The sequence below is a fragment of the Bartonella japonica genome, assembly GCF_040545385.1.
GTDB lineage: Bacteria > Pseudomonadota > Alphaproteobacteria > Rhizobiales > Rhizobiaceae > Bartonella > Bartonella japonica.
This window is the reverse complement of sequence record NZ_JBEPLT010000001.1, coordinates 1-57671: the sequence shown is the minus strand read 5'-3', so window position 1 is coordinate 57671 and position 57671 is coordinate 1. Positions and strand designations below refer to the sequence as shown.

Sequence of the window (57671 nt, the reverse complement as noted above, 5' to 3'; positions counted from 1 at the left end):
TTGGTTGTTGTGTTTACTCCACTGATTAAGAGTCGCGAACCAAGCCCCTTTTGTAAGAGATCCAGTCCCGTCTCTATTCGATTTTCTCCACCTGTGAGAACGATAATAGCATCTGCTTTTGGTAAAGGATTTGGCGGTTGAAGTTGCTCAATTTTTTCAGAAAAAACAATGAAACTAATCCAAAAGAGAAAAACAAATATTAAAAGAGTGAGTGCTGTCGGTGGAAAATAGCGAAATAAGCAGTGAAGATGCCATTTATATATGGCATTCTTTTTCAGTGAATGCTCTAAGTTATTTTGTCTCAATGATTTGGAATTGTGTAAATTGTAAGTCATGAAATTAAAATAAGCCGTTTTCGCATTGATCGATTTTTTTAAGTTGTGCAAGAATGGTTATGCGGTTTGTAAATGTGGTAATAAGAGAAACGAAAAGAATTAGACTCATGATTTTTCCATAGGGGATAGAACTTATGGAAAAATGTCCAAACAAGGCTATGATTTGTTTGGCTTCTACTCCGCCTAGGTTATAGTTTGTCCAAAGGGTAAAAGCAGCGAACAAAAGTGCACTTGTGACACCACCGTATAATGCACCGCGCAGCGCCGTTTTAAAAAAATGCCAGTCAAATTGTCGTGCAATGAAAAAAGGGTCAGTCCCGAGAAAGTATAAGACATTGATAATATGTGCATTTTCTGCGAGTGCATTGCGTGTGGCAAAGATCACTGTAAGTATCAGTGATCCTAGAACCAATGTTAAAATTGAAAAACCAATGAAAACAGTAGTATGTGCCATTGTTGAAAAACGACTTATCCAAACATGGTGATCATCAAACTGTCCCCCCGGAATCTGTGTTTTGATTGCTTGGTTGATTGCTTGAAAGTCGATTTCTTTATTTTCTTTCAGTGTTACAATGATAAGGCGAGGAAGAGGCAATTCACTTAAGCTTAATCCCTTTCCAAGCCATGGTTCGAGCAATTTTTCAGTAGCTTCTTGGTCAACAATTTTGGCATCTTGTATACCATGAAATGTTTTAACGAGTTTAACTGCATCACGAAGAGATTTTTCGATATCAACATTTTCAATGGGGTATATTTGAATGGTTGCTTCGTAACTCACTTGATTGCTCCAACTGTTTGCAGCACGCTGTATTAGATCAACACCAATCAATGTGAGGCTTGAGAGAAATGTCATAATCGCAATCACTGCAACTAGCGCTTGCCCAGAAATGTTACCACTAGGAATAATAGCCGTTGTTTTCTTGTTATCGTTGGTAAAAATTGAGAAAAACTTATTCATGAATTGTCATCCGTGCGTTATGGAGAAGCATACGCCTTGCTGCAACTTGTTCCATCAATGCGATATCATGGGTGGCAATAATGACAGCGGTACCAAAACGGTTTAATTCAATAAATAAACGAAGCAGGCGTTTTGCCAAAGGAGGGTCAACATTGCCTGTTGGTTCATCAGCAAGAAGGATTTCAGGTTGATCAATGAGTGCGCGGGCAATCGCTACCCTTTGTTTCTCTCCACCGGAAAGAACTGGTGGCAGAACATGAATATGATCTCCAAGACCAACCCAACAGAGAAGATCTTCGACTTCACTGCGATAAGTTGCTTCTTCTTGTCCTTTGATTCGTAAAGGTAAAGAGACATTTTCATAAATAGTCATGTGGTCAAGGAGGCGAAAGTCTTGAAAAACGACGCTGATACGTCGTCTTAAAGCGGGAAGCTCTTGTCGTTTGAGCAACGCTGTGTCAATTCCAAAGAGATCAATATGACCGCGAGTTGGTTTGAGTGCTAAAAACATAAGACGCATCAATGAGGTTTTGCCCGCTCCAGAGGCGCCAGTAAGAAATTGAAATGATCCGGGAGGAATATGAAAGCTAATATCACGAAGGACTTCAGGGCCCATTCCATAGCGCAGACCGACGTTTTCAAAATGAATCACTTTTCGTTACCACTTCTGCTTTATTGTGAAGACCTGTATTTTCATTACTTCAAGTTTTCGTTTTATTCATACTTTACGGTTCTCGATAACTGTTTCCAGTTTGTTATTGAAAGACATTGTCTGTAAAAATATGATTAACTTACATTTCCTTATTTTGCCTTTATTTATAATTTTATCAGGAATTCCAAGATGATTCTAGCATAAACATAAAAGCTATTCTTGCTGTTTTTTATTTAGCGATGGTCTTTATTGTGTGGGGGGTGGCACAAGAACTTTTGCTTTTATTCTTTTAAGATTTCGTTTTATTCATACTTCACAATTCTTAAGTTTTTTCTTTTACTATTTGTTTTTTGAGTAGGGGGATTTGTTTGCCAAGAAATTGAAAGGTTTTTTTATTTTTACAACTCATTGATTTATAATGATAATTTAATTTTTTGACTTTGAGCGAAAGTCCTGAATATAATAAAATCACTTATTTTCTTATTATGAATTCATACAGATTATTCGTTTGCACCGGTAAGAGCGACCAATGTGCGAATAAATCATGGAAAAAAAGCATAAATATGCCTCTTGTGGACTGCTTAAATGTAAAAGCAATCGGAATATAAGAAGCTGGCAAAGAGAATGATACTCCCAATTTGTACCTTAACCGATGATTTTAATGGAAACACTGAAATAGCAAAAAGGCTAAAGTTATCAATAATTTTTTACATTAATCTGTGGCTTTTCTGTTTTGGCGATGAGCGATAAGGTCATCAAAACTTATGGTTTAGCAAGGGTTGAAATGTATCCTAGATTATTACAATAGTTTTCGGAAATTTTTCGCAAAATATGTCTTATGATTTTTTCCGATCGCATTTTTGGTAGCTAAGGAGAAAAATAGACTTTATCTAATATAGCAATAGAGCCAAATTCTTTTCTCATGTGCTGAATAAATTCTTTTTGCAACTCGTCACTTGAGATTTTATCTTCTATTAAAATAACAAAATTATAAATTTCTTGCCCTTTAATGGGATACCTTCCCTTTAATGGGATAGTGGTAACCAACACCAGCTGATTCTGAAACGGCAGGATGAGCAATAAATGCTGATTCAATCAAGTTCAATACCAGCACGAGCAATTTCAGATGTTTCTATTTTTAGATGGTTCCATTAATGCACGAATAACAGTTGGTGCGGTATAAAGCGTATTAATTTTGTGTTTATCAGCAATTTTCCAAGGTCTATTCTGATTAGGAAAAGTAGGTGTTTTTTTGAACAGTAAAGTTGTGGCACCATTTGCAAAGAGGTGTATAAATTAAATAAAGAGGTCTATAAATCAAGAAAGAATGCTCAGTAATCCAAGCGATATCGGCAGTATACTAATAAATTTCACTAGGATGATCCTCAAAAATATATTAATACGTCATCGATGCATAAACAAGATAATGCGCTGTTGTGTATAAAACATCCTTGAGTTTTGCTTTACAAATAGTTTTTTTGGTGGCACCTTTAGTGAAGTACGTGTTTAAACAGTTAGTGAAGTATGCGTTTAAATAGGGCGTTTTCCAAATAAAGCGGAGCCAATGCGGAGGACGTTAGAACCAAATTGAAGGGCTGTTTCAAAGTCATTAGACATGCCCATGGAAAGCTTGGGAAGAGCAGCTTTTTTTGCCAATTTTTCTAACAGTGCAAAATAGGGACCGGGGTTTTCTTGTACGGGGGGAATTGCCATAAGACCTATAATATTAAGTCCATAGTGATTTTTGCATTGGGAGACGAAAGAGGTCACTTCTTGTGGCGTGATACCACTTTTTTGCGGCTCTAATCCAATATTAACCTGAACATAGCAGGGAAGATATCTTTTTTGTTTTTGCATTTCTATGCTTAAGCTTTTGGCTATCTTTTCGCGGTCAACCGTTTGAATAACATCAAAAAGTTTCACTGCTTCTGCTGTTTTATTGGATTGTAGGGGACCGATGAGGTGAAGTTCAATATTTTTAAACTGTTGACGCAAATCAGTCCATTTTTGAGCAGCTTCTTGTACACGGTTTTCAGCGAAAACAGTCTGACCTTCTTTTAAAAGGGGCAGTATATTCTCTACAGAAACAGTTTTTGAAACAGCGATAAGTTGAACCTCTTCAGTGGGGCGGTTATAGTCTTTACATATTTTGGCAATATCTTTTTGTAAATCATGCCATGCTGCAACGGAAGAGATATCGGGGGTAGAGAGTGTGTTCATATTTTTGTGCTTTCTGTTTTTGTTCAGGAATTGAATCGTTATTTGTAAAAACTTTGTAAAATATTTATTGAAAATGTTGACGCTGAGGTTAATCCATGGTCAAGCATAAATATGGTCAAGTATAAAACAAGTTTTTTGGTTCAATTTTATTAAAGAGTATAATGGGAATGGCAATTGAACGTTATAATTTAGGCGAACGCTATAATCCACGTGCCCGCGAACAAAAATGGCAAGAAATTTGGGATGAAAAGAAAATTTTTCAGACCGTGCAAGAAGATCAGCGTGAAAAATATTATGTGTTAGAAATGTTTCCTTATCCTTCTGGACGCATTCATATGGGGCATGTGCGCAATTATGCCATGGGAGATGTTGTTGCACGTTATAAGCGCGCAAAGGGTTTTAATGTACTTCATCCTATGGGATGGGACGCCTTTGGTATGCCGGCTGAAAATGCTGCTATGCAAAATAAAGTGCATCCCAAAACTTGGACCTATCAGAATATTGCAGTGATGCGCAGGCAGTTAAAGCAATTGGGACTTTCATTGGATTGGTCACGTGAATTTGCAACTTGCGATGTCGCGTATTATCATCGTCAACAGATGTTGTTCCTTGATCTCTATAAAAAGGGATTGGTTACTCGTAAAGTGGCTAAGGTGAATTGGGATCCCGTTGACCACACTGTTTTGGCAAATGAGCAGGTTGTTGAAGGGCGGGGATGGCGTTCTGGCGCGTTGGTTGAACAGCGTGAATTGACACAGTGGTTTTTCAAAATTAGTGATTTTAGTGAGGATCTCTTGGCAGGGCTCGAAGAGCTTGATCAATGGCCAGAAAAAGTCCGCACTATGCAAAAAAATTGGATTGGTAAGTCACAAGGTTTGCTGATTCGTTGGGCTTTAAAGATGGCAGAAGGGGCTGATGCTGTTTGTGAAGCCTTTGATGAGGTTTCTTGTTATTCAACGCGTCCTGATACACTCTTTGGTGCTGCCTTTTTAGCATTGTCTTTTGATCATCCTATTGCACAATCTCTCGCACAAAAAGATAAAGCGCTCAGCACGTTTATCGAAAATTGTCGGTGTGGTGGCACAACAACCGCAGCACTTGAAACTGCTGAAAAACAAGGTTTCCTCACACCTCTTGTGGCTGTTCATCCCTTTGATTCGACGGTGCATATTCCTGTTTATATTGCCAATTTTGTGCTTATGGATTATGGAACGGGGGCTGTTTTTGGGTGTCCTGCACATGATCAGAGGGATTTGGATTTTGCACGTAAATACGATCTTCCTGTGCAACCAGTGGTATTGCCAAAAGGGGTTGAGAGAAAAGATTTTGTGATTTCTGAAACCGCTTATACCGGTGATGGTGTGATGATCAATTCCAGATTTTTGGATGGTTTGACACCACAAGAAGCTTTTGAAGCCGCAGCCAAAAGGCTTGAAGGGCAAATACTTGGTGGGCAGCCTCAGGGGCAAAAAACAGTGCAATTTCGATTGCGTGATTGGGGAATTTCGCGACAACGTTATTGGGGTTGTCCAATTCCGATGATTCATTGTACGTCTTGTGGGGTAGTTCCAGTACCACGCGCTGATTTACCCGTTGTGTTGCCTGATGATGTGACTTTTGAGAAGCCGGGTAATCCTCTGTTGCGTCATGAAACATGGCGAGACGTTCCTTGTCCTGTTTGTGGTCAGCCTGCCAAACGCGAAACCGATACAATGGATACATTTGTTGATTCTTCTTGGTATTATGCACGTTTTACCGCGCCTTTTGCAGAAGAACCCGTTGACAAACAAGCGCTTGCTGAATGGTTGCCTGTGCAACAATATATTGGTGGAATTGAGCACGCGATTTTACATCTGCTCTATGCGCGCTTTTTTATGCGTGCCATGAAAATACTAGGCTATGGAACTGTGGATGAGCCATTTAAAGGGCTTTTTACGCAAGGTATGGTTGTTCATGAAACCTATCGAGATGATAAGGGTTGGGTTTCACCAGAAGAAGTTACGATTGTTGAAAAGGATGGAAAACGTCAGGCTTTTAAATTAACCGATCAAAGCAAAGTGACGATCGGTTTGATTGAAAAAATGTCAAAATCAAAAAAGAATGTCGTTGATCCTGACGATATTATTGCATCCTATGGAGCCGATACCGTACGCTGGTTTATGTTATCTGATTCCCCTCCTGAACGAGATGTCATCTGGACAGAATCTGGTGTTGAAGGGGCGCATCGTTTTGTGCAGCGCATTTGGCGGTGCGTGGCTTTGAGTGCTCCGGTCTTACGCGAGGTATTACCCTGTACTGGGAAGCAGGGGGCGGCTTTGGAACTCTCAAAAACAGCGCATAGAACGCTCCACGTCGTGGAAGATGATTTAGAAAAATTCGCTTTTAATCGGACAATTGCACGCCTTTATGAATTCTTGAATATCATGGCGCCTTTGTTAAATAAGGTAGAAAGTGCTGATGATGAAATGAAGGCAGCTTTACGTCAAGCGATGGATTTTTTCTTTGCTATGATTGCACCTATCATGCCTCATTTGGCAGAAGAATGCCATGCCGCTTTAGGAGGAAAGTCCTTGATTTGTGAGCTTTCTTGGCCTGTTTATGATTCTGCATTAATCGTTGAAGAATGCTATACTTTGCCAGTGCAGATTAATGGTAAAAAGCGCGGTGAGGTGACTGTTTCTGCAATCGCCGATGAAGCAATGATTGAAAAAGCTGTTCTGGCTCTTGATTTTGTACAAGCACAGTTGGGTGAAAAAACCGTTAAAAAAATGATTATTGTGCCACAAAGGATTGTCAATGTCGTTCTTTAAAAGTTCTATCCTCATGGTTTTCGCTGGTTTGCTCACAGTTTTGTGTGGATGCAAAGTTGAGCCGCTTTATCGTCAGGTGTCGCAGATTTCGACAACAACAATAGATTCTATGGATTCTGTTTCTTATGGTCGGTTTTCAGAAAAAAAATCTTTGGGACTTTCCGAAAAACTTGCCTCCATTATCATCACAGAACCTTCAGATCATTTTGGACAAATGGTACGCAACCGTCTGCTGTTTCTTCTCTATGGAAATGGCAGCAAACCTGCCACTCCAGTTTATCAATTGACATTGCAGACATCTGTATTCACACGCACATCTGTACAAGTAGAGTTTGATCGCTCTCAAAAGAAAGAGGGAAGACCTTCCGTTGGAACTGTGGTAGGTCAAGCTTCTTATATCCTGAAAGATATGAAAAATGTTCCCGTTGCCAAAGGCATGGGAAATATGAGCGCATCTTTTGAACGGCTTCATCAGGAATATGCGACCATGCAAGCAGAAGAAGACGCTCAAAAACGTGTTGCTGAGGAATTGGCTGAACAGATTTTGATGTTTCTTTCAAAAGATCTTTCAAAATATTAAGCAATATTTTGGCCAGTCTTTTTCCAGTCATCGTGGAAGATTTGTAGACCTTTATCAGTTAGAGGGTGTTTGACCAATGCTTTTAAGATTGCTGGTGGGAGTGTTGCAACATCTGCACCACTGAGAGCGGCCTCTTTGACATGATTAACAGTACGGATTGAAGCTGCTAAAATTTGCGTTTCAAAGTTGTAATTATCATAAATTGTGCGAATTTCATGAAGCAATTCGCTGCCCTCACTTCCACAATCATCGATTCTGCCAACAAATGGTGAAATAAATGTGGCACCTGCTTTAGCTGCCAATAAGGCTTGGTTAGCAGAAAAACAAAGCGTAAGATTCGTTTTTAATCCCTGTGCTGTAAGAGCTTTACAGGCTTTTAAGCCATCAAACGTTAAGGGAAGTTTGATGCAAATATTGTCGGCAATTTTTGCTAAAACAGCTGCTTCTTTCATTATGCTTTCAAATTCCGTTGCGATAACTTCGGCTGAAACAGGTCCGGTGACGAGGGTGCAAATTTCTTTGATAACTTCAAGAATATTGCGTCCTGATTTGAGGATAAGAGAAGGGTTGGTGGTAACACCATCAACAAGGCTTAAATTTTGTAATTCTCGGATCTCTTCAATATTTGCACTGTCCACAAAAAATTTCATGTCTTATCTCCTAGATTTTCTCTCGTTTATTCAAAGCTTCTAATGTTTGCCCCTGTTTTTAGTTATGCGCTATTGTTTCTTGTAAAAGCAAGAGGAACAATGCATGTCATATGCGAGAGATTGAGGAGGAAGTTGGAAAAGCAAAAATCAGAATGTTAGAAAGAGAATAAAAGATCATAAAATAAGGATTTGTTTATGATATGAGCGCTTATGGTATTCTCACTGAAATGTTTATTATAAAATTCCTTCTTTTATAAAGGATGACGCTGGCTATAAAGGGTGATGTTGGCTCTTTTGTTATTTCCAATCATAGGGGTGGTTGAAAATGGTTATTGTGGGTTGGGTGTTTTCGATAGCGAGAGAGTGGTAAGTCACGCAGGAAATTTTTGTACAAGGATTTCAAAAGATAAAAAAGTGTTGTTAAACAAGTTTGTATGAAGTTGGTAAAAAAGGTAGGATTAAATAGGGCAGAGAGTGTGACAGAGAAAAAAATTGTTTCAGTATTGGTTCCTCTTCCTGTTTCTCATGCTTATAGTTATGAGGTTCCTCCTTCTATGGAGGTTGAAATTGGCTCTTTTGTTCGTGTTCCTGTGATGGGGCGTGAAGTTTGTGGTGTTGTGGTAAATCTTGGAGAGAATAGAGCAAAAAATGAACAAAGTTCTGCACTTATGGCAGGTAAAAAATTACGCTCTCTTCTTCATGTTTTTGATTGTCCACCATTAAAGGTGGAAATGATAACTTTTTTACGTTTCGTTAGTCGGTATACGATGACTCCTTTTGGTCTTATCTCGCGGTTGGTTTTGTGTGTGCCGGCTGCTTTAGATCCAGAAGCACAGATGCTAGGCTTACAATATTGTGGGGGCGATGTGAAGCGTCTCACACCAGCGCGGTTACGGGTTTTGGAGTTGGCACGTGCTGGTGAGATTTGGACAGGTTCTGGTCTTGCGCATGCGGCAGGTGTTTCTGTTGGGGTTGTTGAAGGATTAAAATCTCTTGGGGTTTTTAAAGAAGTGATGGTGCCCGCACCTGCTGTTGTGGCAGTGCCTGATCCTGATTTTTGTCCTCCTGTGTTGCAGGGAGCACAATGCGAGGCGGCGCAACTTTTACGGAAAGGTGTTTTGTCTTCTCAGTTTCAAGTTTTTCTACTGGATGGTGTGACTGGGTCAGGAAAGACAGAAGTTTATTTTGAAGCGGTTGCTCAAGCACTCACAGGTGGCAAGCAGGTTTTAATTTTGTTACCGGAAATTGCTTTAACGCAACAATTTTTAGATCGCTTTCATGCACGTTTTGGAGCGGCGGCCGCGGAGTGGCATTCAGATTTATCACCGCGTCGTCGAGAGCGTGTGTGGAGGCAGGTTGCAGAAGGACGGGTGCGGGTTGTGGCTGGCGCACGTTCAGCACTTTTTCTTCCCTTTCATGATCTGGGGTTAATCGTTGTTGATGAAGAGCATGATGGCGCTTATAAACAAGAAGAGCGCATTTTTTATCATGCACGGGATATGGCTGTTGCACGGGGCTCTTTCGAGCATTTTCCTGTTATTTTATCTTCTGCAACACCGTCAATCGAAAGTCAGGCAAATGTTTTGTGGGGACGTTATCAACGAGTCCATTTACCATCGCGTTTTAAATCGGCAGCACTTCCACAGTTGCAGGAGGTTGATATGCGTAAAGGAGGTGTCCAAAGGGGGCGTTTTATTTCCTCTGCTCTTGAAGCTGCTTTGACAAAAAACCTTGAGAAAGGTGAACAGGCTCTTCTTTTTCTCAATCGACGTGGTTATGCACCTTTAACTTTATGCCGTGTTTGTGGACATCGATTTCATTGTAGTGATTGTTCAAGTTGGTTGGTGGAGCATCGTTTACAAGGACTGCTTAAGTGTCATCATTGTGGTTATCATCAAGCTCTTCCAGAAGCATGTCCTGAATGCGGGACTTTAGATCATCTTGTGGCTTGTGGACCAGGGGTGGAAAGAATTGCTGAAGAAACACAAGGGCTTTTTCCACAAGCACGGTTGTTGATTCTCTCTACTGATCTTAAAGGTGGGGTTGGTCAATTACGGCGCGAATTAAAAGCAATTGAAGATGGTGAGGTTGACATTATTATTGGCACGCAGTTGGTTGCTAAAGGACATCATTTTCCTGGATTGTCTTTGGTTGGGGTTATCGACGCGGATCTTGGTCTTGCCAATGGCGATTTACGAGCAAGTGAACGCACTTTTCAACTCTTATCTCAGGTGACTGGGAGAGCAGGGCGTATGGGGCTGTCAAGTTTAGGACTATTGCAAACCTATCAACCAGATCATCCCGTTATACAGGCTTTGCTTTCAAGAAAACATGAGGATTTTTATACGCATGAGATTGCTATGCGTCAACATTATCATCTTCCACCTTATGGACGGCTTGCTTCTTTGATTGTATCTTCAGAAAAACGCCAAATAGCAGAACAGTATGCACGTACATTACGCCAAGTTGCACCATGTGAGAAAAATATTTCAGTTATAGGTCCTGCAGAAGCTCCATTGGCTCTGGTGCGTGGACGTTATCGTTTTCGGCTTTTGCTTCAGGGACAGCGTTCTTTTGATATACAGGGATTTATTCGTGTGATGCTTACACATGCACCTAGAATGCCCAGTTCAGTTCGGGTTCAAATTGATATCGATCCGCAAAGTTTTCTTTAAAAATAGGGCAGTGCTTTGTTTTCTCTAAGAATAGTGCAATGCTTTGATGTACAAGGATTTATTCGTGTGATGCTTACACATGCACTTAGAATACCCAGTTCAGTTTGGGTTCAAATTGATATCGATCCGCAAATTTCTAAAAGGCATCACAGGAAGGTTTATTTGCCTAAAAGATGGTTTCTTAAGGAGAGATCATTTTAAGCAAGAAGGTAAGCTTTCTTCTTTTATGAGAAATATCCACTATGGTTGTTTGTTTATAATTATGAAATAAAACATTTTTGGATAGCGGGAGCTCTTCGTGGAACAAGAGTATTTTAGGAAAGATATCTCATTTTAACATTGTACGATATCATTGTGCTTTTGGTTTCAACCTATGTATGGAGCCGAAATAAAGACATTTGAAAAATTTGTGGGGAAATCTCGAAAAGAGACATAGAAAAAATTGTAGAGCTGGTCTGCTTGTTAAAAAAATCTTCTTAAAAAATATTTTGAATATTTTATTTAAAAATTTTTAAAAAGCATTGATTTGGAGTGTTGCGAGTCGTTTATGTCTATGCTAGAAACCCTAAAGTTTTTTTGTTCTGGGTTTTAAGAGAGAGATTCTTAAGATCTGGAGTGTTTGATTCATTTCATCTGATAAACATCAGAGAGTCGCTCAAGGGAAAGAGGCGGTATTTCGTGTCGGATTCATTTTCTCTTATACCGCTGCCGTTGGTAGATCAGCGCTATGCACAAGCGCTTTTTGATTTCGTTCAGGAAGCAGGTGTTGTTGAAAAAGTTGAAAGGGCAGTAGCATCTTTTTTGCTTGTCTTGGATCAAAATGAAGATTTAAAGCGCTTTGTGCAGAGTCCATTCTTTTCAGTAAAAGAGCAAGTTAGTGTGATGCATTCCGTTTGCGATAGCATCAAATTTTCTGATAAGAGCGCTGGTAAGATTGTGGGTAATTTTTTGCACGTTATTGTGCTAAATCGTCGGCTTTGTGCCTTGTCTGGTATTTTACATGCTTTTCAGCGTTGTGTCGCTCTCTCTAGGAAAGAAGTTTCGGCGCAGATTATTTCTGCTCGTCCACTGAGTTCTCAACAAGAACAAGAGTTGCGCGTGGCTTTGGAAGGTGTCGTTGAGGGAAAAGTTTTGCTACACATTCTTGTTGATCCAACTCTTCTAGGTGGGTTAATTATTCGTGTGGGGTCGTCTCAGATTGATACGTCTCTTGTAACAAAACTATCTTCGCTTAAGCTTGCATTGAAAAAAGAGGTCAGCTGATGGATATTAGACCATCCGAAATTTCAAAAATTCTAAAAGAGCAAATCAGAAACTTTGACCAAAAGGCTGAGGTTTCAGAAATTGGCTGGGTTTTATCTGTGGGTGATGGTATCGCCCGTGTGTATGGTTTGGATAATGTCCAAGCAGGGGAAATGGTTTCCTTTTCAAATGGTGTACGTGGTATGGCTTTGAATCTGGAAATCGATAATGTTGGGGTTGTGATTTTTGGATCAGATCGTGATATTCGTGAAGGTGATAGTGTTAAGCGGTTAGGCACTATTGTGGATGTTCCTGTGGGGCCAGCTTTGCTTGGGCGTGTTGTCGATGCACTTGGAAATCCTATAGATGGTAAAGGACCTATCAAGGCAACAGAACGGCGTCGTGTTGATGTGAAGGCGCCAGGAATTATTCCCCGCCAATCTGTGCATGAGCCAATGTCAACTGGATTAAAAGCTATTGATGCACTCATTCCCATTGGGCGTGGGCAGCGCGAGTTGGTGATTGGTGATCGTCAAACAGGAAAAACAGCAATTTTGCTCGATACATTTTTAAATCAGAAGCCATTCCACGATAAAGAAGGTGGGAAAGAGCAGGATAAAGTGTATTGTATTTATGTCGCTATTGGGCAAAAACGTTCAACAGTGGCGCAATTTGTTAAAATTTTGGAAGAACGTGGAGCTCTTGAATATTCCATTATCGTTGCTGCTACCGCTTCTGATCCTGCTCCACTACAATTTATTGCACCTCTTGCTGGTTGTGCAATGGGAGAATATTTTCGTGACAATGGTCAACATGCTTTGATCGGTTATGATGATCTTTCAAAACAAGCAGTAGCTTATCGGCAGATGTCTCTTTTGTTGCGTCGTCCTCCTGGTCGTGAAGCTTATCCGGGTGATGTTTTCTATCTTCATTCACGCCTTTTAGAGCGCGCTGCAAAGTTGAACGCCAAAAATGGCTCTGGGTCTTTGACAGCTTTACCTGTCATTGAGACGCAAGCCAATGACGTTTCTGCCTATATTCCTACAAATGTCATTTCCATTACAGATGGACAAATTTTTCTGGAAACCAATTTGTTCTACCAGGGTATTCGTCCTGCTGTAAATGTGGGGCTTTCTGTGTCACGTGTTGGTTCTTCTGCGCAGATTAAGGCGATGAAGCAGGTTGCTGGGTCAATTAAAGGTGAGTTAGCACAATATCGTGAAATGGCTTCTTTTGCACAATTTGGTTCCGACTTGGATGCTTCAACTCAACGTCTTTTAAATCGTGGTGCACGTTTGACCGAGCTTTTGAAGCAGCCGCAATTTTCTCCCTTGAAAACAGAAGAGCAGGTTGCTGTCATTTTTGCTGGGGTGAATGGTTATCTTGATTCTTTGGCTGTTTCTGATGTTGCTCGGTTTGAACAGGGGCTTTTAACTCTTCTGCGTGGTGATCATCCGGATATTTTGCAGGCGATAGCTGATCAAAAACAGTTAACCGATGAGGTGAAGGATAAGTTGCTTACTGTTCTTAATACTTACGCAAAAAATTTTTCGTGATGAATTGATGGAATGCTTAAATGGCGTCGTTGAAGGATTTTAGAGACCGTATCGCTTCGGTGAAGGCAACACAGAAGATCACTAAAGCCATGCAAATGGTGGCTGCGGCAAAGTTACACCGTGCGCAAGAGGCGGCTCAGTCTGCGCGTCCTTATGCGCAGAGAATGGCTGATATTTTAACAAGTGTTGCTGTAGATGTTGATTCTGTTGATGCTCCACCCCTTATGCGCGGGACAGGTCAGGATGATGTACATCTCTTGGTGGTTTGTACTGCTGAGCGGGGATTGTGTGGTGCTTTTAATGTGCAGATTGCGCGTCGTGCCCGTGAACATATTAAGACACTCCTTGCTGCTGGTAAAATCGTTAAAATTTTAACTGTAGGTAAAAAGGGAGCGGATATTTTATCGCGTGATTATAAAGCTTTTATGATTGATCATATCGATTTGCATTCTGTGAAGCGTGTTGGTTTTGCAGAAGCGGCGATGATTGGTCAACGGATTATTGATTTATTCAATGAGGGGGCTTTTGATGTATGTACCCTGTTTTATTCTCAATTTGTTTCGGTGATTTGTCAGCAGCCAACAGCTTTTAACTTGATACCCATGCTTCCTTCCAAAGAAGCGGTTGAGGTGGTAGGGGCTGTCGAAAAAACAGATCAAAGAAAAGATTTACAATCAGTTGTTTATGATTATGAGCCTGATGCAGCGTCTCTTTTGGAAACACTTGTGCTACGTAATCTTTCCGTGCAAATTTTTCGTGCTTTGCTTGAAAATGTTGCTGGTGAAATGGGTGCTAAGATGACTGCTATGGATAATGCATCGCGCAATGCCGGTGAAATGATTAATAAGTTGACGGTGGCTTATAATCGTCAGCGTCAAGCACAAATCACAACGGAATTGATCGAAATTATTGCGGGCGCTGAAGCGCTTTAAATTGAAAAGGTAAGAATTGATGGTAAAAGCAGCGACGTCAAGTAAGGAAGCAGGAAAAGTCGAAAAAAATAAAACGACTGCTCGTTCAGGTGCGAAAAAAAACACCTCAAAATCGCAAACTAGTATAAAGGATTCTTCAGGTCCTGTACATTCTTCCCCTAAAAAAGATACGCGCGAAAAAGGAGCAGTTGGGCAGATCAAACAGGTTATTGGTGCTATCGTTGATGTGCAGTTTGAAGGTGCGTTGCCCAATATTCTTAATGCCTTAGAAACAGATAATTTAGGGAATCGACTGGTTTTGGAAGTTGCTCAACATTTGGGTGAAAATACAGTCCGTACAATTGCTATGGATACCACTGATGGTCTTGTTCGTGGTCAAAAGGTTTTTGATACAGGGGCACAGATCAGTGTTCCTGTTGGGGAAGCGACACTTGGTCGTATCATGAATGTGATTGGAGAACCGGTTGATAACGTCGGGCCTATTGCAGCCAAAAAAATCCGTTCTATTCACCAAGAAGCTCCTGAATATGTTGAACAGTCAACTGTCTCGGAAATTCTTGTCACTGGTATTAAGGTTGTTGATTTGTTGGCGCCTTATTCTAAAGGTGGTAAAATTGGTTTGTTTGGTGGTGCTGGGGTTGGCAAAACTGTTCTTATTATGGAGCTTATCAACAATATTGCAAAAGCGCATGGTGGGTATTCCGTGTTTGCTGGCGTTGGAGAACGTACACGTGAAGGAAATGATCTCTATTATGAAATGATCGAAAGCCGTGTTAATGTGAATCCAAGAGAGAATAATGGCTCAACAGAAGGGTCAAAATGTGCGCTTGTCTATGGACAGATGAATGAGCCACCAGGAGCACGTGCACGTGTGGCTCTTTCAGGATTGACGATAGCAGAAAGTTTCCGTGATGAGGGGCAGGATGTTCTCTTCTTCGTGGATAATATTTTCCGTTTTACCCAAGCTGGTGCTGAAGTGTCAGCTCTTTTGGGGCGTATCCCTTCTGCTGTGGGATATCAACCAACTTTGGCAACCGATATGGGGGCTTTGCAAGAGCGTATTACCAGCACAAAAACAGGGTCTATTACCTCTGTGCAGGCGATCTATGTTCCTGCCGATGATTTAACGGACCCAGCGCCTGCAACATCTTTTGCACACTTGGATGCAACAACGGTTCTTTCGCGTTCGATTGCTGAAAAGGGAATTTATCCGGCAGTTGATCCATTGGATTCTTTTTCACGCATGTTGGATCCATTGGTCGTGGGAGAAGAGCATTATAGTGTTGCTTGCCAAGTACAAACCATTTTACAACGTTATAGAGCACTGCAAGATATTATTGCTATTCTTGGAATGGATGAACTTTCTGAAGATGATAAGCTTCTGGTGGGGCGTGCACGTAAGATTGAACGTTTCCTTTCGCAACCTTTCCATGTGGCTGAAGCTTTTACGGGTTCACCTGGCAAACTCGTTCCTTTGGAAGAGACAATCAAAGGCTTTAAAGGTCTTTGTGCTGGTGATTATGATGACTTGCCCGAAGCAGCTTTTTATATGGTTGGTTCGATTGATGAAGTCATTGAAAAGGGAAAGCGTCTTATTGCAGAGGCTTCTTGATAAGAAGAGATCTGTGATAGATGCTATAAAGAGGGCATCTTGGCCTTGTGTCGAGCATTGTGGAGATTTTTGTGGAACACAATAGAGAAGAGCATTTTTTGTTTGAACTTGTGTCACCTGAAAAGATTGTATTTTCAGAGCAGGTGATATCTGTTGTTCTTCCTTCAGCATCAGGTGCTTTGACAGTGATGGCGCGTCATGCACCTTTGGTTGCAAGCATTGCATTAGGAAGTGTTCGCGTTCGTACCTCTTTAGGGGAAAAGCTGTTTGCTGTTTGCGGAGGCGTTGCTAATATTACCTTTTCAAGGTGTTCTCTTTTGGTAGAGCACGTTGTTGCTGTTGAGCATCTTTCTTTTGATATGTTGGAGCAGAAGATTTTGCAAGTGCAGGCGACGTTAGGCGGGGATTCAAGTGATGAAGAAAATCATAAAATAGAGGCGTTTTTTCATCAATTGACAACAGCGGGTGATATGTCGATAGAGTCATAAAGGTTATACAGGAAAAGCGACATGGGCGGCAAAAAAAGTACGGTTATGTCTGCTAAAAGGGGAGGAAAACCTTTTCCGCGTCCAGGACTTATTTTTGCTGGACCTTTGCCAAAGTGTTTCGTCTATATTCTTGCTTCTTTTATTTTGCAATGGGCTTATGGTTTAGGGGCAAATGTTGTTCAGTCTAACATTGTTCATCTTATCGGAGATTTTCACGCAACTTTAGCTGAAACAACATGGTTGGTTGCTGCGTATATGGCTCCAAACGTAAGTGTTGCGATCATGTTGATCAAAATCCGCTACCAGTTTGGGCTTCGTGCTTTTGCCGAGTTATCAATCCTTGGGTTCGTGTTGGTTTGTGTTTTTCAGCTTTTTGTCACGGATTTGCGTTCTGCATTGATCATTCGCTTTTTTGCTGGTATTGCTGCGGCGCCATTGGCTTCGCTCGCGCTTCTTTATATGATGGAGGCTTTTGCACCAGCAAAAAAATTTACTATTGGTCTTAGTTTGAATTATATGAATGCGGCTTTAGCTGCACCGTTATCACGTTTGATTTCACCTGATTTGTTAGAAAGTGGAGGATTTTTAAGCCTTTCAGCAATGGAAATGGGCTTGGTTCTTCTCAGTTTGGGGTGTATTTACGCTCTTCCACTGACCCCTGTTGTACGCAACAAGGTTATTCAGAAATTAGATTGGGTAAGTTATAGTCTCATTGCATTTGGTCTTGGAATCAATGCAGTGATTATGTCTGTTGGAATATTATATTGGTGGTATGAAGCGCCATGGATTGGTTGGGGATTTGCGCTTGCTATTTGCTCTTTGGTCATTGCGACTATGATTGAACTGAATAGAGAAAATCCTTTGATTGATTTACGTTGGATTTTCAGTAAAGAAATGATCCAATCTGTTTTCATTTTGTTCGTATTTCACGTTTTTTTACTAGAGAGATCAACATTAGCTGCAGGTTTTTTTAATCTTTTTGGTTTGTTAAATCGTGAGATGGCGCCCATGTATTTGGCAATTATCTTGGGTGCTCTTTTAGGAGGTGGGGTTTGTGTCTTTTTTTTACGTGTTGGGCGTGAAGATTATTTTTATCTTTTATCTTTAGGATGTTTGGCACTCGGCGCTTATTTGGATAGCCATGTAAACCACTTAACGCGCCCTCAAGATATGATGTTGAGCCAATGTTTGATAAGTTTTAGCTACGCACTCTTTTTACCTCCTGTTCTTTCTAAGGGCTTTGTGATATCTGGTGCACGAGGACCGCGTTATGTCTTGAGTTTTATTGCTGTGCTTCTGTTGACACAAGTAACAGGTGGTTTGATGGGGTCCGCTTTGTTTGAAAGCTTACAATTCTTTTTTGCTCATAAGAATTTTGAGTCTTTAACACAAAATATTTTTATTATAAGCCCTCTCATTTCAGAAGAAGATAATACTCTTTTTTCATCCACTTATGGTGCTTATTCTTCTCATATCTTGGGCAGCGAACAAGGGAAAACTATGCTGATTGAAAAGTTGAAGTTAACAGCAAATATTTTTGCTTATGGCGATGTTTTTCGGCTTTATTTTTATATTTCTACGGTTGTATTTCTCGTTTTTCTTACCAAAATGCTTGTACAATCATGCTCTTGGCGTGTATGTGAAAAGCAGGGATCTGTCATAAAAGGGGAGTGCAAAAAATGATAAAAGCATTACGGTCAAGAGCTACGCTTATTGCATTTTTTTCAGGTGTTATTGGTATTTTGCTGATTTTATGGGCTTGGAAACTTCCACCTTTTGTCAGTACAATTCAAATCACAGATAATGCTTCAATTAAAGGCGATGTAACTCTGGTCAGTTCACAGATTTCTGGGGTGATTTCACGAATTTATGTGCAAGATTATCAGAGAGTTGAAAAAGGAATGCTATTATTTGAACTCGATGATTCTATCTTTCAACAACAACTTGCACGGGCGCAGGCTATTTTGGATTCAAAAAATGCAAAACTTGCAAGTATTATATTACAGGCACAGATTTTGCAGGGAGAAATTAATACCGTAGAAGCTGAATTAGCACGTTCGCGAGCATTCTCTCATGGGTTGTCTGAAAACAAAAAAATGGGCTTTAATGATGCAGTCAATACTGTTTCTCGTCCTCTTTCTCAATTATTAGCAACGCTTGAAACAAAACGACAATTGCAAAAAAAATTGGATCTTGAACGGCAAAGTATACAGTCAGAAGTTGCTGGCGCAAAGGTTGGTGTAGAAACAGCTAAGCTCAATTTGAATCATACTAAGATTGTATCTCCTAGAACTGGACATGTGGGATTAATTGGAGCGCGGGTAGGACAATATGTTTCACCGGGCACGCAATTGGTGTCAGTAATTTCTGATGATATTTGGATTATTGCTAATTATAAAGAAACGCAGCTTTTTAAGATGCGTGTGGGACAGCCTGTTATCTTTTCTGTTGATGCATTGAACAATCAGAAATTAACAGGTCGTGTGGTTCGTTTCGCACCTGCAACAGGTTCGGAATTTTCACTGTTAAAAACCGATGCTGCAATTGGTAATTTCATTAAAATTGCACAACGTGTTTCCGTACGGATTGCGTTAGATCCTGGACAGAAGGGGGCTGAAAAGCTCATCCCTGGTATGTCTGTTGTTACATATGTGGATACTGCGCAACACAATGCTTCCGGAGGATAAAATTTTGGGTCTGTTAAGTTTGATGTTTATACCTTTTGCTTATAACAAGTCGATATTCGCTATAGAGGATTTTATTTGGTTTATCATAATACATCTCTTTAAATTCTTATATGCATTACTGTAAAGTTTGATCTTTCAGCCCCCCATACAAGGGGCATGCAAGCATCTTAAAAGATAGTTTCGTTTCATTTTTCTTGTGTATCGTTCAAATGTAAAGTGGAGCGATATATTTGAGAAGGATTCTTGTCTATAGAATCTATGAAGGGCAATGTATTGATTGATTATGGTTATTCAGCATTTTTTCTATTCAATGAGAGTTTTGAATATTGTGCAATTTTCTTCTTTTAAGGTTGTTTACATTGGATAAAAAACTGTCTGTTTACACGTCACAAATGAGCTTGGTGGTTGAGTAAAAACTAAAAAGAGTTCAAAATGCCTTTTGTGCAATGTCTAACAAGGGGTAAAATGCTATGGAGGTGGCAAAGTGAATAATGGTGCTGTCTTTTATACTCTATCTGGCTTATACCTCTACAGGTAAAGCCTATAAGTGGGCAGCAGAAGGGATGTTGCCAAGAACCCCTTATTTATTTCATCTGCAAACTGCTCACAAAAGAGATTAGGGTGGAAAATATCATGTGCTAAGTCGTACGCATGGCATTGGTTTCTTCTTCATCAAGAGACAGTTTATGACAAGCAATGTTTCTCATAAAAATACATGGAACAAAGTGTGAAAAATGCCCGAGTTAAAGTGGGAACTTAAAAGGTTGAAGCTGAGTGGGAACTAAAAGGGCTGACTGTATTGGTTAGGTTTTGCGTATCAGAAAGAAGCCAGTGAGAACTATCCTCTCAGTCAATGTAAGCATTGTTTTAGGGTCTTCTTTTTATTTAACGCTATAGCGTGTTAACTGAGGTGGTAAAGAGCGTAAAGGCTTTTTTATTTCTATGTATCAAATATGTCAGAGATATTTTCAAAGTTATCTTATAAGAATATCAATGATTCATTAAGACAAGTTCATTTTTTAATTGTGCAATATGCTTTTTAATTTTAGCATTCTTGGTGTAGGTTGAAAGTCGATACATTTGTTGACTTCTTCAGTACTATATTGCTTTACGAAAATTCGAATTGTGTTTTGAGTTTTGTTATAACTGCTTGAAAATTGAAAGGTTGCATCGATTGTATTGCTTATCAGACGGCGGCGGAAATCAAAAGCTTCGGCTTTATAAAGCATTTCTTCTATTCATTTTTTAAATTGTACTTTGAAAACCGTTGCCATAAATGATGATCGATAACATAAGCTTTGAAAATTTGAGGACTTGATGAGCACCGCGTATTCTTTATCTAAACCTTTTGAGCGTCGTCAGTCTGTTGCTGTTGCGGTGGGTGATGTCTTGGTTGGTGGTTATAACCCGATTGTTGTTCAATCAATGACAAATACTGATACTGCCGATGTTGATGCAACTGTTGCACAAGTTGCTGCTCTTTGGAATGCTGGTTCCCAATTGGTTCGGATCACTGTTGATCGTGATGAAGCGGCAGTGGCTGTGCCAAAAATACAGGAGAGATTGGAACGGCTAGGCTATTTTGTACCGTTGGTGGGGGATTTTCATTATATCGGTCACAAACTTTTATCAGAAAATCCTGCTTGTGCTGAGGCTCTTGCAAAATATCGTATTAATCCTGGAAATGTCGGTTTTGGCGCAAAAAAAGATCGTCAATTTGCAGAAATTATTGAGATTGCTTGTCGGTATCGTAAACCTATTCGCATTGGGGTGAATTGGGGGTCCCTTGATAATGTGTTGTTGACACGGCTTATGGATGAAAATGCTCAGCAGAAAAATCCCTTGTCTGTTGAGGAAGTCATGCGGGAAGCTGTTGTGCAGTCAGCTTTACATTCCGCTACGTTTGCTGAAGAACTAGGGTTGGAGCATAATAAAATTATCCTTTCTGCTAAGGTGAGTGATGTTCAAAACCTTATTGCTGTCTACAGTACTTTGGCAGGGCGTTGTGATTATGCTCTTCATTTAGGATTAACAGAAGCAGGGATGGGAACAAAAGGTGTTGTTGCATCTTCAGTAGCCTTGGGAATTTTGTTACAGCAAGGCATTGGAGATACTATTCGTATTTCATTAACACCTGAACCCGGTGGAGATCGGACACGGGAAGTAAAGGTGGGGCAAGAACTTTTGCAAGTAATGGGATTTCGGCAGTTTTTGCCTGTCGTTGCTGCTTGTCCTGGATGTGGGCGCACAACCTCGACAGTGTTTCAACAATTGGCGCAAAAAATTGAAGCGGATTTATACAAAAATATGCCCGTATGGCGCCAAAAATATCCTGGTGTTGAAAGTTTGAAAGTTGCTGTGATGGGATGTATCGTCAATGGACCAGGAGAATCAAAACATGCTGATATTGGAATTTCTTTGCCTGGAGTGGGGGAAAGTCCTGCAGCACCCGTTTTTATTGAGGGGAAAAAGGTAAAAACTTTGCGGGGTGAACATATTGCCGAGGAATTTGAAGCTCTTTTAAGCGATTATATTCATACACGATTTAGACAAGGTTAAAAAAATCCCTAAATAGCTCTTTTCTTCTTATCCAGAATATAAAAATCAATATATTGTAGGAAAAATATATCGTAGGAAATAAAGAATATTTTTTTCTCAAGAGAGGTAAAAGATCAATTCAAAATCTAGAGAAGCTTTTGTTTCTTATGGCGTTTTGTTATTAGAAGATGAATTTTTTAGTTTTTGCGTGTTGCACTAAAACGTGCTGCTTGTCGGAGCGGTTTTGCTTTGGCGCCAAAAGGAAGAAGAAGCTCTTCTGCTTTCATAATGAATTCGTCTCGCTTTTTTTGTGTTTCTTCAATGCCATAGAAATGAACAAAAGTTGCTTTATGTGCAGTTGCATCTTTACCGGCCGTTTTTCCTAAAACTTCAGTGCTGACGGTTACATCGAGAAGATCATCTGTCAATTGAAATGCTAAACCAAGATATTTTCCAAAAGAAGCAAGTTTTTTCGTCAATTCTTTTGAAGCATTGCCTATAATGCCTCCTGCTTGACAAGCAAAGCTTATAAGAGCTGCTGTTTTCATGTGTTGTAGAGTTATAATGTTGTTGCTTTCTTGCTGCTTCCTTTCTGCTTCAATATCAAGCTGTTGACCACCTACCATACCACCAAGCCCTGCAGATTGTGCAAGAATTGTGATCAGTTTTATTCTCGTGTCAAAAGGTAGGATACAGGCTTTATTAGCAATAATTTCAAACGCAAATGTCAAGAGAGCATTGCCGGCTAAAATTGCTGTTGCTTCATTGAATGCTACGTGCACGGTGGGTTTCCCGCGTCTCAATGAGTCGTTATCCATGGCGGGAAGATCATCATGAATAAGCGAATAACAATGGACACATTCTAAGGCACACGCAACATCAAGAACATGTTCAGTAGGGATATCAAAGAGCGCGGCACTTTGAATCATCAGAAAAGGACGTAGGCGTTTTCCACCATTCAGCACACCGTGACGCATGGCTTTGATCAAAATTTCAGGACGAGCAATTTCACCATTTTGAACTTGATCACTGAGCAATCTGTCAAGTCGTCTTTCAACAATGTTGCCATGTTTTGCAAGAAGAGTGGTGAATTCGTGCATTCTTGCTTCCTTATATTTTTGCAAAATGAAATCTTGAAATTTACAAGAGAGAGGGTGTCGCTTTTTCTTGTTTTAGTCAATTGATAATAGGTTTCTTATTCAAAAATTAAGCTTCTCTTACTTGGTACTTATACATAATGTATGCGGAATTCCCTGTAAAAGCCAAATAAAAATTCATTGAAAGTTTCATGAAGGTCTTCATGCGTGTATAAAACGAATAACTCTTCATAAAAGTATTATCATTTCATAAAAGCATTGTCATTTTGACAGCATTTGGGGATAATACTGTTATCACTTCTGGTAATTATATTACCCGTTTATACCTATTTGGGTATTGCCTCTTCTTGTTTATCGGTGTATAAAGTACTCGATTTTCTGATTTTTGATACAGGCTGTGTCATTTTGATGCTGCCTCTTCTTTTTTTTGGATTTGGAGTGTCTCTTTATGGCTGTACCTAAACGAAAAACCTCTCCATCGAAGCGTGGTATGCGCCGTTCGGCTGATGCCCTTAAAGCGCCAACTTATATTGAGGATAAAAATTCCGGTGAGTTGCGTCGACCACATCATATTGATTTGAAAACGGGAATGTATCGCGGTCGTTCAGTTCTACCCGCTAAGGATTAAGAGTTTAAAACTCTAGCCAGTGTGGGGGGCGTTGCTGTTTCACAGTTCTCTATGTGCTCAGGCGGGCAGATCCTTCTTGTTGTCTGTTTGAATAGTATAGTGGCGATCAAGGTTTTCCATTATGTATGCGGTTAATTTTCTTGTTATTTTAATAGATAACTTGAATATTCACAGGTGCGTTTGTATTCACAGGTGGGTTTGTGTGGCATCTGTTGTGAGAAAATCCGATGAAATACCAGAATTGGTGCAATATGCTTGAAATACCTTGTCTTTTTCAATGACTCTCTTGAGAGGAATCAAAAGGAAGATTGAAATACTATTTTCGCATGGAATAGGGTACTACGTCATTACATTCATGCACCAATATTACACCCATGCACTAATGATGAAAAAAACATTTGGCAGATTTTTTATTCAGTGTTATTTTATCTGTGAAGCTTTATTGATAACAAAAAAATAAAACCAGCGTAATGCTGGTTTTATTTCATTATCAAAATATCTTGAACTCTTTATTTATGTCGTGCAAAATTTATGCAGCACACACAGCTTCATCACTTGCATTTGTTTTATTTCTTTCAGCTTCAAACTCGCGTTTTGGCTTTTTGGAAAGATGCATCTCTATGAGATTAATGGCTTCTGTTTCAGAAAGGCTATTAATAACAGCGATTTCACGTGCCATTCTGTCAAGTGCGGCAGTATAGAGTTGGCGCTCAGAATAAGACTGTTCAGGCTGTAGATTTGAGCGAAAAAGATCACGTACCACTTCAGCGATGCAAATAAGATCTCCTGAATTGATTTTAGCATCATATTCTTGTGCACGGCGAGACCACATAGTCCGTTTAATTCGCGCTTTTCCATGCAAGATTTTTAATGCACGTTCAACAGAATCAACAGCAGATAATTTACGCATTCCAACGGAAATAGCTTTTGCAATCGGCACTTTGACATCCATTTTATCTTTTGCAAAATGAATAACAAAAAGTTTTAATTTGTGTCCCGCAACCTCTTGATCTTCGATTGCTATAATTTGCCCTACTCCATGAGTAGGGTAAACGATATATTCAGAAGTTGCAAATCCTTTAGCGTTTGAGGACGTTCCGCGTTGGGATGCCATATCTTAGTTTTCTCCCTTTATGACCAACAAATGTATCGGAAAACAGGTCATAAACCTGAATGTTGAATGTTCTTAACTAAGTATATTAAGAATTGAATGAGTATAAAAGTTAAGTACTTTTAAATCAAACAAAAATACATTGGCTTTTTTGTAAAGCAATGGATAATACTTAGAAAGGTGATCATGTTGGAGTGACACTAACATCAAAATTCAAAAGAATCAATCATTTCACTTAAGAATTTTTATTTTTACAAGAGAATTTTTTAAATGTTTGAAGACGTGCGTTATATTGTTATTATTCACCACTTCCAGGATTTTCTGAAAAATACTTTTCTAATTTATTTGGAACGCCATCCATTTCTTTTGCTTGGGGAAGAGGATCTTTTCGGGTGGTCAAATTAGGCCATTTGTTGGCATAGTGAAGATTAAGTTCTAACCACTTTTCTAATCCAGGTTCGGTATCAGGTTTAATGGCTTCTGCAGGGCATTCTGGTTCGCATACACCACAGTCAATACACTCGTCAGGGTGAATGACAAGCATATTTTCACCTTCATAAAAACAATCGACAGGGCAAACTTCAACGCAATCGGTATATTTACAGTGAATGCAGTTGTCTGTCACTACATAAGCCAAGATCTAAACTCCATTCATTATTTTACTATTTATTCTTTATTTTAGTGCTCTTTGGAGGAAAATGTACCTTTACCATTATTATTTATGAGCTGATCGCGTAGTGCAGCTAATTTTGCAAAAGGGGAATCAGGATGAGATCGTTTCTCCTTGTGAAACGATTTATTATCCGCACGTTTTTTATGAGGGTTGTGAGACTTATGAGAATGTTTCGTATGGGAGGCGGTTTCTTGAGGGTTCTTTTCACCCATAGTTGGTGCTTTTTTAAAAGCTTTTTTCGGTTTATTTGACCCTTTTTGCCCAGATTTATCACGATTTTTGTGTGTTTGACGGTGATAGTGATAATGCCATAGGAGAATAACTTTATCTTCTTCTGCAGCAGGGTTTTGTTTGGCAAAATCACCAACAGGTTCAGCAGGTTGTAAACAATCTGTGCCATCGAGTTGTGTTTTAACACAAGGGAGCTCATCCTCTTTTTCTTTCTGGTTTGTTTCCGAGTCTCTTGTTGTTTGCCATGGGGTTCCTACCCATTCTGCCTCAGGAACAACCTGTGTTATTGTGCACTCATGAGTATGAGTAGAGGCTTTATTTTGCAGAAGATGTTGTTCAAGGGAAAGACTACTTATGGGTCGTGATTGATAACCAAGACCTTTTAGAATTTCTTCCATATCAGTGTTATTGGCTCCAAGAATCGACATCATTGCTGAGGTGACAAAAAAACTTTTGCCATCATAGGCGCCGTCGGGCTTTGGGTCACTTCCTTGTTTCCAATGGAGTGCAGGGCGGATCAGATTTGCAAGACGTTCCAAAATATCAATACGTACAGCACGCTGCCCTAAGATTCGGTATCCGGCTAATTGATAAAATTGGCGGTTATACGCAGGATCCACAGCAAGCGAGGTTCGTCCAGCAGACAAAGCTGCAAAAATTTCACCAAAACCAGATTGGTTATGCTCTTCATTTTGAAGCGTCCACAGTAACGTAATAGCTTGAACCGGAGCTGGCTTGAGCATTCCAGCGATATAGATATGGAAAGCACCAAAACGCACACCGAGTCGTCGCAACACAGCACGTGATGCTTGGTCAATATTTTTGACAATCTCTGAAACTTCTCGACGTGGTAAAATTCCTAAAGAGTTGACAAGTTTTACAGCAAGACTGCTCGTTAAATCCGTTAAACTATCTGCATCCCGTAAATCAAACAGCGGCTTTAAAGCCGTTTCAAAATGAAAAATTACAAAACGCTCTAGTCGCTTTATGACGTTATCGCGGGATTCTCCCATTAATTGCGTATCTGCTAAAAGAATGAGTTTGGGTTTAAAAAAATCCTCTGTGGCAACAAGTTGGCCAACGGGCTGGCCAATCCAGCGCACTATTCTATCCGAACTGAGAGTAAAATCGCCGTTAGAACAGGCACAAAGACGCTCTGCTCGTTTGGAAAAAGCAAGAACCAAATTTTCATTATCTATTAGGTTTTGTGTTTCAGTTGTTGGATCTGCATTGCTCTTGTTGGCATAAAAACGAAAACCTTCAAACTTGCCACTTGTGTGTTTTTCAATAAGAATATCATTTTGTTGAATAATCTTACTATCCATGATTATTTTCTCTCTCAGTGTTGCACTGGTAAAAAACTTATTTGTAACGATTCCATGATAGAATTGTTACAAAATTGCACTGTCCCTTTAGCACGTTTGTTGCGTTTTCTTCAATCATTCTTATGATTTTTGCTGCTTCTTTTTGTAGTTTTAAATTTTAGTTATTTTCTTTGTTATTCAGTTTTTATTCACTTTGATTGCTTTATATGTTTCTATGCACGTATTAATTGTAGTGTGAGACTGTAAGTATAGATAAATTTTTCATTTACAAAGGCAAGAAATTTGATGATCAAGTCAAATGGGTACTCTATTAATGAGTGCCCTATTTGTGTGATCATTTAATTTTTTCTGTTTATCATGAACAAGGTGAGGAGAGATCTTTTCCCGTATTTCATTGGATTGAGTGAATTATTCTGTTGTTATTTCATCGGTTAATCTTTGTTGTGAGATAATAAGTTTTATGATTGCAATAAAAAAACAATTGCGATTATAAAAATACACGTTAAAGTAGTGTATGCAAGATTAACAACTTTTACGTTCTTTTAAAAAAGAATGATGATGTCGTTACCAACTCAATTTTGATAATTTTAATCGCAAGGGGTTATTATGGGCAATCTTTCAAATGCTGTTTATAAAAGCAGCAAAAATTATAGCGACGCAGATAAAAGCTTGGGACGTAATATGATGCGTTCTGCTATGCAAGCGCCTTATCTTGAACGACAAAAAGAGCACGATCTAGCTCTGCGATGGAAGGATAAACGCGATGATGATGCTATGCATCAAATTGCAGCGGCTCATATGCGTTTGGTGATTGCGATTGCTAACCGTTTTAAACGTTTCAAAATGCCATTGGGCGATCTCGTACAAGAAGGGTATGTAGGCTTATTGGAAGCTGCCGCGCGTTTCGAGCCTGATCGGGAAGTCCGTTTTTCAACTTATGCAACATGGTGGATACGCGCTTCTATCCAAGATTATATTTTGCGAAATTGGTCTATTGTGCGAGGGGGAACCAGCTCATCGCAAAAAGCACTGTTCTTTAATCTTCGGCGCTTGCGAGCGAAGTTGGTGCAAGATGATAGTGCTCTGTCAAAACAAGATATCTTTCGCACAATCGCTGAAAAGCTTGGCGTTTCAGTCCGTGATGTTGAAACAATGGATTTTCGTTTTTCGAGTTCTGATAATTCCTTGAGTGTTTCTGTTTCTGAGAATGGTGATAATTCCATGGCAAAAATGGATGCTCTTGTGGATGATAGCCCTCTGCCGGATGCCTTAATTGAACAGGTCATTGATGGTCAACGGCGGACACAATGGCTTTATGATGCGTTGCAAATTCTTAATGAACGAGAGCTTGAAATTATTCGGTTTCGTCGTTTGAATGAAGAAGGAGCTACACTAGAAGTGTTGGGTGAAAAGTTAGGAATCTCAAAAGAACGAGTGCGACAAATTGAAGCACGGGCTTTGCAAAAGCTACGCTCTGCTTTACTTACGGTTCACTCAGAAGATGCTTATGACATATAAATCAAGTCTTATTAAGAACCAATGGGGCTAACAATAAGAAGTATGACAAGTGATATTTTCCTGTTTAACAGCTTACCCAACAGAGGCTTATGCTCTACAAATTCGAGGTTTTCGAGAAGCATGCATGGTATGGGGGAGAGAAATGGGAAGTATGAAAATGTGATGGAGTTTGGCTTCAAAGATTTCGGATTGGTGTGGGAAATGCTGCATATTGCAGAGGGGCATCAAAGAAGATGGCTCATCTCAAAGAAGAGAGAATCAAAATGCAGAAAATGATGAAGAGGGGTTTCTTATTCTGCGATAATTTTAACCTTTGTCCCTGTGCGTAAAGTTTGGGTTGGTGAAAGTCCATTAAGAATGCGAAAAAGTTTTTCTTTATGCGGTGTGTTTGGCATTTTATGTGCAAGGCTTGCAACGTTTTCTCCTTCTTGAACGCGTATAACTCTGATCCTCAAAGGTTTTAGCTTTTTTAATTGTGCGTATGAAAGGGGATGAAAACTTTCCACTGTTCTTTTAGCAATCTCTTCAAAATCTTGAGAATGATGTGGAGCAGCAGTTAGGAAACGAAAAACATGTTCGTTAAACAGAAGAACAACCACATCAAATTGCCACTGTTTATGGGCAGCATGGGCATGGGCGCCAGGTAAACCTTGGATAGTAATTGGGCTGATGGATGATTCATCTAACCCTATCATCCATCCACTTTTCAAATAATCGCTTGCAGATATTTCAGTAGGATTCGGTATAACATCAAAACGAATGGCAATTTTATCTGGTCCGCTAGCCCAAACAGTGCGTGCTGAATTTTCTATTATGAAATTGTTGGGAACAGAAAAAGTTACGCGAAATTGTGGGTGGATAAATTGGTTTCCTCGTACAAAGCCTGTATGAAAATTATCCCAAAAAATCATACCATCAATGCTCTTGAGGAAAGAATCATGATCAATGTTTTCTCTATGCGTTGTATTGACTTTATGGGGAGGTACCGCACTTATTTTATGCGCTTTTTGTCTCGCAAGATGAATCCGTTGCGGGGTGGTTGGATGCGTTTCTAGAAAATCTAAAGAGGTATTTGTCGTGCCTGAGATATTACGAAAAATACTATACGTTTCCATTGATTGGAGAAAACGTGAAGAAGCAAATGGGTCATATCCCGCTTGTTGAAGCATTTCGAGTGCAATTGAATCGGCTTCTAGTTCCTGATTGCGTGAAAATTGTGCGAGTTGTTTCCTATTTTTAAGAGGTGAGTGAAGTTTTCTGTCGGCGAGTGAGAGAGGATTGGACGATATGCGATTTGTCATCTGCAATTCGGCTTTTTTCTGCAGGCGTAAGATGCCGTGATTGGCTATAATATGAGCGATTTCATGTGCTAAAATTGCTGCAACTTCTGAGGTGTCATTGGTTAATGCAAGCATGCCGCGTGTGATATAAATAGAGCCATTGGGGAGGGCGAATGCATTAACGCTTTCTGAATTTAAAATTGTTACAGAATAGGTTTTGTAAGGATCCTGTGAAACAAGAGCAAGATTACGTACGATATTTGCTAACAAATGTTCAAGTTTTTGATTATGATATGTGCCGCCATATATTTTTAAAATACGGGAATGTTGTACAGCGCTTAATGTGACATAAATATTGTGTTTACTAGCATGCTTGATTCTTCCAGAGTTATCTAAAGAAGAGAGCATATCATGAGCGGAAAGGTATCGATGACAAGCAGAAAGGAGAAGGATGAAGCTTAGAAGAGTTGCTTTATATATTTTGGTGTGTAAAAGAAAGATTCTTTGAAAAACCGAGTTTTTCTGTGCATTATGTTGTGGGTTTTCTGAATGTATTTTAACAAATTTCATGTGTATCTTCGTAGGCATTTTTGACAATAAAGCTACCTATTTTTACAAAGAAGAGGCTTTATACACAGAGGCTTTTTGAAAGTTTTTTGAAGCTCTGTATCACGGTTATTATTTATAAAAACGGTTTTTTTTTCACAAGATTAAAGAAGATATGAAAGGAAGGTATTCCTGAAGGGCATAAAATAGCATGACAACATTTACGATATTGTTAAACGGAGATATTTGTATCACTGATCGTTTGCAGAATCAAATTTGCAACAGTCGTGTGATCGCTGCTGATGGGGGAATGCGTCATGCAGAATCCTTGCATGTGATTCCTGAATTGTGGTTGGGTGATTTTGATTCATCTGATCAGTTCTTAATAGACAAATATACTAATGTTCCTCGTGAGATTTTTCCTGCTGATAAGGATATGACCGATAGTGCTCTGGCATGTGAGAGAGCACTCAAAAATGGTGCTAAAAAGCTTATTTTATGCGGTGCTTTTGGAGGTGAAAGAAGCGATCATAGTCTTTCTCATATGACGCAAGCATTAATGATGGCCGAAAAAGGCATTTCAGTGTTATTAACAAGCGGTCTTGAAGAAGGATGGCCGGTTTTGCCAAAGCATTTTACTTATGATCTCCCTGATAATTGTTTGTTTAGTATTATAGGTTTCTCTGATTTACAAAGTTTGACACTTTCAGGAGTGAAATGGCCAGTCTGTGATAAAAATGTGCCATTTGGATCTTCTTTAACACTTTCTAATCATGTTTGTGGAACCTTTTCTTGTCATTTAGGTTTTGGAAGGGCTATACTGTTGGCATCTATACCTATTCCATAATAGCTCTTTCGGCATATTTGAATTAAGGCAAAGGGGGATAGAGTGATTAAGAGCCAGCGTAAATGATATGTTTGTTATTATCAGAAGGAAAGATTTTTACATGTTAAAATCAATTTTAAAAGTGGCTGTGGTTTCAGCACTGGGATTAAGTACGGTGGCTTGTACTGTTAACGATCAACGTGTTGCGCGTTATGGTGTGGGGGGAGCGGCAATCGGTGCTTTGGCTGGAACAGCAATTGCTGGAAGTACTCCTGGAGCAGCGCTTACTGGAGCAGCATTTGGTGCTATTGCAGGTACAGTAACAGGTGAGGCTGTGAATCAGAAGAAACAGCAAAAACAGATGGCTGAACAACAGGCGCGAGTTTGCACATATCGCAGTAGTAAAGGTCGGATTTATCAAGCACCTTGTGCTCCAAGCATGCCAGTACAAAAATTGTGCACCTACCGTGATGGAAGAGGTGTATTGTATCAAGCACCTTGTCATCAACACGTTCGTTAATGGCCATACCACTGCTGCGGCTTGACCGCATCTTCCTCACTTTTGGAACAACCCCTTTGCTCAATCAAGCTTGTCTATCGGTTGAGCAAGGAGCTCGTATTGCGTTGGTCGGGCGTAATGGTTGTGGAAAATCAACGCTGTTAAAAATTGCTGCCGGAATGATAGAGCCCAGTGCGGGAGAAATTTTTCGCCACCCTCGGGTCATTGTTCGTTATGTTTCACAAAGTCCTGATTGTTCAGGATTTGAAGATATTCATGCCTTTGTGGAAGCTGGTTTGGATGATACACCTGATGTGCAGTGGATCAATACATTACGCACAAATCTTGGTTTTTCAGGAACTGAAAAATTATCGACGCTTTCTGGTGGTGAAAAGCGGCGCGTTTCATTATTACGGGCCATAGCAGCAAAACCAGATATTCTTCTTTTAGATGAACCAACAAACCATCTTGATTTACCAACCATTGAATGGCTTGAATCTGCTTTATGTTCTTTGCGATCAGCGATAGTGGTTATTTCACATGATCGGCGATTTTTAGAAAATGTGACGCAGTCAACAGTATGGCTTGATCGTGGTACAACCAAAAGGCTGGATAAGCGTTTTTCTGAGTTTGAAAATTGGCGTGATAAGGCGCTCGAAGAGGAAGCTATCGATCAGCATAAATTAGGGCGACAGATTGTGCGTGAAGAACAATGGTTGCGCTATGGGGTGACTGCACGGCGTAAACGTAATGTGCGCCGTTTGGGAGCGCTAAAAGAGCTGAGACAGATTCATAAAACCTATAGGGGGCAACCAGGAAGTGCACTTTTAACAGCTGCCAAAAGTCATCATTCTGGCCAATTGGTTCTTGAAGCTAAACGAATTTCAAAATCTTATGGTGATCGTATGATTGTGAAAGATTTTTCTTTGCGCATTCAGCGGGGCGATCGAATCGGTTTGGTTGGTCCGAATGGTATTGGAAAGACAACATTGCTTTCTATTCTGATCGGTAAAGAAGAAGCTGATAGTGGAATGGTGAAGCATGGATATAACCTTGCCATGGCGTTGCTTGATCAACAGCGTACTTTAAATGAAGAAGAAACGCTTGCGCAATATCTCACAGGAGGGAAGGGGGACACTCTCTTGATCAATGGGCAAGAACGTCATGTGGTTTCTTATATGAAGGATTTTTTATTTTTACCTGAACAAGCACGCACACCACTCAAGGAGTTTTCAGGTGGAGAAAGAGCGCGTCTCATGCTTGCTCGATTGCTTTCACGCCCAGCAAACTTTTTGATTCTCGATGAACCAACCAATGATTTGGATATGGAAACATTAGATCTCTTACAAGAATTTATTGCTGATTTTGATGGAACAGTGTTGTTGGTTAGCCATGACAGAGATTTTTTAGATCGTACTGTAACGCATATGTTGGCTCCTCAGGGGGATGGTCATTGGATTTTATATGCCGGTGGTTATAGTGATATGATAGCACAAAACAAACAAGCGGCATTGGTAAAGCGCAAAGATAAAGAATTATCGCAGCGTACAATTCTTTCAAATTCTCGCTCGCGGGAAAATGTGAAACATACCGCATCAACAAAACATTCCTTTATGGAGCAAGAAAAAAAAATTATAGGACAGAAGAAAACAGTTCTGCGAAAATTGTCTTATAAACAAGTTTATGCATTGGAAAAACTGCCTGAACAAATCGCTGTTCTGCAAAACGAAATAAAAAAAATTGAACAAGAGCTCTCTGATCCAACATTGTATTGCAGCAATAAAGACCGTTTCGAGCGTTTATCAATAGCACTGGAAGAGAAGAAAAAAAATTGTGCCCAAAAAGAAGAAGAATGGTTGGAACTTGAGATTTTACGCGAAGAAAGTGAAAAGAAAACCTGTTCGCATTGATATTTCTCGAGGATATTGCGATAGATTTGAATGATTGCTTTCCTTTTACGTCTGTTTTGATGCAATTTTTGACACATTGAGCAAGTGCGCTGGAAAAGAACAAGATCAGTACAAAGAAGAATGGTCGGAACTTGCACTTTTACGCAAAGCAAAATGAAAAGAAAGCGTGGTCGCGTTAACTCATACCAAGGGCATTTTTATAAAGTTGGATGACAGCTTCTTCTTCCATGCGTTCATTCTCTTCTTTTTTCCGTAACCGTATAATGCTTCGAACAGCTTTACTATCAAAGCCAGAGCTTTTAAGTTCAGTGTAAACATCTTTAATATCATCAGAAATCGTTTTTTTCTCTTCTTCTAGCCGTTCAATACGTTCGATGAAAGCGCGTAATTGGTTTACGGATATAGCATGGGTTTGATCGGTTACTGTATTCATTGTATTTTTCTCCAGACTGTCTATTTTAAGCTATTTTATCGATGATAAACCTATGATGAAAAAGCTTAAAAAATAAAAAGTGAATCAAGATGTACACTGTTTTACAAATTGACTTTAAATATTTTGTAAAATTTTAGAATATGTGACTTTATAAGAAGGATATAAGAGTCAAAAAAGAACAAAATACATTATTTTATAAATTTAAAAGGTTTTTAATTTAAAGAGAAGAAAAAAGGGGAGATACTTTATATTTAATAGCTTGCGTTGTGAGGGAAGTTTTGTGGGTATCAAAAAACAGAAATGGGTATTTCAGAAGGGACAGAGAGTTTTTTTCCTGAGTATCCTATTCTTATGTTCATTTGTTGTTTTTGCAAAGGCTGATTTTAGAGTCTGCAATGCGACTCAACAGTCTGTGGGTGTTGCTCTTGGTTATCCTACGCTTTCAGGATGGGTGAGTGAAGGATGGTGGGTCGTGCCGGTGACAGAGTGTAAAACTTTAATCGAAGGGCCTCTTTCTTCACGGTTTTATTATTTTTATGCAGAAGGCTCACAGAAAAAAGGAAATTGGGCAGGTTCTGTTACCATGTGTGTGCAAGATAGCCAATTTACTATTCAAGGGGTTCATGATTGTTTTCCCCGAGGATATCAAAAGGCTGAGTTTAAAGAAATTGATACAGGCAATCAAACCAGTTGGATGGTGCAGCTAACCGATGAATCTTTGTTTGGTGATTCGGCTGAACATTCTCCTCCTCTTTCTGGAGGAACTCTTCCGTGAAGCGAGCACGTAAAGTAAAAATCATTGCTACTCTTGGCCCTTCTTCTTCATCTTTAGAGATGATTGAAAAACTTTTTATGGCTGGAGCAGATGTTTTTCGTCTGAATATGAGCCATATTGACCGTGAAACAATGTGTGATCTAGTCAAACGCATACGAAAGGTTGAAAAAATTGTTCGACGTCCAATCGGTATTTTGGTCGATCTACAAGGACCAAAGTTGCGCGTTGGCAATTTTGCTCAAGGTCAAGAAGATTTATGTGTTGGACAAAAATTTACATTAGATAATCGAGACGTCCCTGGCGACGCACAGCGTGTTTTTTTCTCGCAGGGAGAGGTGTTGGCAGCTGTTAAACCAGGCGATCGGTTGTTGGTTGATGATGGAAAGCTGGAATTGCGTGCTGAAGTATGTAATGGCTATTCTGTTGAGTGTCGTGTGGTTAATGGAACCCGTATTTCTGATCGAAAAGGCGTGAGTTTTCCTGATACGGTTTTGCCTCTTGGTTCAATGACATCAAAGGATGAGGATGATCTGCAGGCTCTTTTAGAACAGTCTGTTGATTGGGTGGCGCTTTCTTTTGTTCAGCGTCCAGAAGACATTATGGCTGTGCGGAAATTAACAAAAAGTAAAGTATCTTTGATGGCTAAGGTCGAAAAACCGCAAGCCCTGGAACATATAGAGAAGATTATTGAGGTTTCCGATGCTATCATGATTGCACGGGGAGATCTCGGTGTGGAAATGCCATTGGAGAGGATTCCTGCACTTCAGATGGAGCTCATAAAAGCTTGTCGTTTGGCTGGGAAGCCTGTAGTGGTGGCTACACAAATGCTCGAGTCCATGATCACATCATCTATTCCTACTCGGGCAGAGGTCTCTGATGTTGCGACAGCAGTTTATGCTGGGAGCGATGCTATTATGTTGTCTGCTGAATCTGCTTCTGGTCTTTATCCTGAAGAAGCGGTGCTTATGATGGACCGGATTGCTCAACAAATCGAACAAGACCCTAATTATGTAGCAATGGTTGGTGCTCAGCATCCTGAGCCAGAGTCAACAGGAACAGATGCGATTTCTCTTGCGGCGCGTCAAATTGCTGAAACGCTTCAATTGGCAGTTATTATTGCTTATACCGCATCAGGAACAACGGGCATACGCGCATCTCGTGAACGGCCAAATAGACCTATTATTGCTTTATCACCCATTGTGAAAACAGCACGGCGATTGGCTTTAGTGTGGGGGCTTCACTGTGTGGTGACTGAAGATGCAAGAGATTTGGAAGATATGGTTGATCGTGCAGCAGTGATTGCCTTTCAAGAAGGTTTTTGTTCTGAAGGAGATTGCTTCCTTGTGACAGCAGGTGTTCCGCTTGGTACGCCCGGTGCTACCAATTTATTACGTATTGCTTCTGTTATCTCAGATAGAACAAAGAGGCTTTAATTGCTTGCATACTATGTTCTTTGCAATGGTGGAGAATGCTTCATTGGATGGTTATTAAAGAAGAATGAGGTTTAGAGGATATAGCCGATCGCGCAGCAGCAATTGCTCCTCTTTTGGAAGATGAGGATAGAGAGTTTGAGGTCATGAGAGTGATTTATACTGGGGATACTAGGAATTACTGGAAATGAGGTTACTGTTGTCTTTTGAATGCCTATATGATTCTATCCTGATTTTGAATATTTTTTTGCAGTGATAAATTCCGATTCTATAAAAGTGCTGTTGCTTCAATATTTCATTTCATCTTTAAATATTTATGTATGTTGTTTACTCTTTTATAAATTTTTTAGCATCATTTATAGATCTTCCTTTTCCTGCAAATTGGTATTTATTTGTTCATCTTTGAGCAATTGCTTGGTAAGTTTTTCAATCCGCTTGGTGGTATCTTGCATAATTTTTCCCATAGTATGGTCTTTTTCATTATGAAGTCGTAAAAGAGCTTTGTATTCTTCTTTTAATTTTTTATGTTCTCGTTTTATTTCTTCCATTTCATCGATAACCATAATTCCGGCCATAACCGCTAAGCGATGATCACCGATTTCACCAAAATTTGCTTTAAGATGCGCGATATATTGATCTAATCGCGCTGCGAGCTCAGTAAGATGGTGTTCTTGCCCTTTATCGCAAGCCATACGATAAATTTTACCATCAATTGTGACGGAAACAGTTTCCATACATTCAAACCTTTATTTATCAATTACAACACGAATCATTTCCATTGCTTTGATCAAACGTTTGGAAACTTCTTTGTTCGCAGCCTCTAACCGATCGGCATGTGCTTCGGCTTTGTCAAGCGCTTGGGCAAGATGGCTACGATCAGCGTTCATTCGTTGAATTTCTTCTTCCCATTCGTTATTTTTATCAATAACGGCGTTGCGGTTTATAATAGTGACTTCTAAGGTTCTTAGCGCTTTTTCTAGTTGCTCTAAAGCGTGGGGGAGAACCGTAGTTTCTTGCTCCATGATGCGTATATCCTTTGGATGATTGTAGCCTTTATCAGTTTTTTATGCAAAAACGAATCACTTTTTTTCTTTTCTTGCGTGAAATTTATTTTTAAATATGTAGGATGTTTTAGCAAGTAAAGCAGAGGACAGATGTTAATTAAAAGCTGGATTTTTAAAGAGTATTGGCATAAATGAATATTTGTATGAAGAACGCGTGAGGGGAATATTATTGCTCCTTGAGTGATAAAAACTTCATGGCGAGGGTTTAAAAACAGTATTTCTCAACAAATTAAGAGAATATGAGAAAAACAACAAAATAACGTGTTTAACAATGGTCTATCATTCATGACAAATACTGAACAACAAAATCAGATGGCTCATGCTATCCGTTTTCTTGCTATTGATGCAATTGAAAAAGCAAATTCTGGTCATCCTGGTTTGCCAATGGGAGCAGCAGATATTGCTACTGTTCTTTATACAAAATTTCTTGCCCATGATCCTAAAAATCCTTGTTGGCCTAACCGTGATCGTTTTGTGTTATCAGCTGGGCACGGGTCTATGTTGCTTTATGCTTTACTGTATCTTTCTGGTTATGAAGATATCTCTCTTGAAGATATTAAAAATTTCCGCCAATTGGGATCAAAGCTTGCAGGTCATCCAGAATATGGGCACGTTGCGGGAATCGAAACAACCACTGGACCTCTTGGACAAGGATTGGCAAATGCTGTGGGAATGGCGCTTGGTGAACGCTTGCAGAATGCTCGGTTTGGCGATCTTGTCAGTCACTACACTTATGTGCTGGTTGGGGATGGATGTCTTATGGAAGGAATTTCTCAAGAAGCAATTTCTCTCGCGGGACATTTAAAACTCAATAAACTGATTGTGTTGTGGGACGATAATAATATTTCTATCGATGGAGAGATTTCTCTTGCTGACAGTACAGATCAGATCGCACGTTTTAAAGCATCCGGTTGGGAAACCCACAAAGTCAATGGACATGATCAAGCCGCAATCGCAAGGGCTATTGAGGCAGCACAAGATTCCGATAAACCAACTTTGATTGCTTGTAAAACAACGATTGGTTTTGGGGCACCCAATAAAGCGGGAACAAATAAAGTGCATGGGGCTCCTTTAGGTCCACGAGAAATTGCCGAAACCCGTATAGCTTTAGGCTGGGATGCTGAGCCTTTCGTTATTCCATCTGAAGTGCTGGATGATTGGCGATTGGCTGGACTTAATGCTGCTAAAAAACGGCAAAAATGGGAAGAAAAATTGGCAAAACGTCCCGTATCAGAACGGGTAGAGTTTGAAAGACTGATGCGTGGCGATCTCATGGGTGGGTTTGATAGCGCTATTGATGCTTATAAACAGCAACTCATTGAAAAGCGCCCTCTTGTTGCTACGCGTAAAGCTTCAGAAATGGCTCTTGAAGTCATCAATGAGACCATTATAGAAACCATTGGTGGTTCTGCAGATTTAACAGGGTCTAATAATACAAAAAGCAGCCAGATGAACAGTATTTCTGCTGAAGATTTCTCAGGGCGCTATGTGCATTATGGTATTCGCGAACATGCAATGGGAGCCGTGATGAATGGGCTTGCTCTTTATGGTGGATTTATTCCTTATGGGGGAACCTTTTTATGCTTTTCTGATTATATGCGTCCTGCAATGCGCTTATCTTCTTTGATGGGATTGCGCGTGATTTATGTCATGACCCATGATTCTATCGGTCTTGGTGAGGACGGCCCCACACATCAGCCTGTGGAGCATCTTGCTTCTTTGCGTGGACTTCCTAATCATCTCGTTTTTCGTCCTGCTGATGCTATAGAAACAGTGGAGTGTTGGCAATTGGCTTTAAAGGCACGTAAAACACCTTCTACGTTGGTTTTGAGCCGGCAAAATTTACCGCTTGTGCGTAAAGAATATGAAGATGAAAATCTGTGTATGCTTGGTGCTTATGAATTGCTTACAGCCAGTGATGATGCGCAGGTAACTTTGTTTTCTTCTGGTTCAGAAGTGCAAATTGCGGTAAAAGCACATACAATCTTAGAAGAAAAAGGTATCCCAACGCGTGTGGTTTCTGTACCTTGTTTTGAACTCTTTACACAGCAATCTCTTTCCTATCAGCAGGCTCTTATTGGGCACGCACCAATTAAAGTTGCCATTGAAGCCGCTGTTAAACAAGGATGGGAACGTTTTATTGGCTGTAGTGGTGTGTTTATTGGTATGGAAGGATTTGGAGCAAGTGGAACAATGGAGGCGCTTTATACGCATTTCGGTATCACTTGGGAGAATGTCGTTGATACCGTTGAAAAAGAACTTGGAAAAATCCACCAGAAAAATATGAAATAATTGTTTGTGTGGTAATCAATGGGTGTGATCATATTGAATGCAATGTTGTTTGCATTTGTGGAGAGAGATTGATCAAAATATTGATGCTGTGGCAGTGGATAGTTTGTAATTGCTGTAAATAAATGATCATTTATTGTGCTAGAGAGATCTATTAAAAAGAAATAATTGTTTGTATGGTAATCAATGGGTGTGATCATATTGAATGCAATGTTATTTGCATTTGTGGAGAGAGATTGATCAAAATATTGATGCTGTGGCAGTGGATAGTTTGTAATTGCTGTAAATGAATGATCATTTATTGTGCTAGAGAGATCTATTAAAAAATATGAAGTAATTGTTTGTATGGTAATCAATGGGTGTAATCATATTGAATGCAATATTGTGTGCATGTGTGAAAAATTATTGATCAAGGTATTGAAATTGTGACAGTGGATAACGCAGTATTATTGTATAAATGGATACCCGTTTGTTGTGCTATAAAAATGTAAAGGAAATGTAAAATGACTGTTCGCGTGGCAATTAATGGGTTTGGTCGTATTGGGCGCAATATTTTGCGCGCTATCGTGGAAAGTAGACGACAAGATATTGAGGTTGTGGCGGTTAATGATTTGGGGTCAGTGGAAACCAATGCTCATTTGTTGCGCTACGATTCAGTCCATGGGCGTTTCCCAGGTCACGTTAAGGTTGTTGGTGATGCTATTGAGGTCGGGAGTGGTTTGGTCAAGGTGTTTGCAGAGCGCGAGCCAGCACAATTGCCTTGGAAGGCTTTGGATATCGATGTTGCTTTAGAATGTACAGGCATTTTTACGGCACGTGATAAAGCAAGTGCGCATTTGGATGCTGGGGCAAAGCGTGTCCTCGTTTCTGCGCCTTCAGAAAATGCTGATCTTACCGTGGTCTATGGGGTGAATCATCAATCTTTGCGTAAAGAACATCAGGTTGTTTCAAATGCTTCTTGTACAACCAATTGCTTGGCACCTGTTGCACAAGTTTTGCATAACGCAATCGGCATCGAAAAGGGATTTATGACAACAATCCATTCTTATACCGGTGATCAGCCTGTGTTGGATACAATGCATCGTGATCTTTATCGTGCACGTGCTGCAACACTTTCGATGATTCCTACCTCAACAGGAGCGGCAAAAGCTGTCGGGTTGGTCTTGCCAGAATTAAAAGGATTGCTCGATGGTGTGTCAATTCGTGTTCCAACCCCAAATGTTTCTGTTGTTGATTTTACATTTACCGCTCAGCGTTCCACAACCATTGAAGAAATTAATACAGCTATTTCTGCCGCTGCATGTGGTTCACTCAAGGGAATTTTAGACACAACAGAGGAAAAACTGGTGAGTTGTGATTTCAATCATAATCCACATTCAGCTATTTTCCACAATGATCAAACAAAAGTTATTGATGGCAAGCTTTGCCGTGTTCTGGTTTGGTATGATAATGAGTGGGGCTTTTCAAACCGCATGGCTGATACGGCTGTGGCTTTTGCTAAAGCAGTATAAAAAAGAAGAATCTATGGTTCTTTTTTACAACAAAAACTATTTTGCGCTATAAGATATAAGGGATGTGTTCTTTTTGAAAAAATGGCGGTAAGTAGTGCAATGTGTGAGAAAAATGTCGTTTAGTGAGACGTGATGCATTTTATTGGGTTTTTATTTAAGGGGATATTACAAATTTTCTCATTGTATAAAAATAAAACTTAAATGAGATGAAAATTGAAAAAAATCGGTGAGGAAGTTAAAGAATATAAAGGTCGATGAGAGAACATAGTAAGTTCTTTTTAGTGGAAGATTAAGAGAAGATTGCGTGAGAAAAAGTTGAGTGGGTGCGTTTATTTGAAACAACAGAAAGTGGAGAGGAAGCGGTAATGGGGTTTCGGACACTTGATGATGTTGATGTCGCTGGGAAACGTGTTCTGGTACGAGTGGATTTTAATGTTCCAATGGCGCACAGCAAGGTGTGTGATGATACACGTCTTAAACGGCACAAAGAAACACTGCTCGAACTTCAAAGTCGTGGTGCTAAGCTTATTTTACTTTCTCATTGTGGGCGCCCAAAAGGACAGGTAGAGCCAGAATTTTCGCTCCGTCCTATTGTGCAAGTGTTGGAAAAAATAGTCAATCAGCCTGTGGCTTTTGCATCAGATTGTATCGGCGTTGAAGCACATATAGCGGTTGAGTCATTGAAAAACGGTGATGTTTTATTGCTTGAAAATGTCCGCTTTCATTCAGGTGAAGAAAAAAATGAGAGTTCCTTTTCTGAAGCTTTAGCCCATAATGGAGATCTTTATGTTAATGATGCTTTTTCAGTCTCTCATCGTGCCCATGCTTCGGTAGAAGGAATAACACATTTATTACCTTCTTATGCAGGACGTTCTTTGCAGGGAGAATTGCAGGCACTAGAAAAAGGACTTGGTAACCCAGCACATCCAGTTATTGCGCTTGTTGGAGGTGCAAAGGTTTCTACGAAGCTTTTTGTGCTCAATCATTTGGTTGAAAAGGTCGATTATTTGGTAATTGGTGGTGGCATGGCCAATAGCTTTTTGGTAGCACAAGGTGTGCAGGTTGGAAAGTCACTATGTGAATATACGCTTACGGAAACAATCAAAAAAGTGATTAAAAAAGCGAAAGAATGCCAATGTACGCTTTTGCTCCCAGTGGATGCGGTTGTTGGATTTCGTTTTGAAAAAAATGCACCACATCGTCTCTATGATATCGGAGATATTCCTGAAGGAGGGATGATTCTCGATATCGGTACACGCTCTATTGCACATATCAAAGCTGCGATTGATAAGGCTGCTACTATGGTGTGGAATGGACCCCTTGGTGTTTTTGAAATGCCCCCTTTTGATCAAGGAACGATTGCTGTTGCTCGTTATGCAGCAGAACGCAGTTTAGCAGGAAAATTGGTTTCCATTGCAGGAGGAGGAGATACAGTTTTTGCGCTTAATCATGCTGGTGTTGCCAATGATTTTACTTATCTTTCGACAGCAGGAGGGGCTTTTTTAGAATGGATGGAAGGCAAAGTTTTGCCCGGTATTCTCGCTCTCATGCAGGCTTAAAAGTTTTATTTGAAGGGAAAGTGTAAAGAAAAATGATAGGGTCGTGGGGTCTGTAGGTTGTGTTTCATCCGTGCGGTCCACTTTTGGAAGTTAAGAGAATTAAAGAGGAATTGCTTATGAATGAACGTCTTGAAGAGATAGCACTTGCTTTGGTAAATGCGGGTAAAGGTATTTTGGCAGCAGATGAAAGCACTGCGACAATTGGAAAGCGTTTTGAAAGTATTGGTGTGGAATCCAGTGAAAATACGCGTCGTGCCTATCGTGAAATGCTTTTTACGGCAAAAGAAGCTATGGAAAATGCCATTTCTGGTGTCATCTTATTTGATGAAACTATTCGTCAAAAAGCATCTACAGGGAAAATGTTGACAGATCTTATTCGTGAGGCGGGTGCTTTGCCAGGTATTAAAGTCGATACTGGAGCCAAACCATTAGCAGCTTTTCCTAAAGAAACAATCACAGAAGGATTAGATGGACTTCGTGAACGTTTAAAAGATTATTATGCATTGGGAGCGCGTTTTGCTAAATGGCGTGCGGTCATTGCTATTGATGAACATACTCTTCCAACAAGAGGCGCTATAAACCAAAATGCACAAGCTCTCGCGCGTTATGCTGCTTTATGTCAGGAAGAAGGTATTGTGCCGATCGTTGAACCAGAGGTGTTGATGGATGGACCATCACGCCAACATTCAATTGCGCGTTGTTTTGAGGTTACACAAGTCGTATTAAGCACTGTATTTAAAGAATTGTTTGAGGCGCGTGTTCTTTTGGAGGGTATGATTTTAAAACCTAATATGGTGATTGATGGAAAAGATGCCCGCAGCGCTTCTGTTGAAGAAGTGGCTGAAAGATCTGTTCAGGTTCTTAAACAGACTGTCCCAGCTGCTGTTCCGGGAATTGCATTTCTTTCTGGAGGGCAGTCTGATGAAGAAGCAACGATGCATTTGTCTGCCATGAATGCTTTGGGCGCATTGCCTTGGAAATTGACCTTTTCTTATGGGCGGGCATTGCAAGCCGCTGCCTTGAAGGCATGGGCTGGAAAAGATGAAAATATTGCTGCTGCACAAAATGCTTTTTGTCACCGTGCACGCATGAACCATTTGGCTGCTTTGGGACAATGGACAAAAAATCAGGAGAAATCTTGCGCTTAAAAAAAGAGAAAACGCCGTATAAAAGATGCTTTTATCTGCTGTTCTAAGGTGCTTTTTTGCGTTGTTTTGAGGTTACACAAGTCGTATTAAGCACTGTGTTTAAAGCATTGTTTTTGAGGTGCGTGTTCTTTTGGAGGGTATGATTTTAAAACCTAATATGGTGATTGATGAGAAAAATGTCCGCAGCGCTTCTGTTGAAGAAGTGGCTGAAAGATCTGTTCAGGTTCTTAAACAGACTGTCCCAGCTGCTGTTCCGGGAATTGCATTTCTTTCTGGAGGGAAGTTTTTTGCGGCTTCTTCTTTTTTCGTGTTATTACAGTTTATATAAGCGTGAGCAGCTTTAATTTTTCTGCCATACGCAAAAAACCCCGCTTCAAAGCAGGGCATCTCATTTGTCATTTTATAAGCGTTTTTTATCAAAAGTCTCAATGGCAAGAGTCATTAAATTATATTCTCTTTCCATTCTAAAGCAGATGAATTTCTTTCAATGTACAGTTCTTGACTGTATGTCTGCTCTTGACGGCTAGAAAAAATCTTTAGTTAGAAGAAAATTTTTACAAGCCAAGATCACCAAAACGATTCTTAAATTTAGAAACACGACCACCACGGTCGACGATTGTTTGAGACCCACCTGTCCACGCTGGGTGAGTTCTTGGATCGATATCCAGATTCAGAACGTCTCCTTCTTTTCCCCAAGTGGAGCGCGTTGTATATTTGGTCCCATCCGTCATAACAACGGTAATTTTGTGATAGTTGGGATGAATATTCGCTTTCATGCGTCAAACCTTTTGTGTCTATAAAATGAAATGCTACTTGTTCACTTTTTAAGTGCGTTTCTTTTATCTTTTTGATAAATTAATTACAGTAATCTTTCTATAACTGAGCATGCATCAAAAAACAAGTGTTCAAGTTACATCGTTGTATTAACTGTTATAGACAACTTACGTTTTATAGACAATCTAATATAATAAGCGAAATTTTATGCATCTCTTTAAAAAATCAGAAAAATCTGCAAGGTTTTCATTTTCTTCATTTACGACGTTTGGTCCTTATTTTGTACGTTATCGTTGGTTGTTTATCTTTGCCTTTTTTGCCTTGTTGGTTGCTGCTTTTGTTACTTTGGCTTTGCCCGTTGCTATTCGTCAGATGCTTGATCATGGTTTTTCCATTTCAAGCCACGGCAATATCAATTTTTATTTTGGTATTTTATTTGTCTTAGCTTTGCTGCTCGCTCTTGCTTCTTCTTGCCGCTATTATTGTGTCATCACTTTAGGAGAACGGATGGTTGCAGATTTACGACGTGATGTGTTTGGACATATCATGAAACTTTCTCCTGCTTTTTTTGATAAATCTCATTCTGGTGAAATTGTTTCGCGGCTTTTAACAGATACAACGCAAATAAAATTAGCTGTTGGATCAACGGCCTCGACGGCTTTGCGTCATCTGATTGTGGTGATTGGAGCAATCGTGATGATGGTTATCACCAATGCTAAATTGTCTTTGCTTGTTTTGCTTTCTATTCCCTTTGTGGCTATACCCTTGGTTGTCTTTGGGCGCAAAGTACGGACACGGACACGCGCTGCGCAAGATCGTTTAGCTGATGCCAATGCTTTGGCAACAGAACAGATCAGTGCTATTCGCACTGTACAGGCTTTTACAGCGGAAAAACTTGTGTCTAAGCGTTTCTCACAGTTGATAGAACGTGCTTTTCAAACAGCACGGGATTCTGTGATCTTACGTTCCTTTTTTACTGGTTTTGCAATTTTTTTGATTTTTGGTAGTGTGGTGGCTGTCTTATGGATTGGATCCCGAGATGTTTTGAATGGCACTATGACAGGCGGAACATTAGGTCAATTTGTCCTTTATGCAGTTTTTGGAGCTTCAACCTTTGCTCAATTATCAGAATTGGGAGCAGAATTAATACAAACAGCAGGGGCAGCTGAACGGATTGCCGAATTGTTGAAAGAGCAACCCACTATTTTAGATCCAAAAGTGCCGTTACGGATGGAAAAACCTGTTCAGGGGGAAATTGTTTTTGATCAGGTTGATTTTACTTATCCTTCCAGACCACAAGAAAAAATTTTGCACTCTCTTTCTTTTTCTGTCAAAGCAGGCGAAACTGTGGCTTTTGTTGGTGCTTCTGGAGCAGGAAAAAGCACTCTCTTTTCTTTGATCCTTCGTTTTTATGACCCAACAAACGGAAAAATCCGCTTTGATGGTGTGGAGATTGATCACCTTTCTCTCCAAGATTTACGGAATGCAATTTCCTATGTACCACAAGAAGTCGCTATTTTTGATGGAACAGTACGCGATAATATTATTTTTGGTACAGAAAATACCCATGAAGAGCAAATCATCGCTGCTGCCAAAACAGCGAACGCACTCGAATTTATTAAAGCTTTACCAAATGGCTTTGATACTGAAGTGGGAGAACGCGGTACTATGCTTTCTGGTGGGCAAAAGCAACGCATTGGTATCGCACGTGCGATTTTAAGAAATGCTCCTCTGTTACTGCTTGATGAAGCAACATCAGCTTTAGATGCAAACAGTGAAAAGTTGGTGCAAGAAGCCTTAGAAGGGTTGATGAAAAATCGAACAACTTTGGTGATTGCACACCGTTTAGCAACAATTTTAAAAGCGGATCGTATTCTTGTGATGGATAAAGGTGTTCTTGTTGAAGAGGGAACACATGCAGAACTCATCGCACGAAATGGGATCTATGCTTATTTAGCCAAACTACAATTTGCATCTGAATAATTGATGGTCATTGATGGTGAAACATCGTTATAAATAGAAGCATTCTTATGTGAAAAAACCTAGTTTAAGAAACTTGCGATTAACAATAGAGATTAGGCGCTTTTATTTATAGAGATTAGATGTTTTTAGGTATAAGGAGTGTTGTGGAAGATCTGAGATTTCTTCACATAAAAGGGTGCTCTCATCTTTTGCAATGGAATATGCAATGGATGTTTGGAGGAATGTTTGGGATTGGTGGTTTCGCGAGAAGGCTGTAAGTTTAGTGTTGGTGAAAGATATTGAAGCAGTAATTGCAGTAAAATTTGGAGGTATCTTTTATCGGAATGCATGAAATCTTGGACTGATCGCGATTGAATTCTAAAATCTATCCATTGATAAAAGAAAGAATGTAAGCATCAATCTCATAGAAGGAACGATAGAAGATGTAAAAAGGAAATTTCTATTCATCCCTTCTTTGGAATTTATACTTAACATATTGGTTAAGGAGCTATTGGCTAAAGGGGGCTTTTCCACTATGGAGGTTAGCCAATTGAGCCTTTAAGAAAAACCGCATCATATATGATAATTCAGAACGTCTTTCTTACATATTTTGAAAATCAAATGCCTTTTTTGAGGGTTTTTTCTAATTTCATGCGAATATGCTCATTGCTAGCAATGATATTTTTTTTGCGAAAGATATCGTTGCCACCTTCTTTATCAGTCACAAAACCACCCGCCTCACGAACCATCAATATTCCAGCAGCCATATCCCAAATTTGCAGATTATCTTCCCAGAACCCATCTGTTCTCCCAGCAGCAACATAAGCTAAATCAAGAGCAGCAGCTCCAAAACGGCGCAATCCAGCAACTTCCGCCATTACATTGCGCAATTCAATCAAATATGTTCCATGATTTGGGCGTCCCAAATGCGGCATACCTGTTGCAATGACACAATCTTCTAATCTTCTTCGGGCAGAAACGCGACAGCGCCTGTCATTAAAAAAAGCACCTCCACCGCGTTCAGCAGTAAAGAGCTCATCACTTACGGGATTATAAATTACACCAGAAACAATTTTTCCTTGACTCTCTAAGGCAATGGAAACAGCAAAAAAAGGAATACCATGGAGAAAGTTTGTTGTGCCATCCAAAGGATCAACAATAAAACGATGTTGAGAATCCTCCCCAATAATTTCTTCAGATTCTTCCATCAAAAACCCAAATTTAGGACGTGCTTTGCTCAATTCACTGAAAATAATTTTCTCAGCTTTGCGATCCGCTTGACTTACGTAATCGGAGGGACCTTTCAAAGATACTTGCAAATTTTGCACTTCGCCATAATCACGCACCAGCGAGCGTCCAGCTTTCATTGCAGCTTGCACCATGACATTCATGATTGCAGAATGTGCCATCTTTTATTCCTTTATTTATCCTTTTCATTCGCACGACGCAAATAAACCAAATCGTTGGTATCGACAATGACACGTTCACCAGCATTAATAAAAGGAGGCACAAGAATGCGAATGCCATTTTCAAGAATTGCAGGCTTGTAAGACGCTGTGACCGTTTGTCCCTTAATGGCAGGATCCGCTTCAGAAATTTCCACAGTAACTTGATCAGGAAGCGATATGCCAATGGGCTTTTCTTGATAAAGTTCAACGGTTACAGTCATACCATCTTGTAGAAAAGCAGCACGTTCACCAACAAAATCTTTTTGCAATTCAAGTTGCTCATAGGATTGTGAATCCATAAAGATTAAAACATCATTTTGTTCATAAAGAAACGTGAAATCTTTTTGTTCAAGACGGACCTTCTCAACCGTTTCTGAGGCCCGAAATCGTTCATTGAGCTTTGTTCCATCAATCAAATTTTTCATTTCGACTTGATTAAATGCACCGCCTTTTCCCGGCTTTACAGCATTGCATTTAACAGCCACCCATAAACTTCCTTGGTGTTCGATCACATTACCAGGTCGAATTTCATTGCCATTAATCTTCATCGTTTATATCCAATTCTATTTTCACAAAAAAATCTCTCTTTTTGTTCTTACAGTTATTGTTGTTCTTACAATTACTGCTTTCTTTTTGTATTGCTTTCCTTTTGTCTTTGCGATGAGCTCTGTTATGTCATTTTTTCTGCTGATGAGTTCTCTTGTTGTTTTTACAGCAGATTTTCTCTTGGTCTTTACAGAATGCTCTTTAGCTGTCTTCACTGTTAGGTTTTCTTATAACAAAGAGAAAAACCCAGTAAAGGATTCCCACCAAAGAATTTTTAGTTATTCTTGTTTTCTAATTCTTTGCAAGATCATAAAAAAAGCTAAGAAGCAAGCATTTTAAAAATTTGCACAAAGATTTTTGTGGGGATTTGTATAGGGATCTTTAGTGGAATTTCTTTTTTCATTTTTTTCACGTTTTTTCAAAAAATAGGAAGAAGTTTTACTGCTTCTTTGTGTGCTTTTTCCAATTGTGTATCGTCCATACCTTGGAGCATTATTTCAAGATCAGAGGCTTGCATTTTCGCTTCTTTTGCAAGCATATACCAAGCTGCTGCCATGATTATATCACCTTGTGTGCCTATACCATCCCGATAAAGTCTCGCAAGACAAATTTGTGCGTGTGGAATCATATTCATGGCATTGCGCAGAAGCAAATCAAAAGCACGTTGAAAATCTGTGTCTCCTCCACGCCCTTGTGTAAGCCATTGTGCCAAAAGGATCTGTGCCATATAATGGTTGCTTTGAGAAGCAATTTCCATGAGTCGACGCGCATTGCGGTCATCTTTTGGTCGTGTTAAAGTTCCTGAAGAAAGGATTTTTGCAGCAGAAAAAGCAGCTTCCGCATCTCCAAGAGCAGCACCTTTGAGGAACCACTTTAATGCTTGTTCTATTGCCTCATTTTCACGGTTTGGTGAATGAACACCTGCAAGCACTTGTTTTTCACGTTCAGCTTTGTAAAGAACTAATCGTCCATAATAGAAATAGGCTTCTTTTACGCCAGCGTCTACAGCTTTTCGAATAAATTGTTCACCAAGTTCCTGATTTTGTGTAATAAAATGACCATCAAATAACATAAGCCCATAGCGTAGTTGTGCTTGTGGTTCACCTTGTTTTGCAGCTCGTCCAAACCACAAAGCAGCGCGCGCACCATCAGATGGAACAGCACAGCCTTCTATATAAATTCGTGCCACAAGAGTTTGTGCAAAAGGATCATTTTTTTCGGCACGCTTGAGCGCTTCACGAAAGGCTTTCAAATAATAACCTTGAAGGTAATAATCATAAGCTTGGTCATATTGTCCAGCTTGTAAGGGCTGGAAATTTTCTTCACTGTTTGAATCGTTTTGAATGGTATTGAAAGAGCGTTCAAGGTTTAAGGATCCATCAGAAGTTTCAGCAAAACTTACAACACGACTTGCAAGCCAAATAACGACCAGAATAAGAATCCTAAAACTTTTAATCATTGAATGTTCTCTCTATTAATTACAGGAAAAAGCTTTCACATTTTTCTTTCATCATTTCAAGCAGAAGAAAAGGATTATCATGTGCAAAAATGATTTCTTCAACGGCTATAAACTCACATGCGGTTTGCACAACCTCATCAAAAGTTGCAAAATCACTTCCTGCTTGAATAATCGCAGGAATTTCCATAACTTCTGCCCACCATTGTGCTAGCTGGATATTGCGGGGGTGAGCGTGTGGCTTTTTATCAAAACCTAATTTACCAAATAATAAATAATCAACATTCGCTTCTCCAGCAATCATCGCACTATGGCGATTGCGCAAATTTCCAAAGCCTATAATTTTTTGTCCTTTTTTCTGAGTATCAAGATATTTGAGAGTGTTAAGATCATTCTCTATATGAAAACCATCAGCCTTGATCCGTTCAGCAATGCGATTGTCAGCAGCAACGAGAAGGGCCGCATCATGACGCTGAATATCTTCTCCATAAATTTTTGCTTGTTGTTGTAAAAAAACTCCATCATCCTTCAACCCTTGGGAATCATAGAGGATAACGCAGACAAAAGACTTCGTTTGCAAAATTTGGTGCAAAAAGGTGGGAGATAAAACACGTCGGACATCAAATGTTAAAACCAATTGAGGAAAAGAATGGGAAACAAGCGGTTTATTCTTTTGTGGTGTCATAAAAAAATCCTTGAATCTTAAAAAGAAACTTGACTCTTAAAAGTTAAAGCTTCATCCTATAAAATCGCTTTAGCTGCGGTAAATAGCCGTTTTGCGATTTGTGAGGGTTCGTTTATGGGGTGCCAAGGTATTCTTCATCATAACACACATCTTTCTCATCGCGATACACGCATTGATGTTTTTCGTTCTTTAGCCCTATTGACGATTTTCATCAACCATATTCCTGGAACGTTATACGAAAATATAACACATAGAAACTTTGGTTTTTCTGATTCAGCAGAAGTTTTTGTTTTGCTTTCAGGTGTTTCTCTTGGGCTCAGTTTTCATGCTCGTTTGCATCAGGAGTCTTTTATTTTCATTGTACGCAAATTCTGGAAGAGAGCTTTTCAGCTTTATGGGGCATATCTTTTCACAACTTTTGCAACTTTAAGCCTTTTTTTAGGGGCTTTCTCATTGTGGAATGCAGAAGAACTTTTATCGATGAACAATGTGGGGTTATTTTTCACACAGCCCTTTGTTGCATTCTTTAGCACCTTAACTTTTGGGCATCAATTAGGATATAATAATATTCTTCCGCTTTATATTTTTTTGATGCTCTTTGCACCTTTTGCACTTTATTTATGGTGTAAACAAAAAAATCTTCTGCTTTTAAGCTCATTCATGCTCTATCTGATCTGCGGATTTTATGAAATTGCTCCCTCTTCTTATCCTTTACAGGGGAAGTGGTTTTTGAACCCTTTATCTTGGCAGTTTTTATTTGTCATAGGGTTGATCAGCACTTTATCTCTTAAACAAGGAAAAACAATCGCTTTTAAGCCTTTTTGGATTGTTTTTTCAGGGGCTTATCTTTTGCTTTCTCTGTTATGGGTTCGTTTAGATTGGTGGGGGGTGTTGCAATGGCTTGGATGGTCTTCTCCGCTGTTTAATTTTAATAAAACCTTTTTAAGTGTGCCACGTTTGCTGCATATCATTGCCTTATCAGTATTCATCCTTTGCTTGCCTAGCTTGCATAAATTGTTTCATGTCTCCAAACAGAATCCCTTAGCAATTCTAGGAAAACACACTTTACCTGTCTTCATCACAGGGACTCTTTTTGCTATGTTTGGACAAATTGTAAAAACAGTGATGGTGGAGACGTTTTTTTTCGATAGCATCCTCATCATAAGTGGTATTGCTACGCAGTTTGGGGTTGCCTATTATTATGAAAAACGTCCATTTTTTCAGCAGTTTTTTCAAAGAAACCCTCTCAGAAGGAGGTCTGTTAGTCTGTGATTTCGTGCTTTTGACACGTTAACCTTAGTGTGAGAAGCACATTGCACAAAAGTTTTAAAAGAGGTACTCAATAAAAAGTATTTTACACAGCAGAACAAAGAAACTTTTTAACCCTTACTTCGTTGAGTGTCATAATTTTTGTGCTGGTATTTGGAGTATAAAAGCGTGAGCGTATATAAACATCCTTATGATGATGAGCCTATCATTATGATTGAGCATAATGCTTTTGAAATTGCTTTTAATCGTCTCTATGAAGAAACGATGACGTTGATTGAAGAAACAGCAACCTATATCGATACAGAAGGGAAACTAGCAGCACGTTCTCTCTCAACAGAGATTTCTGCAACTTATGCAAAAGAAGCTATGTATTTAAGTACGCGGCTTATGCAAATTGCCTCTCAATTGCTTCTGCTTCGTGCTGAGCGTGACGGGGAAATGTCACCAGAACAAATACAAAAAGAAATAGCAAAAATATCGCTTCATACACCAACATTGGAACGAGAAAGCCCGCATTGGCAAGAGTTGCCAGAAGTTTTTCGTAATTTTGTTGCTCATTCACTTCGTCTGGAAGCACGTATGCAATATATGCGTACTGGTAAAGAAGAGCGATCTTCTCAAGTCTTGGAGGAGGATAATCCAGTGGGAAAACAAATTGAATTACTTAAAACAGCATTTGGGCGTTCTTAGAAAATTTTGATCTTGTTTCTTTTCCATTTGGCCGTATGCTTCTTCTATCGAACGAATTTTTATCTATCTCCTTGGTTTGTTATTTTGTATTCTTTCCTTTATTTGTTGTGCTACGTCGTCTCTGTTCAAGCGCAGAAAAAACAGATAGGCTTGTTTTATGATAGAGACAATTTGTATTATAGTCATTGGTCTCAGATTATGGCATCAAGGATGGGGTGTTATCGGTCTCTTATGCAAGTGCGGGAAATCTTATGCAAGTGTGGGAAAATAGATAGACTTTGATTTATGGCAGAGACAATTCGTATTATAGGCATTGATCCAGGATTACGGCATACAGGATGGGGTGTTATTGATCTCTCCGGTAATCGTCTTCAATTTATTGCAGCAGGAACGCTTTCTTCTGATGTACGGTGTGATCTTGCTTCTAGGTTATGTCAGCTTTATAAGGGGCTTTCACAGATTATGCACCAATTTATGCCTCATGAAGCTGCTGTAGAACATGTGTTTGTTAACAAAGATGCTACGGCAACTTTAAAACTTGGTCAAGCGCGTGCTATTGCATTGCTTGTTCCAGCACAAGCAAACCTTCCAGTTTTTGAATATGCTCCAAATAAAGTAAAAAAATCGGTTATTGGTGTTGGGCATGGCACAAAAGAGCAAATTCATATGATGGTAAAAGTTCTGCTTCCACGTGCCGAATTTAACAGCAATGATGCAGCGGATGCTCTCGCACTTGCTCTTTGCCATAGCACGCACCGTAGCAGTATTTCTCATCGTTCGAGGATTATGGCATGATTGGCAAATTAAAAGGTACTCTTGAACATCTTTTTGATGATCATATACTTGTTGATGTTCATGGTGTGGGGTACGTCGTTTTTATATCAAATCGGCTGCGTCCTTCTTTACCGGCTCTTGGTGAGAGTATAAGTCTTTTTATTGAAACACATGTTCGTGAAGATTCCATTCGCCTTTTTGGTTTTGCTACAAGTGCTGAACAAGAGTGGTTTTGTCTGCTGCAAAATGTTCCTGGTGTAGGAGCGAAGGTTGCCTTGGCAATTTTAGGTACTTTATCACCAGATGAATTAGCGCAAGCAATTGCATTAAACGATGTTGCGATGATTAGTCGTGCTCCGGGCGTTGGTAAAAAAGTCAGTGAAAGAATTGTTGGTGAACTCAAAAGCAAAACTTTACCATTTGATGAGAATATGATCCATATTGCTCCCACTCCTCGTGTAGAGGGAGCCAATCAGCTCAATAACGATGCACTCTCTGCTTTGATCAAGCTTGGTTTTGAGCGTGAACAAGCAGCCCGTGCTCTTGCTTTAGCGATGAAAGATCTTGAAGAGGAAAATGTTTCTTCAGCACTGCTTATTCGCCATAGCCTCAAATTGCTTTCCCCTCCTAGTTAGGATGAGTTCATAATGCATAAAGACGAAAATCAACGCCTTTTGGGGGCTGTTCCCCTTCCTAACGATCCAGATCGTTCTTTGAGACCACAAGTCCTAGATGATTTTATTGGTCAAGAAGCTGCGCGAGCGAATTTGAAAATATTTATTGAAGCAGCAAAAGCACGTCAAGAAGCCCTAGATCATGTTTTGTTTGTCGGACCACCTGGTTTGGGAAAAACAACGCTTTCACAGATTATGGCCAAAGAATTAGGCGTTAATTTTCGTTCCACTTCAGGTCCGGTTATCGCAAAAGCAGGAGATTTGGCAGCCCTTTTAACTAATCTAGAAGAGCGTGATGTCCTTTTTATTGATGAAATTCATCGTTTAAGTCCAGCAATTGAAGAAATTCTTTATCCTGCTATGGAAGATTATCAGCTCGATCTTATCATTGGTGAAGGTCCTGCAGCACGGTCGGTGAAGATTGATCTTGCTCAATTTACTTTGGTAGCAGCAACGACGCGATTAGGGCTGTTGACCACACCATTACGAGACCGTTTTGGTATTCCAATTCGGTTAAACTTTTATACCATAGAGGAATTAAAATATATCGTTCAGCGTAATGCTCGTCTTTTTTCGGTACAAATGAGTGATGATGGTGCCCATGAAATTGCGCGTCGGGCACGCGGGACTCCGCGGATTGCTGGAAGGCTTTTACGGCGGGTTTGTGACTTTGCTTTGGTTAAAGGGGCAAAAAAAATTGATCGTACCATTGCCGATGAAGCACTCTCTCGTTTGGAAGTGGATCATCTGGGGCTTGATCCACTTGACCATCGCTATTTGTTACTCATTGCTGAAACTTTCTTAGGTGGACCGGTGGGGATTGAAACAATTGCAGCGGTTCTCTCAGAACCCCGTGATGCCATTGAAGATATTGTTGAGCCTTATCTTCTTCAACAAGGTTTTATTCAGCGTACCGCTCGTGGAAGAATGCTTACTCAAAAGGCTTGGAGCCATTTAGGGCTTTGCGCTCCAGTCTCCACGACTTCAGCACAAAAACGTATATATGATAGCCAAGACTCTTCATCCCACCAAACAACTTTATGGGAGGAAGATGATAACTGATATATCCTCTTCAAAAGATCATCTGTATCTTACAGAGAAAAAATATTGCGTGAGTGAATGTTTATCCAAAAAGCCTAGAGCCATTTAGGACTTAGCGTTACGTTTTTCACGATTTCAACATAAAAATGCAGTTAATTGCTCGATGTTCAAGAGCAATCACTTCACCAAATGATTTTATGAGACATCAGATGACTAAAAAATCTTCTTTAAAGAGCAATCATACAAACAGTTTTCATGATTTTCAGGTACGCGTTTATGTTGCTGATACAGACTTTTCTGGTGTGGTTTACCATGCGCGCTATTTGGAGTTTCTTGAACGGGGACGTTCAGAATTTTTACGGGATATAGGTTTTAACAACGAGATGTTGGTAGCCGGTGTTGAGGGTGAAAAACTGTTTTTTGTTGTACGTCATATGGAGATCAACTTTTTACGACCAGCACAAATCGATAATCTTTTAACACTCAAAACGCGGATTACTCACATTCAAGGGGCACGTTTTTTTATGGAACAATGTATTTTATGTGAGGATATTTTGTTGGTAACAGCAAAAGTTGAAATTGCTCTTATTAATGAAACAGGAAAACCACGACGTTTACCTAAAGGACTTTTTGCAATAATTTCCGTTTAAAAAGTATACTTTGTTTAACAAAGTGGATAGTATATAAACTCTTTGCTGAAGAGAAACGAGTTTTTTCTTAAATTTAGAAACTATAAAACAATTTGCTTTATTAAATTGTTACAAGGATACTTTTTTACTTAGAAAGACAAAAATTATGCCGCATATAGAACTAACGAATCCAGAAGCAATTGGAATGTTACGCTTATTTATGCAAGCGGGATTGGTTGTTAAAGTTGTTATGGTTGGATTGCTGTTAGCATCTGTATGGAGCTGGGCAATTATTTTTGATAAAATCTTTACTTACCGGAGAATATGGCGCGAAATAAAACAATTTGAACATACATTTTGGTCAGGAAGACCTTTAGAAGACCTTTACGCAGCGTGTAAAAAACAGCGCACCTGTAGCATATCTGCAGTTTTTATGGCTGCAATGGGCGAGTGGCAAAAATCCCTTCAAAAAGGAATTCATGCATCACTCAGTTTGCAGAGCAGAATTGATAAGGCTATGGATCTGACTTTGGTGCGTGAAAGTGCAAAAATAGAATCACAATTAGGTTTTCTTGCAACACTTGGATCCGCAGGACCTTTTATCGGACTTTTTGGAACGGTCGTTGGTATTATGGGGTCATTCCTTTCTATTTCAGCTTCTCAAAACACTTCGCTTGCAGTTGTTGCTCCAGGTATTGCTGAAGCACTTTTAGCAACTGCCATCGGTTTATTTGCAGCAATTCCAGCAGTGATTGCCTATAACAAATTGATCAATGAAAGTGCAAAAATTATTGCACAAATAGAAAACTTCGCTGATGAATTTTCTACAATTGTGTCACGGCGTATTGATGAGACACGTACATCTCATCCATCATTATAAGGGAAGAATTTTATGGGAATTTCTGTTACTTCTTCTCACAAAAAAACACGCAGACGACATCGCTCACATAACCAACTGATGAGCGAGATTAATGTTACACCATTTGTTGATGTTATGCTGGTGTTGTTGATCATTTTTATGGTTTCTGCTCCACTCTTGGTCAATGGTGTCCCTCTTGATTTGCCTAGTAGTCAAGCCGGACCCGTGCGTGCGCAGAGCACGCCTCTCACAGTTTCACTTGATGCTTTGGGACGTCTGGCCATTAATCAAGATTATTACGATACATCTGAAGCTTTGATTGCACAACTTAAAGCTCAATTGGAAATAGACCCTGAACAAAAAAACCAACGTATTTTTGTACGTGCCGATAAAACTGTTGAATATCAAAAAGTGTTACAGCTGCTTGCCGAACTTCAAAAAGCAGGTTTTTCACAAGTTGCTTTAGCAAGTCTCGTACAATAAGATTATTATAAACCTATCATATATTGCATGCAAAATAACAAACAGTCCTCAAAAATAAAAAACACAAGGTATGGAGATGAACAAAGACTCTTATCATAGTATAAAACGAGGCTTGGCTTTATCCCTTACAGTGCATGCGATTTTTCTCATTTGGGGCGCTTTTCACTTTACCAGTTCCGTTTCTTTACCACAACCGTTGGAAGCTATTCCGATCACTTTTGCTCCTTTATCTCAAGAATTTGCCTCTCAACGAGGTGCGTTAAACGTTCCTGTGCGTGCGATTCCATCAGAAAAACCAACAATTAAACCACAAGAAAAAGAAGAAGCACATCATGTTGGGGAGGGAAAGATAGATAGCATAGCACCCTTCAAACCAAACGAAAAACCAAAGCTCGTTGAAACAACCTCTTCGCTATCAGGGGAAAAGAAAACACCAGAGGAATCTTCCACACTCTTTGAAAAACAAGAATTCTCTAAAACAAAAGTGGAAGATATTTTTGAGAAGGTTACACCAGAGGTGCCCTTAGAGAAGCCAGAGGTTGCTGAGAAGGTTACACCAGAGGTGCCCTTAGAGACACCAGAGGTTGCTGAGA

The 57671-nt window shown here is 39.7% G+C and carries 51 protein-coding genes and 3 pseudogenes (1 of these 54 running past the window's edge); 34 read left to right on the top strand and 20 right to left on the bottom strand.

What is annotated here, in order from left to right:
- From ABID39_RS00270 to ABID39_RS00250, 5 genes and pseudogenes are all read right to left on the bottom strand, one after another.
- On the bottom strand, positions 1–335 hold the 5' end (the start) of the coding sequence (locus tag ABID39_RS00270; protein ID WP_354184882.1) for a YdcF family protein. 337 nt of this gene lie to the left of the window's left edge; 335 of the gene's 672 nt are visible here — the first part of the coding sequence; its start codon is at positions 333–335; its stop codon lies beyond the left edge, outside the window.
- A gap of 4 nt (positions 336–339) precedes the next feature.
- A complete protein-coding gene (locus tag ABID39_RS00265; protein WP_354184880.1) occupies positions 340–1293 on the bottom strand; it encodes a cell division protein FtsX in 954 nt (317 codons plus the stop codon).
- Positions 1286–1945, bottom strand: coding sequence for a cell division ATP-binding protein FtsE (gene ftsE / locus ABID39_RS00260; RefSeq protein ID WP_354184878.1), 660 nt, complete (start codon positions 1943–1945; stop codon positions 1286–1288). Before ftsE ends, ABID39_RS00265 begins: the two co-directional genes overlap by 8 nt.
- Before the next feature lie 712 nt (positions 1946–2657).
- Positions 2658–3443, bottom strand: a pseudogene (locus ABID39_RS00255) (AMP-binding enzyme); the annotation flags it as partial.
- A 32-nt stretch (positions 3444–3475) separates the two neighbouring features.
- Positions 3476–4165, bottom strand: coding sequence for a YggS family pyridoxal phosphate-dependent enzyme (locus ABID39_RS00250; RefSeq protein ID WP_354184876.1), 690 nt, complete (start codon positions 4163–4165; stop codon positions 3476–3478).
- 167 nt (positions 4166–4332) lie between these two features.
- On the opposite strand from ABID39_RS00250, the gene leuS reads away from it, so the two are divergent.
- Entirely contained in the window at positions 4333–6975 is a 2643-nt protein-coding gene (gene leuS, locus ABID39_RS00245; RefSeq protein WP_354184874.1) for a leucine--tRNA ligase, read from the top strand.
- A complete protein-coding gene (lptE, locus tag ABID39_RS00240) occupies positions 6962–7555 on the top strand; it encodes an LPS assembly lipoprotein LptE (RefSeq protein WP_354184872.1) in 594 nt (197 codons plus the stop codon). The genes leuS and lptE overlap by 14 nt, the downstream gene beginning before the upstream one ends.
- Here lptE and fsa read toward each other — a convergent pair.
- On the bottom strand, positions 7552–8205 hold the full coding sequence (fsa, locus tag ABID39_RS00235) for a fructose-6-phosphate aldolase (RefSeq protein ID WP_354184870.1): 654 nt from the start codon (positions 8203–8205) through the stop codon (positions 7552–7554). The two genes, lptE and fsa, sit on opposite strands and share 4 nt — an antisense overlap.
- Positions 8206–8639: 434 nt before the next feature.
- Between fsa and ABID39_RS00230 the strand changes: the two genes are divergently transcribed.
- From ABID39_RS00230 to ispG, 9 genes are all read left to right on the top strand, one after another.
- Positions 8640–10880 carry a primosomal protein N' gene (locus tag ABID39_RS00230; protein WP_354184868.1) on the top strand — a complete coding sequence of 747 codons (2241 nt, stop codon included), beginning with the start codon at positions 8640–8642 and terminating at the stop codon, positions 10878–10880.
- Between the two features lie 678 nt (positions 10881–11558).
- A complete protein-coding gene (gene atpH, locus ABID39_RS00225; protein WP_354184866.1) occupies positions 11559–12143 on the top strand; it encodes an ATP synthase F1 subunit delta in 585 nt (194 codons plus the stop codon).
- Entirely contained in the window at positions 12143–13678 is a 1536-nt protein-coding gene (gene atpA, locus ABID39_RS00220) for a F0F1 ATP synthase subunit alpha (protein ID WP_354184864.1), read from the top strand. The genes atpH and atpA overlap by 1 nt, the downstream gene beginning before the upstream one ends.
- A 20-nt stretch (positions 13679–13698) precedes the next feature.
- Positions 13699–14610: a F0F1 ATP synthase subunit gamma gene (locus ABID39_RS00215; RefSeq protein ID WP_354184862.1), complete on the top strand. Its 912-nt coding sequence runs from the start codon at positions 13699–13701 to the stop codon at positions 14608–14610.
- A gap of 19 nt (positions 14611–14629) precedes the next feature.
- A complete protein-coding gene (atpD, locus tag ABID39_RS00210; protein ID WP_354184860.1) occupies positions 14630–16222 on the top strand; it encodes a F0F1 ATP synthase subunit beta in 1593 nt (530 codons plus the stop codon).
- A gap of 71 nt (positions 16223–16293) precedes the next feature.
- Positions 16294–16710, top strand: coding sequence for an ATP synthase F1 subunit epsilon (gene atpC, locus ABID39_RS00205; RefSeq protein WP_354184858.1), 417 nt, complete (start codon positions 16294–16296; stop codon positions 16708–16710).
- A gap of 21 nt (positions 16711–16731) precedes the next feature.
- Positions 16732–18393: an MFS transporter gene (locus ABID39_RS00200; protein WP_354184856.1), complete on the top strand. Its 1662-nt coding sequence runs from the start codon at positions 16732–16734 to the stop codon at positions 18391–18393.
- Positions 18390–19397, top strand: a complete 1008-nt coding sequence (locus tag ABID39_RS00195) for an HlyD family secretion protein (RefSeq protein WP_354184854.1) — start codon at positions 18390–18392, stop codon at positions 19395–19397. Before ABID39_RS00200 ends, ABID39_RS00195 begins: the two co-directional genes overlap by 4 nt.
- Before the next feature lie 1317 nt (positions 19398–20714).
- Positions 20715–21956, top strand: coding sequence for a flavodoxin-dependent (E)-4-hydroxy-3-methylbut-2-enyl-diphosphate synthase (ispG, locus tag ABID39_RS00190; protein WP_354184852.1), 1242 nt, complete (start codon positions 20715–20717; stop codon positions 21954–21956).
- 176 nt (positions 21957–22132) lie between these two features.
- Here the strand turns inward: ispG and ABID39_RS00185 are convergent, their stop codons facing one another.
- On the bottom strand, positions 22133–23035 hold the full coding sequence (locus tag ABID39_RS00185; RefSeq protein ID WP_354184850.1) for a polyprenyl synthetase family protein: 903 nt from the start codon (positions 23033–23035) through the stop codon (positions 22133–22135).
- Positions 23036–23480: 445 nt separating this feature from the next.
- On the opposite strand from ABID39_RS00185, the gene rpmF reads away from it, so the two are divergent.
- Positions 23481–23660: a 50S ribosomal protein L32 gene (gene rpmF / locus ABID39_RS00180; protein ID WP_011181291.1), complete on the top strand. Its 180-nt coding sequence runs from the start codon at positions 23481–23483 to the stop codon at positions 23658–23660.
- A 529-nt stretch (positions 23661–24189) separates the two neighbouring features.
- On the opposite strand, the gene ABID39_RS00175 is transcribed toward rpmF, so the two are convergent.
- The 3 genes from ABID39_RS00175 to ABID39_RS00165 all read right to left on the bottom strand — a co-directional run bounded on the left by ABID39_RS00175 (position 24190) and on the right by ABID39_RS00165 (position 27000).
- Entirely contained in the window at positions 24190–24774 is a 585-nt protein-coding gene (locus ABID39_RS00175) for a CarD family transcriptional regulator (protein ID WP_354184847.1), read from the bottom strand.
- 295 nt (positions 24775–25069) lie between these two features.
- Complete coding sequence (fdxA, locus tag ABID39_RS00170; protein ID WP_354184845.1) at positions 25070–25408, bottom strand: ferredoxin FdxA; 339 nt, start codon at positions 25406–25408, stop codon at positions 25070–25072.
- A gap of 41 nt (positions 25409–25449) precedes the next feature.
- Complete coding sequence (locus ABID39_RS00165) at positions 25450–27000, bottom strand: hypothetical protein (protein WP_354184843.1); 1551 nt, start codon at positions 26998–27000, stop codon at positions 25450–25452.
- A gap of 606 nt (positions 27001–27606) precedes the next feature.
- Between ABID39_RS00165 and ABID39_RS00160 the strand changes: the two genes are divergently transcribed.
- Positions 27607–28518, top strand: a complete 912-nt coding sequence (locus ABID39_RS00160; RefSeq protein WP_354184841.1) for an RNA polymerase factor sigma-32 — start codon at positions 27607–27609, stop codon at positions 28516–28518.
- 290 nt (positions 28519–28808) lie between these two features.
- On the opposite strand, the gene ABID39_RS00155 is transcribed toward ABID39_RS00160, so the two are convergent.
- Entirely contained in the window at positions 28809–30368 is a 1560-nt protein-coding gene (locus tag ABID39_RS00155) for a M48 family metalloprotease (protein WP_354184839.1), read from the bottom strand.
- Positions 30369–30555: 187 nt separating this feature from the next.
- Between ABID39_RS00155 and ABID39_RS00150 the strand changes: the two genes are divergently transcribed.
- The 3 genes from ABID39_RS00150 (at position 30556) to ABID39_RS00140 (ending at position 33579) form a co-directional block, all read left to right on the top strand.
- Complete coding sequence (locus ABID39_RS00150; protein ID WP_354184837.1) at positions 30556–31191, top strand: thiamine diphosphokinase; 636 nt, start codon at positions 30556–30558, stop codon at positions 31189–31191.
- 100 nt (positions 31192–31291) lie between these two features.
- Positions 31292–31690: a YMGG-like glycine zipper-containing protein gene (locus tag ABID39_RS00145; RefSeq protein WP_354184835.1), complete on the top strand. Its 399-nt coding sequence runs from the start codon at positions 31292–31294 to the stop codon at positions 31688–31690.
- Complete coding sequence (locus ABID39_RS00140; RefSeq protein ID WP_354184833.1) at positions 31690–33579, top strand: ABC-F family ATP-binding cassette domain-containing protein; 1890 nt, start codon at positions 31690–31692, stop codon at positions 33577–33579. The genes ABID39_RS00145 and ABID39_RS00140 overlap by 1 nt, the downstream gene beginning before the upstream one ends.
- 175 nt (positions 33580–33754) lie before the next feature.
- Here the strand turns inward: ABID39_RS00140 and ABID39_RS00135 are convergent, their stop codons facing one another.
- Positions 33755–34012 carry a DUF2312 domain-containing protein gene (locus tag ABID39_RS00135; RefSeq protein WP_354184831.1) on the bottom strand — a complete coding sequence of 86 codons (258 nt, stop codon included), beginning with the start codon at positions 34010–34012 and terminating at the stop codon, positions 33755–33757.
- A gap of 280 nt (positions 34013–34292) precedes the next feature.
- Between ABID39_RS00135 and ABID39_RS00130 the strand changes: the two genes are divergently transcribed.
- Both ABID39_RS00130 and pyk read left to right on the top strand, forming a co-directional pair.
- Positions 34293–34787, top strand: coding sequence for a DUF1036 domain-containing protein (locus ABID39_RS00130; protein ID WP_435521288.1), 495 nt, complete (start codon positions 34293–34295; stop codon positions 34785–34787).
- On the top strand, positions 34784–36220 hold the full coding sequence (gene pyk, locus ABID39_RS00125) for a pyruvate kinase (RefSeq protein ID WP_354184829.1): 1437 nt from the start codon (positions 34784–34786) through the stop codon (positions 36218–36220). Before ABID39_RS00130 ends, pyk begins: the two co-directional genes overlap by 4 nt.
- Before the next feature lie 353 nt (positions 36221–36573).
- On the opposite strand, the gene ABID39_RS00120 is transcribed toward pyk, so the two are convergent.
- Together ABID39_RS00120 and ABID39_RS00115 are read right to left on the bottom strand one after the other, a co-directional pair.
- The gene (locus tag ABID39_RS00120; protein ID WP_354184827.1) at positions 36574–36951 is read right to left on the bottom strand and encodes a cell division protein ZapA; all 378 of its coding nucleotides are present in this window, start codon (positions 36949–36951) and stop codon (positions 36574–36576) included.
- A gap of 12 nt (positions 36952–36963) precedes the next feature.
- Complete coding sequence (locus tag ABID39_RS00115) at positions 36964–37239, bottom strand: DUF4164 family protein (protein ID WP_354184825.1); 276 nt, start codon at positions 37237–37239, stop codon at positions 36964–36966.
- Between the two features lie 327 nt (positions 37240–37566).
- Between ABID39_RS00115 and tkt the strand changes: the two genes are divergently transcribed.
- From tkt to ABID39_RS00090, 5 genes and pseudogenes are all read left to right on the top strand, one after another.
- Positions 37567–39573, top strand: coding sequence for a transketolase (gene tkt / locus ABID39_RS00110; RefSeq protein ID WP_354184823.1), 2007 nt, complete (start codon positions 37567–37569; stop codon positions 39571–39573).
- A 500-nt stretch (positions 39574–40073) separates the two neighbouring features.
- Positions 40074–41081: a type I glyceraldehyde-3-phosphate dehydrogenase gene (gene gap / locus ABID39_RS00105; RefSeq protein WP_354184821.1), complete on the top strand. Its 1008-nt coding sequence runs from the start codon at positions 40074–40076 to the stop codon at positions 41079–41081.
- A gap of 365 nt (positions 41082–41446) precedes the next feature.
- Positions 41447–42640 carry a phosphoglycerate kinase gene (locus ABID39_RS00100; protein WP_354185361.1) on the top strand — a complete coding sequence of 398 codons (1194 nt, stop codon included), beginning with the start codon at positions 41447–41449 and terminating at the stop codon, positions 42638–42640.
- Between the two features lie 116 nt (positions 42641–42756).
- Positions 42757–43788: a class I fructose-bisphosphate aldolase gene (locus ABID39_RS00095; protein WP_354184819.1), complete on the top strand. Its 1032-nt coding sequence runs from the start codon at positions 42757–42759 to the stop codon at positions 43786–43788.
- 59 nt (positions 43789–43847) lie between these two features.
- A pseudogene (locus ABID39_RS00090) lies at positions 43848–44071 on the top strand (class I fructose-bisphosphate aldolase); the annotation flags it as partial.
- Positions 44072–44342: 271 nt separating this feature from the next.
- Here ABID39_RS00090 and rpmE read toward each other — a convergent pair.
- Entirely contained in the window at positions 44343–44564 is a 222-nt protein-coding gene (rpmE, locus tag ABID39_RS00085) for a 50S ribosomal protein L31 (RefSeq protein ID WP_354184817.1), read from the bottom strand.
- Between the two features lie 205 nt (positions 44565–44769).
- Here rpmE and ABID39_RS00080 point away from each other — a divergent pair, with 205 nt between their 5' ends.
- Both ABID39_RS00080 and ABID39_RS00075 read left to right on the top strand, forming a co-directional pair.
- Complete coding sequence (locus ABID39_RS00080; RefSeq protein ID WP_354184815.1) at positions 44770–46545, top strand: ABC transporter transmembrane domain-containing protein; 1776 nt, start codon at positions 44770–44772, stop codon at positions 46543–46545.
- Positions 46546–46750: 205 nt separating this feature from the next.
- On the top strand, positions 46751–46876 hold the full coding sequence (locus ABID39_RS00075; RefSeq protein WP_354184813.1) for a hypothetical protein: 126 nt from the start codon (positions 46751–46753) through the stop codon (positions 46874–46876).
- Between the two features lie 265 nt (positions 46877–47141).
- Here ABID39_RS00075 and ABID39_RS00070 read toward each other — a convergent pair whose 3' ends face one another.
- From ABID39_RS00070 to ABID39_RS00050, 5 genes are all read right to left on the bottom strand, one after another.
- Positions 47142–47933, bottom strand: coding sequence for an inositol monophosphatase family protein (locus ABID39_RS00070; RefSeq protein WP_354184811.1), 792 nt, complete (start codon positions 47931–47933; stop codon positions 47142–47144).
- 11 nt (positions 47934–47944) lie between these two features.
- Positions 47945–48520 carry an elongation factor P gene (efp, locus tag ABID39_RS00065; RefSeq protein WP_354184809.1) on the bottom strand — a complete coding sequence of 192 codons (576 nt, stop codon included), beginning with the start codon at positions 48518–48520 and terminating at the stop codon, positions 47945–47947.
- A 21-nt stretch (positions 48521–48541) separates the two neighbouring features.
- Entirely contained in the window at positions 48542–48733 is a 192-nt protein-coding gene (locus tag ABID39_RS00060) for a hypothetical protein (protein WP_354184807.1), read from the bottom strand.
- Between the two features lie 203 nt (positions 48734–48936).
- Positions 48937–49977, bottom strand: a complete 1041-nt coding sequence (locus ABID39_RS00055; protein ID WP_354184805.1) for a tetratricopeptide repeat protein — start codon at positions 49975–49977, stop codon at positions 48937–48939.
- Positions 49978–49996: 19 nt separating this feature from the next.
- Entirely contained in the window at positions 49997–50659 is a 663-nt protein-coding gene (locus ABID39_RS00050; protein ID WP_354184803.1) for a thiamine phosphate synthase, read from the bottom strand.
- Between the two features lie 114 nt (positions 50660–50773).
- Here ABID39_RS00050 and ABID39_RS00045 point away from each other — a divergent pair, with 114 nt between their 5' ends.
- The 9 genes and pseudogenes from ABID39_RS00045 to ABID39_RS00005 all read left to right on the top strand — a co-directional run.
- Positions 50774–51931, top strand: coding sequence for an OpgC family protein (locus tag ABID39_RS00045; protein WP_354184801.1), 1158 nt, complete (start codon positions 50774–50776; stop codon positions 51929–51931).
- 165 nt (positions 51932–52096) lie between these two features.
- A complete protein-coding gene (locus tag ABID39_RS00040; protein WP_354184799.1) occupies positions 52097–52618 on the top strand; it encodes a DUF1465 family protein in 522 nt (173 codons plus the stop codon).
- A 285-nt stretch (positions 52619–52903) separates the two neighbouring features.
- A complete protein-coding gene (gene ruvC / locus ABID39_RS00035) occupies positions 52904–53413 on the top strand; it encodes a crossover junction endodeoxyribonuclease RuvC (RefSeq protein WP_354184797.1) in 510 nt (169 codons plus the stop codon).
- Positions 53410–54027: a Holliday junction branch migration protein RuvA gene (gene ruvA / locus ABID39_RS00030; RefSeq protein ID WP_354184795.1), complete on the top strand. Its 618-nt coding sequence runs from the start codon at positions 53410–53412 to the stop codon at positions 54025–54027. Before ruvC ends, ruvA begins: the two co-directional genes overlap by 4 nt.
- A 12-nt stretch (positions 54028–54039) precedes the next feature.
- Entirely contained in the window at positions 54040–55128 is a 1089-nt protein-coding gene (gene ruvB, locus ABID39_RS00025) for a Holliday junction branch migration DNA helicase RuvB (protein ID WP_354184793.1), read from the top strand.
- Between the two features lie 188 nt (positions 55129–55316).
- A complete protein-coding gene (gene ybgC / locus ABID39_RS00020) occupies positions 55317–55757 on the top strand; it encodes a tol-pal system-associated acyl-CoA thioesterase (RefSeq protein ID WP_354184791.1) in 441 nt (146 codons plus the stop codon).
- A 145-nt stretch (positions 55758–55902) separates the two neighbouring features.
- Complete coding sequence (gene tolQ, locus ABID39_RS00015) at positions 55903–56616, top strand: protein TolQ (protein WP_354184789.1); 714 nt, start codon at positions 55903–55905, stop codon at positions 56614–56616.
- A 12-nt stretch (positions 56617–56628) separates the two neighbouring features.
- On the top strand, positions 56629–57078 hold the full coding sequence (tolR, locus tag ABID39_RS00010) for a protein TolR (protein ID WP_354184787.1): 450 nt from the start codon (positions 56629–56631) through the stop codon (positions 57076–57078).
- A gap of 76 nt (positions 57079–57154) precedes the next feature.
- A pseudogene (locus tag ABID39_RS00005) lies at positions 57155–57671 on the top strand (hypothetical protein); the annotation flags it as partial.

Bases quoted from the DNA above. Each gene is read 5' to 3' on its own strand.
- ABID39_RS00135 (WP_354184831.1), bottom strand. From the start codon at position 34,012: ATGAATACAGTAACCGATCAAACCCATGCTATATCCGTAAACCAATTA.
- ABID39_RS00055 (WP_354184805.1), bottom strand. From the start codon at position 49,977: ATGATTAAAAGTTTTAGGATTCTTATTCTGGTCGTTATTTGGCTTGCA.
- ABID39_RS00165 (WP_354184843.1), bottom strand. From the start codon at position 27,000: ATGGATAGTAAGATTATTCAACAAAATGATATTCTTATTGAAAAACAC.
- rpmF (WP_011181291.1), top strand. From the start codon at position 23,481: ATGGCTGTACCTAAACGAAAAACCTCTCCATCGAAGCGTGGTATGCGC.
- ABID39_RS00200 (WP_354184856.1), top strand. From the start codon at position 16,732: ATGGGCGGCAAAAAAAGTACGGTTATGTCTGCTAAAAGGGGAGGAAAA.
- ABID39_RS00195 (WP_354184854.1), top strand. From the start codon at position 18,390: ATGATAAAAGCATTACGGTCAAGAGCTACGCTTATTGCATTTTTTTCA.
- leuS (WP_354184874.1), top strand. From the start codon at position 4,333: ATGGCAATTGAACGTTATAATTTAGGCGAACGCTATAATCCACGTGCC.
- rpmE (WP_354184817.1), bottom strand. From the start codon at position 44,564: ATGAAAGCGAATATTCATCCCAACTATCACAAAATTACCGTTGTTATG.
- ABID39_RS00160 (WP_354184841.1), top strand. From the start codon at position 27,607: ATGGGCAATCTTTCAAATGCTGTTTATAAAAGCAGCAAAAATTATAGC.
- atpD (WP_354184860.1), top strand. From the start codon at position 14,630: ATGGTAAAAGCAGCGACGTCAAGTAAGGAAGCAGGAAAAGTCGAAAAA.
- ruvB (WP_354184793.1), top strand. From the start codon at position 54,040: ATGCATAAAGACGAAAATCAACGCCTTTTGGGGGCTGTTCCCCTTCCT.
- ABID39_RS00050 (WP_354184803.1), bottom strand. From the start codon at position 50,659: ATGACACCACAAAAGAATAAACCGCTTGTTTCCCATTCTTTTCCTCAA.
- tolQ (WP_354184789.1), top strand. From the start codon at position 55,903: ATGCCGCATATAGAACTAACGAATCCAGAAGCAATTGGAATGTTACGC.
- ABID39_RS00120 (WP_354184827.1), bottom strand. From the start codon at position 36,951: ATGGAAACTGTTTCCGTCACAATTGATGGTAAAATTTATCGTATGGCT.
- fsa (WP_354184870.1), bottom strand. From the start codon at position 8,205: ATGAAATTTTTTGTGGACAGTGCAAATATTGAAGAGATCCGAGAATTA.
- ABID39_RS00080 (WP_354184815.1), top strand. From the start codon at position 44,770: ATGCATCTCTTTAAAAAATCAGAAAAATCTGCAAGGTTTTCATTTTCT.
- tolR (WP_354184787.1), top strand. From the start codon at position 56,629: ATGGGAATTTCTGTTACTTCTTCTCACAAAAAAACACGCAGACGACAT.
- ybgC (WP_354184791.1), top strand. From the start codon at position 55,317: ATGACTAAAAAATCTTCTTTAAAGAGCAATCATACAAACAGTTTTCAT.
- ABID39_RS00075 (WP_354184813.1), top strand. From the start codon at position 46,751: ATGGATGTTTGGAGGAATGTTTGGGATTGGTGGTTTCGCGAGAAGGCT.
- ABID39_RS00145 (WP_354184835.1), top strand. From the start codon at position 31,292: ATGTTAAAATCAATTTTAAAAGTGGCTGTGGTTTCAGCACTGGGATTA.
- ABID39_RS00095 (WP_354184819.1), top strand. From the start codon at position 42,757: ATGAATGAACGTCTTGAAGAGATAGCACTTGCTTTGGTAAATGCGGGT.
- ABID39_RS00150 (WP_354184837.1), top strand. From the start codon at position 30,556: ATGACAACATTTACGATATTGTTAAACGGAGATATTTGTATCACTGAT.
- ABID39_RS00070 (WP_354184811.1), bottom strand. From the start codon at position 47,933: ATGGCACATTCTGCAATCATGAATGTCATGGTGCAAGCTGCAATGAAA.
- ABID39_RS00100 (WP_354185361.1), top strand. From the start codon at position 41,447: ATGGGGTTTCGGACACTTGATGATGTTGATGTCGCTGGGAAACGTGTT.
- tkt (WP_354184823.1), top strand. From the start codon at position 37,567: ATGACAAATACTGAACAACAAAATCAGATGGCTCATGCTATCCGTTTT.
- gap (WP_354184821.1), top strand. From the start codon at position 40,074: ATGACTGTTCGCGTGGCAATTAATGGGTTTGGTCGTATTGGGCGCAAT.
- efp (WP_354184809.1), bottom strand. From the start codon at position 48,520: ATGAAGATTAATGGCAATGAAATTCGACCTGGTAATGTGATCGAACAC.
- ABID39_RS00115 (WP_354184825.1), bottom strand. From the start codon at position 37,239: ATGGAGCAAGAAACTACGGTTCTCCCCCACGCTTTAGAGCAACTAGAA.
- ABID39_RS00185 (WP_354184850.1), bottom strand. From the start codon at position 23,035: ATGCACGAATTCACCACTCTTCTTGCAAAACATGGCAACATTGTTGAA.
- ispG (WP_354184852.1), top strand. From the start codon at position 20,715: ATGAGCACCGCGTATTCTTTATCTAAACCTTTTGAGCGTCGTCAGTCT.
- ABID39_RS00140 (WP_354184833.1), top strand. From the start codon at position 31,690: ATGGCCATACCACTGCTGCGGCTTGACCGCATCTTCCTCACTTTTGGA.
- ABID39_RS00045 (WP_354184801.1), top strand. From the start codon at position 50,774: ATGGGGTGCCAAGGTATTCTTCATCATAACACACATCTTTCTCATCGC.
- lptE (WP_354184872.1), top strand. From the start codon at position 6,962: ATGTCGTTCTTTAAAAGTTCTATCCTCATGGTTTTCGCTGGTTTGCTC.
- ABID39_RS00215 (WP_354184862.1), top strand. From the start codon at position 13,699: ATGGCGTCGTTGAAGGATTTTAGAGACCGTATCGCTTCGGTGAAGGCA.
- ABID39_RS00175 (WP_354184847.1), bottom strand. From the start codon at position 24,774: ATGGCATCCCAACGCGGAACGTCCTCAAACGCTAAAGGATTTGCAACT.
- ABID39_RS00250 (WP_354184876.1), bottom strand. From the start codon at position 4,165: ATGAACACACTCTCTACCCCCGATATCTCTTCCGTTGCAGCATGGCAT.
- ABID39_RS00155 (WP_354184839.1), bottom strand. From the start codon at position 30,368: ATGAAATTTGTTAAAATACATTCAGAAAACCCACAACATAATGCACAG.
- ruvC (WP_354184797.1), top strand. From the start codon at position 52,904: ATGGCAGAGACAATTCGTATTATAGGCATTGATCCAGGATTACGGCAT.
- ruvA (WP_354184795.1), top strand. From the start codon at position 53,410: ATGATTGGCAAATTAAAAGGTACTCTTGAACATCTTTTTGATGATCAT.
- ABID39_RS00265 (WP_354184880.1), bottom strand. From the start codon at position 1,293: ATGAATAAGTTTTTCTCAATTTTTACCAACGATAACAAGAAAACAACG.
- ABID39_RS00230 (WP_354184868.1), top strand. From the start codon at position 8,640: ATGAAGTTGGTAAAAAAGGTAGGATTAAATAGGGCAGAGAGTGTGACA.
- atpA (WP_354184864.1), top strand. From the start codon at position 12,143: ATGGATATTAGACCATCCGAAATTTCAAAAATTCTAAAAGAGCAAATC.